Below are 57298 nucleotides of genomic sequence, written 5' to 3'. Positions count from 1 at the left end.
CGCGGCTTCCACTTCCCGCATGACGGCCGAGGGCATATCGCTTCCCGCCATACGATAAATGGCGGCAGGCGGTGCCGCTGCGGCCTGGGCCAAAACCTGCAGACGCCAATCCTTGCCGGTCCTGCATGCCAGTCCGGCGGAACCCTGCGCGAGCGCAAAAGTGCGGCAGTATTCGCCGCTCTTGGCCATGAAGCTGATGCCGATCCTGACTGGAGCATTGTCCGGTTGCGCGCTCTCCAGTTGCGCCGACAAGGCATGTTCCAGTGTGCCGCGCGCAACCATGCGGCCGTCCGCCATGGCGAATTGCACCGGTTCGATATCCGGACCACTGAAGCGGCCGGCAATGACGCCCACCACCAGACTTGCCGCAATCGCACCCCATTGCGGCCACGACCAGCGCCATACCGGCCGGCTGCGTTGCGCCTGGCGCTGCTGCGCGAGGTCGATAACCTCGGCCGCGCCGTGCTCCGCGCTTGCTGCGACAGCGTTCAGCAGGCGTACCGGCACTGTTTCGCGCAGCACCGGATCAAAGGCCGCGCGGATGTTGCCGGCCAGCGCCACATGACGTGCGACGCGACGCGCAAGCTCAGAATCCATGGCCATCGCGGCCTCGACAGCCGCGCGTGTATCGGCGTCCAGTTGCTGATCCACATAGGCCATCAGGGTTTCTTCGGAGAATTTCATGGCAGCCCCTCATGGCGCGTCTCTCCGCCGGAAAGAATCGCCTGCAAGATTTCGCGGCCGCGCGAAAGGCGGCTGGTCAAGGTGCCGACCGGAATGTTCAACACCTCGGCCGCTTCCTTGTATGGAAGTCCTTCCACCAGGACCAGACCGATGGCCAGGCGGTGATCGTCGCTCAGTTGTTCCATCGCCTTGCGTACCGCCATCGCATTGATATGCTGCTCGTTGTACGACACGTCGATATGCTCGCCTTCTTCCTCGTGGGAGAAAACCCTGTTGCGTCTTGCCCGCGTTCGCACTTCATCGATCCATGCATTTTTCATTATCCTGAAAATCCAGCTGTCCAGCCGCGACCCCGGCTGCCATTGATCGGTGCGCCTCAAGGCGCGCTCGACGGCCACCTGAACCAGATCATCCGCATCCTCGCGGTTGCGGGTGAGCACGCGTGCGAACCGCCGCAGCCGTGGCAACAATCCGGCGATATCGGCACGCGGGTCTTCGACCGTATCTTTCATGTGTTAACGATAAAACGAATCACACAGGGATTTTCTTCCATGGCCCGTTCGTTTGGCGTATATATGGACATCATTATCTGCTCTTCCGGCATGAGAACACACCGTCTCGCATCCTCCGCCGAAACGTCCGGCACTTCCTCGGCACGCGCGGCGGCGCGCTGGATGCTGCTTGCCTGCTTGCTGGCGGCAGGCTCTGCGCGTGCGCAACTGCATTTACCCCCCTTGCAGATGCCGACGCTGCCGCTTAACGTCCCGTCGGACATCGGCCCGGCATCGTCCCGAGCCACGACCGGCCTGGAGCGACTCGACTTGCAGGGCTCGCGGCTGCGCAAAAATAGCGATCTCCTGCGCCGGTATGGCGGCAGGCTGGAACCCGATCCCAACGGCAATCCGGTGATCCGCAACGAGATCGTGGCTTACCTGCCATCTTCCGCCCTGCTCGAAAAGGCGCGAGCGGAAGGCTTCAACATAATCCGGCAGCGCGCGCTGCCGGAACTCGACGCGGGCACCGTCGTGTTGCGCCCGAAGGAGGGCGTATCCACATTGGACGGACTCAAGCGTTTGCGCGAACTGGCGCCGGACGACGCGTTCGACTTCAATCATCTTTATGGCGAAGGCGGGCTGACCACGCTGGCAGGCAGGGGCGCCGCTACCGCGCCGACCGCCGCGCCGCAGGCCGCTACAGCCAATTTGTACCGCAGAATTGGCCTCATCGATGGCGGTGTCGATGGCAACGTCGATGCATTGAGGGTGGCTCGCATTCAGCGCGACGGTTGCCGCGGGCGCACGGTAGTCAGCGCGCATGGCACGGCAGTCGCCTCGATCATGGTGGGCAGGGCGGCGCGATTTCACGGCGCCGCGCCGGGGGCGGAACTTTATGCCGCCGACGTCTACTGCGCTGAACCCACGGGCGGATCAGTCGATGCGATTGCCAATGCATTCTCATGGTTGGCGGGCCAACATGTCCCGGTCATCAATGTCAGCCTGGTCGGGCCGCCCAATCGAATCCTCGAACGCATCGTCGCCAGCATGATTGCGCGCGGGCATCTCATCGTGGCCGCGGTAGGCAATGACGGTCCGGCGGCGGCTCCGCTCTATCCCGCGTCGTATCCGGGTGTCATCGGGGTCACGGCGGTCGGTGCGGCAGGGTTGGTGCTGCCTGAAGCGGCACGCGGGCCGCAGGTAGCCTTCGCCGCTCCAGGTGCCGACATGGTGGCAGCGAATATACCACATGGGTATGCCAGCGTTCGCGGTACTTCGTTTGCCGCACCCGTGGTGGCGGGGCTGCTTGCGCTCCTGATCGACGAGCCTGGGCATACAACGGCACGGCAGGCGCTGGCGCAGCTTGTTCGTGGCGCAACCGATTTGGGGCCTCCCGGCAAGGACCCCATCTATGGCTACGGACTCGTCGGCAAGGAAATCCGCGTTGCGCCTTCACAATGAGACGCTACGAAGGTAATGCCGTCTGCCGGCAAGGATTTCACCCATGCACGAACTCTGTTTGGTCGAAAGCGTTGTGAGTTTATCGAAGATACGGTGCTGGGCGAGAACTTTGTGCGGGTGAAGACCGTATTTATGGAAATAGGCCGGCTCTCCTGCATGGCGCCGGATGCCCTGCGTTGCATTCGATTTTGCGGCGCGCGAGTCTTGCCTTGACGGGGCTGGATTGGAGATACACGACATCGACGGTGCGGGCGTATGTCCGTCCTGCGGCGCGAGCGTAGCGAAGGAAACGACGTACGATTGTTGTCCGCAATGCGGTGCGCATCCGTTCAAGATGTTGCGGGGCATGGGAATGCGGATTGTAGAATTGGACGGTGATAGTGACGATAGGCACAGCCTGCGGTTCCTTTTTTTCAGGCTGTTGCGACAGATGAGATTTGTCTCGATCCTCTGACGCCACCAGGTGGGCCGAGTAGTAGGCACTCGTGTTCAATGCTCACGCGACAGGGGGAGCTTTACCCTTTGTCTTTATGCAGGTATTTCATCAAGTAATTTCCCCAATATATGATCTAGAACAATATACGAGGAAAAATTGGCAGCATAATCCTGCCCGGCTTGAAAACTAAAAAAAGAGAACAGAAGGCAAAAAAACTTTATTGAGCCGCAGTGTTTATTAAATGAAGTCATGCAATTTTGTCAGACCAAAAACAATCCTCTTGAGGTTGCTATCATGCCCGTCGCCGTGTCCCGCCGCCGCTTCATCACTTTCGCCGCCGCTGCCGCCGGCCTGCCCTTACTGCTAAAAGCGGGCAGGGCCAAGGCCCAGTTGGCGCAATGGGAGGGCACAGCCCTCGGAGGGCCGGCCTCGATCCAGCTCTACCACGCCAACGAGGCTGTCGCGCAACAAGCCATTGCCGCGGCACTGGCTGAATTGCGCCGTCAGGAAGCGATCTTCAGCATATATCGCCCAGATAGCGCGATTTCCCGGCTCAATCATCAAGGCAAACTCGATAATGCCCCGGCTGACCTGATGACCATGCTGGAGCGTGGGCTATCCCTGGCAAAGATCAGCGACGGCATTTACGATCCGACCGTGCAGCCGCTTTGGAATCTCTATTCCAACCATTTTGCTGCCGCCAACCCCGACCCGGATGGACCATCGGCGCGCGAGCTTGCCGCGGCCCTGGCATTGGTTGATTGGCGCCAGGTCGAGGTGGATCGCGCCTCCAGCCGTATCGCCTTCGCTCGTCCCGGCATGGGCCTGACTTTGAACGCCGGCGCCCAAGGCTACATTACCGACCGTGTCGCCGACCAATTGCGCGCACACGGCTTCGATCGCATGCTGGTGGACATGGGCGAGCCGCGTGTCTTTTCAGCCAAGCCCGATGGTTCGGCCTGGCGCATCGGCATAGCCAATCCGGTTGCCCGGACCGAGACGATCACCAGTCTCGACGTGGTCGATAGATGTGTCTCCACCTCCGGTGGCTACGGCACCGTTCTCGACAAGGCGGGACGCTTCACTCACATCTTCAACACGCGCACCGGCGGGACGGCGCCGGCCATGTTCAGCGTCTCGGTGGTAGCCAAATCCGGTTTTGCCGCCGACGGCCTGTCCGCCACCATGCTGATGGCCCCGGTCGACAAGCGTCAGGCGATTCTCAAGGCCGGCGGCGGTGAACAGGCGATATTCGTTACGCCGCAAGGTGTCGTTGCCACAGTGAAGGCCTGAGGTACAGACGGATGAGCTTTTTTAGCCTGCATAAATCAGATCTTCCGACCTTCTCGCGCGGCGGCATCCATCCCGACGAACATAAGGAAATCACCGAGAACCTGGCAATCGAGACCTTCACTCCGACCACGGTGTACCTGCCGGTGAGTCAGGCTCTTGGCCCGGCGGCGGAACCGCTGGTGGCCAAGGCGCAAATGGTGAAACGCGGCGATGTCATCGCGACCGTGCCCGGCGGCGGGGTTTCGGTGCATGCGCCGTTCACCGGCATCGTCAAGAGCGTGCAAACCGGCCCCCATGCGTCGCTGGTCTACGACACTGTCATCTCCATTCTCGCCAAACCGGGCGATGGCGATCCTGACTTCGCCGAGCAGGCCAACTGGCAAGCGCTACCCGTTGCGCAGATGCTCGAACGCATCCGCGACGCCGGTGTGGTGGGTCTTGGTGGCGCGGCCTTCCCCACCTATCGCAAGCTGACTTTGCCCAAGGATGCCAAGGTCGACACCCTGGTCATCAACGGCTCGGAGTGCGAACCCTATCTCACTTGCGACTACCGCTTGATGCTGGAGGAAAGCGACAGGGTCGTGCTCGGCTCCTGGCTGATCGCCAAGATCATCGGCGTCTCCAAATGTGTCATCGGCATAGAGGACAACAAGCAGCCGGCGGCCGAAAAGATGCGCCAGACCATCGCCGAACTGGGCCTGGACAAGATGGATCCACCGGTCAAGATGACCGTGGTGGTGACGCAGACCCGTTATCCGCAGGGTTCCGAGAAGCAGCTCGTGCAGGCGCTGACCGGCCGCATCGTACCCAAGGGGGGGTTGCCGCTGCATGTCGGCGTGGTGGTGCAGAACGTGGCCACCGCCTATGCATGCCTCGAAGCGATCCGCAATCAGAAGCCGGTCATCGAGCGCGTACTGACTGTGTCCGGCCTGGGCATCAAGACCCCGAAAAACCTCAGGGTACCGATCGGCACCCGGGTTGAAGATATCCTCGCCCATTGTGGCGGCTACAACGGCGACGTGGCCAAGATACTGATCGGCGGCCCGATGATGGGACGCACCATCGCCGATCTCGGCGTTTCGGTAACCAAGGGAACCAGCGGCCTGCTGTTCCTGACCGAGGCCGAGACCAATCTCAATAGTTACCAGCCCTGCATCTCCTGCGGCGAATGCCTGGACGCCTGTCCCATGGGGCTGGAGCCCAATCGCGTATCCCAGTACATGGAGGTGGGGCGCCCCCTGGAGACTGAACGTTTCGGCGTGAAGGAATGTTTCGAGTGCGGCTGCTGCTCTTACAGTTGCCCCTCCCACCGCCCCTTGGTGCAATTCATGCAGGTGGCCAAGGCTGCCTATCGTCGCCATGAGAGGAAACCCCAGTGAGCGAAACCCCAGTGAGCGAATCTTCTCCAACCCTGCATCTGTCCAGCGGCCCGCATATATTCTCCGGCCGTTCGACCGCCCAAATCATGTGGACGGTCAACCTGTCGCTGTTGCCGGCGTTGCTCTGGGCCTGGGCGGTATTTGGCTGGGCGGTGCTCGCCATCACCCTGTCCGCGATCCTCGGCTGCGTTGTTGCCGAGTATGCCGTCTGCCGCATTGCCAAGACCGCTTCGACCATCGCTGACGGCTCGGCGGTGTGTTCCGGCCTGTTGCTGGCCTTCACCCTGCCGCCGGGGATATCGATATGGATGCCGTTTATCGGCGGAATGCTGGCGCTGATTTTCACCAAGGGAATATTCGGCGGACTTGGCTACAACATCTTCAACGTCGCGCTGGTGGGGCGCGCCATGATGATGGCGACCTTTCCGGTGGAGATGACCACGCGCTGGCTGAAGCCGGCACTGGGCAATGTCGACGCCGTCTCTTCCGCCACATTACTGGCGCAGATCAAGCTTGGCGGCTCGGAGGCGCTGACAAAGATACTGGCCGCGATTCCCGACGGCGGCAAACTGTGGTTGGACTTCTTCCTTGGCATGCGTGCCGGCTCGATCGGCGAAGTGTCGGTACTGATGATTATTCTGGGCGCGGCCTTCCTGCTTTGGAAGGGCATCATCAAACTTTACATTCCGCTCTCCATCCTGGCCGGGGTCGCGTTGATGGCGCCCTTCTCGCCAGCGCCGGGACTCTACATGCTGTCCGGGGGATTGTGGCTGGGCGCCTTTTTCATGGCGACCGATTACGTGACCAGCCCGACCATGCCCCGCGGCCAGATCATCTTCGGCCTGGGCATTGGTCTGCTCACCGGCATTATCCGCAACTGGGGCGGCTACCCAGAAGGCATCTGTTATGCAATCATGCTAATGAACATACTGACCCCGGCGCTGAACGACTGGTTCAGGCCCAAGCGCCTTGCTGCCGAGGGAGCACCGTCATGACCTGTATCCCTGACAAGCCCAAAGTAGCAAACCAGACGCCGCCCAGCGTGCGCGAGATGGTAATCATCGCCGCCGGCCTCACCGTTGTGTGCCTGGTTGCGGCCATGATCCTCGGCGGCTTGTATTTCGTGACCCAGCCCGCCAAGGAACACAACCTGCACATGCGCGAGGAAACCATGATCCGCGGCCTGCTCGGCTTGACTCCGCAGGCCAGGATTCAGGAAGTACGCCGCTACCTGACGGGCGAGGGCAAGGACATGCAGGTCATCTACCTGACCGGCAAGAGGCTCGCGCAACTGGAACTGGATGGCAAGGAAGTTGCTGTCCTTGACGTGCCGGGCGATATCGCCGCCGCCAGCGCCGGCGAGGTCAAGGATGAGTGGGTGAAGAAGCAGGTCAAGGCCGCCAACCCGGAGCACATCAAGTACGCCGGCCGCTTCTTTGTCGGCATTGAGGGGTCGCAGCCTGCCGGCTATGTCGTCGAGGGCGTCACGCTGGGCTTCAAGACCTGGGTGCGTTTTTTCATGGCCATCGACTCGGCTTTCACAGTACAGGGCGTGGAGATTATCGAGCACGAGGAAGATCCCGGTCTGGGCGCCGAGATCGTGCAGCGCTACTTCAAGAACCAGTTCGCCGGCAGGAGCTTCGACGACATCGAAAAGATTTCCGTCACCAAGGATCCGATGCCCAAGGAATGGCAGCTTGCGCTGGAGCAACTCGGCGACATGCCGTTCCGTCCCTGGCTGGAGAAATATAAGGAAATGCTGCCGAAGAATCCAAACATCTACGCCATTACGGGGTCTACCATCAGCAGCACGGCAGTCACTGTCGGCGTCAAGGCTGCCCTCGGCAACTTCCGCAAACGGATGAACATCGTGGGGAAATATCTATGAGCGCTGTCCGCCGGGCCGTCCCAAGGACGGCGCAGCCAGCATATGGAGCCGCGCAGCGGCGAACCATCGTTATCCTCTTCCTCGGGAAGAGGGTTGGAGAGAAGGCACTATGAGTTCCAATCGTCCGCCACCACCAGTCTCGACCATGCTGATGCGTGGCCTGTTCGAGGAGAACCCCATTTTCCGGCTGGCCTTGAGCCTCTGCCCGGCCGTGGCGGTGACCACCGCGGTAAAGAATGGTCTGATGCTCGGAGTTGCCGTGCTGGTGGTGCAGGTGTTATCGAGCATGTCCGGCTCCCTGGTCAAACACATCATCAACCCGAAGATCCGCATACCGGTGTTCACTCTCCTTATCGCCATCTGGGTGAGCGCCATGGACATGATCCTGGCCGCCTATTTCGCGGACATTTACCAGCAGGTCGGGCTGTACGTGAAGCTGATTGTGGCCTTCGCCATCATCATCTCGCGCATGGAACTATTCTCCATGAAGCACAGCGTCGTGGCCTCCTTCTGGGATGGCCTGGGCATGGGTCTGGGCTTTCTGGTCGGCCTGGTGCTGGCCGGTGCTTTCCGCGAACTGCTGGGCAGCGGCAGCATTTTCGGCATCGCCGTGCTGCCGTTCAAGCCGCTGCTGCTGGTGGTACTGCCGGCCGGCGGTTTTTTCACGATTGGCCTGATCATGGCCATGTTCAATTGGGTCGATGTCAAGCGGGGCCACAAGCTGCCCTCAGGCGGAGGAGCACATGGCTGATGCAACTGTAGTCTCATCCCACGAAGTTCTGGTCGAGGGCGCGCTGCCTGTCGATGTGACGGCGATACGCCTGGTGCGTAGCGCGGATGCTGACCTTCCGCTGGCTGTGGTCTCCGTCAAGCCGGCGACGCAGTCCAACAGTTTCGTGCTGACCACCGCTGAGACGCTTAACAAGGGGGATCATTACCAGCTGACAGTCAAGGGCGTGGGCCAGTCCTGGGAGATCGCACCGTCGCCTCTGACCCTGGTGATTTCTGTGATCATCGGCTCGGCCTTGATTAACAACTTCGTGTTCACCCGCTATCTGGGGCTGTGCGTGTTCTTCGGGGTTAGCAAGAACAAGGACACAGCGATCGGCATGGGCATCACTTTCACTATCGTCGGCGTGCTCTCCGGCATGATTGCCTGGGCCCTCAATACCTTCGCCCTGGTGCCGCTGAAGCTGGAGTTTATGCAGATCATCGCCTTCATCGGTATCGTCGCCTGCCTGGTACAAGCCACCGACCTGATCCTGAAAAAGGTAAACCCGATTCTGCACAAGAAGTTCGGCATCTACCTGGTGCTGATCACCACCAACTGCATCATCCTGGCGGTGCCTTTGCTCAACGCGACCAGCGACGCAACCATGCTGCAGGCCTTCGGGCTGTCGTTGGGCGCCGGCGCCGGTTTTGCCCTGGCCATGTTCCTGATGAGCTGCGCCGTCGAGAAGGTGAATATGGCGCCCGTGCCGCTGGTGTTCAAGGGATTGCCGGTTGCTTTTATCATCGCCGGCTTGTTCGCCTTGAGTTTTCTCGGTTTCTCCGGTTTGAAGGTGGCATAACGCTATGGACCTGCTACACGTTGCACTCTGGGGCGTCCTCGTCTTCACGACGCTTGGCCTGTTTTTCGGTATCGCGCTGGCCAGCGCGGCGCGCAAGTTTCATGTCCCGGTCAATCCGCTGGTTGAGGAGGTGCGCGAGAACCTGCCGTCCGCCAACTGCGGCGCCTGCGGCTATGCCGGCTGCCAGACCTATGCGGAGAAGGTGGTCGAAGACGAGAATGTCTCGCCGTCCTTGTGTACCCCGGGAGGCAAGGTCGTTGCCGTCGACATCTCCCGAATCACCCACAAGACCATGGGAGAAATCAAGGAAGTGGTAGCCATGCTGCGCTGCTCCGGCAACGATTCGGTGGCGCGCAAGCAGGCCGAGTACGATGGCATCCACACCTGCCTCGGTGCCAGCCTGACGTTCGGCGGCGCCAAGGCATGCAAATATGGCTGCCTGGGCCTGGGCGACTGCGTGCGTGTGTGCGCGTTCGACGCCATGAGAATCGGCGAATCCAGCATTGTCGAGATCGATTATGCAAAATGCACGGGCTGCGGCCTTTGTCTCCCCGTCTGCCCGAAGGCGTGCCTGGTCAGCTATCCGCGCCAGCACCGGGTAGCGCTCACCTGTCAGTCCAAGGACAAGGGCAAGGCGGTAAAAGACACCTGCCAGGTAGGCTGCATCCAATGTCTGGCTTGCGTCAAAAAGTGCCCTGCCCATGCCATTACCATGACCGCCACCGGCCTGGAAATCGACCACCTCGCTTGCATGGCGTATGGCCCGAGTTGCGAAGAGATCTGTGTCACGGTCTGCCCCACCGACATCATTCACCATCCGGGCCAGCAGCCGGACGCCAACAAGCCCAAGCCGAAAAAGGCCGCCAAAGCAGAATCTGAAGAAGCCGCGGCGTAGCCATCCCCCCGCGGGTTGGCGGCATCGGGCCGCGCCTGTGTCTGACTTCGACGGGGCGGCAGTTCCCTTGAACTGCCGCCCCCAATTGTTGCTCCGCATGGCCATGACCCAAGCGCAGGGTTGCCCTCCCATTCGCATAGTGGCACGATGCACCAATGAAGCAATATTTTTTCAGCATCAGGTTGCGGCAAGACATGCACCCGCCCATGTTGTTCCGTTACCCTTCATCTCGGAACATTGATTTTAAAAACGGCAAAAGCAAGCCACAGAGGACACAGAGGTCGCAGAGAAAAGCCTTCAAAGCCAACCTCCCCACGCTCACCCGTTGGGTGAGGGAGGTAATGGCAACAACCCTTTTTTCCTCTGTGCACTCTGTGTCCTCTGTGGCTGACTGCTTTTTCCAGGTTGATTCATGGAGGCGGGAATGCTGATTAGCGTGCCGAAGGAAATCAAGAACAACGAATACCGGGTTGGCATGACACCCACTGGTGTACGCGAACTCGCCAATCGCGGCCATCGCATACTCGTGCAGACAGGCGCCGGCAGCGGCGTGGGGCTAGCCGATCAGCAGTACGCCGAGGCCGGTGCCGAAGTGGTCGACTCGGCCGACCCGGTTTTCGCCCAGGCTGAACTGATCGTCAAAGTGAAGGAGCCCCAACCGCAGGAACTTCGGTTGCTGAGAGCAGGGCAGGTATTGTTCACCTACCTTCACCTTGCGCCCGATCCCGAACAAACGAAAGCCCTTGTCGCCTCGGACTGTATCGCGATTGCGTATGAAACTGTCACCTCGCCTGGCGGCGGGCTGCCCCTGCTGGCACCGATGAGCGAAGTGGCGGGCCGCATGTCGATACAGGCCGGCGCTACCTGCCTGGAGAAATCGCATGGTGGCGCCGGCGTTCTGCTCGGCGGCGTGCCGGGTGTGGCGGCGGGACGGGTCACGATCATCGGCGGTGGAGTGGTCGGCTACAACGCGACGCAGATGGCGGTGGGCCTGGGGGCCGATGTCACGGTGCTGGATCGTTCGCTGGAACGGCTGGCTTTTCTCGACACGCGGTACGGCAACCGTATCCGTACCATTCTGTCGACCGCAGCAGCTATTGATGAATATGCGCTCGAAGCCGATCTGGTCGTCGGTGCCGTACTCGTACCAGGCGCCTTTACGCCGAAACTTGTAACGCGCAACCAACTGGCGCACATGCGGCCGGGCTCGGTGCTGGTGGATGTGTCGATCGACCAGGGCGGCTGTTTCGAAACCAGCCGGCCGACGACGCATGACCGGCCCACCTATGTTGTCAATGACATCGTCCATTACTGTGTCGCCAATATGCCGGGCGCCGTGGCGCGCACCTCCACCTTTGCGCTGACAAACGCCACCCTGCCTTTTATCCTGACGCTTGCCGACAAGGGTTATCGGCGGGCCCTGCAAGACGATGCCCACCTTCGCATGGGCCTCAACGTGCATCGTGGCGACGTCACCTGCGCACCGGTAGCGGCCGCGCTCGGCTACGAGTTCGTCGAGCCTTTGGCGAGCATCGGGGCAAAATAGGAAATGGGTGCAGTGATGCCGCCGCCGGCCTGCGTCGAGCACCGCCTGTCGACCTACAGCGACGGCCCGCCAGTGCTGGGCTGCGGCGCCTGGTTCAAGAACACCTTGTGTGTGATACGCAACGGCGAGGCTTATGTCTCGCGCAGCGTCGGCAACCTCGACAACGCCGCCGCTTGCCTTGCGCATGAGAACGCGGCGCGGGAGTTGCTCGACTGGCTTGCCGGGGTTGGAAATGTGCCACCTGCCGCGATTGGCCATGACCTGCATCCGAATTTCCATTCGACCCGCTTTGCGCTCGATCTGGCACAGAAGCTGGGTATCCGGGCCTTTGCGGTACAGCATCACCACGCCCATATCGCGGCCCTGTGTGCCGAACATGGCGTGAGGCAGCCGGTGCTGGGACTGGCGCTTGACGGCGTCGGCCTTGGCAGCGACGGCACGGCCTGGGGCGGCGAATTGCTCCGGGTCGACGGCGCCGACTTCGAGCGGCGCGGCCATCTGCGGCCGCTGCGCCTGCCCGGCGGCGACTGCGCCGCGCGCGAACCGTGGCGCATGGCGGCATCGCTGTTATGCGATATGGGTCGCAGTGCGGAAATCGCCACGCGCTTCGCCGCGCAGCCTGCTGCTGCCGAACTTGCGCAAATGATCGAACGCGACGTGAATTGCCCGCCGACAACCAGCATGGGGCGCGTCTTCGATGTCGCCGCCGGTTTGCTTGGCCTGTGTCCGGTGATGCGCTTCGATGCCGAAGCGGCGCTTGCGCTGGAGCAGGCAGCGACCGGCTATATCACGCGCCATGGCCTGCCGGCGCCGCTCGCGGAGGGCTGGCGCATCGACGGCGGCGTGCTCGACCTGTTGCCGCTGTTTGCCGTGCTGGCCGACCTGAAGGGAATCGACCATGCCGGTCATGGCGCCGCACTGTTTCATGCCACGCTGGTGGCTGCGCTTGACGACTGGACCGGGCAGATCGCTGCCTTGAGCGGCATTCGCATCGTCGCTTTGGGCGGCGGCTGCTTTTTCAACCGGTTGTTGAGCGCGGGGCTGCGCGAACGTCTGCAGCGGCGCGGCTTTACCGTGCTCGAAGCGTCGCAGCCGGGACCGGGCGACACCGCCATCGCACTGGGCCAGGCCTGGGTCGTACAACGTATATTGGAGGAACTCTGAAATGTGTCTGGCGATGCCGGCGCGGGTGGTTGAATTGCGCGAGGGGGAAGCGGCCGTGGTTGATCTCGACGGCGTATGCAAAACGATTTCCCTGGCGCTGGTGGACGATGTCGCCGTCGGCGACTACATCATCCTGCATGCCGGCTATGCGTTGCAGAAGCTCGATGTCGAAGAGGCCGAACAGACGCTGGCGCTGTTTCGCGAGATTGGGGCCATGCCATGAAATACATCGACGAGTTCCGCGACGGCGATCTGGCACGCGGCCTGGCCGCTGCCATTGCGCGCGAAGCGCAATCTGCGCGCGACTATCGCCTGATGGAATTCTGCGGCGGCCATACTCACGCCATTTCGCGCTACGGCATCGCCGACCTGCTGCCGTCCAATGTGCGCATGATCCACGGCCCCGGCTGCCCGGTATGCGTGCTGCCGATCGGCCGCATCGATCAGGCAATCCGGCTGGCGCGCGAGTACGGTGTCATCTTGTGCACCTATGCCGACACGCTGCGCGTACCGGCTTCGCACAAACTCTCGCTGCTGAAAGCGCGTGCCCAGGGCGCCGATGTGCGCATGGTCTATTCGACCGCCGATGCCTTGCGCATCGCGCGCGAGAATCCGGCGCGCGAAGTGGTGTTCCTTGCCATCGGCTTCGAGACCACGACGCCGCCTACCGCCGTTGCACTGAAGCAGGCGCGCATGGCAGGACTGACGAACTTCAGCGTGCTCTGCAATCATGTGCTGACACCCGCCGCGATGCACGCGATCCTCGCTGCGCCCGATGTCGCGCTCGATGGCTTCATCGGCCCGGCCCATGTCTCGACGGTGATCGGCAGCGCGCCCTATGAGCCGTTTCCGCGCGATTACGGCAAGCCGGTGGTGATCGCCGGTTTCGAGCCGCTCGACGTGATGCGCGCGATCCAGATGCTGCTGCAGCAGATCAACGCGGGCAGGGCGGTGGTGGAAAACGAATTCACGCGCGCCGTGACGCGCGAGGGCAACCGCAAGGCCTGCGCGCTGATGAGCGAGGTATTCGAGCTGCGCGACAGCTATGAATGGCGCGGCCTCGGCACGGTGCCGCACAGTGCGTTGAAACCGCGTGCCGAATATGCCGCCTTTGATGCGGAACTGCGCTTCGACATTCCCTATGCCGCCGTGCCCGACCACAAGGCCTGCGAATGCGGCGCCATCCTGCGCGGCGAAAAGCGGCCGCAGGAATGCAGGATTTTCGGTACCGCCTGCACGCCGGAAACGCCGCTCGGTTCCTGCATGGTGTCATCGGAGGGCGCCTGCGCGGCGCATTACACCTATGGCCGTTTCAGGAAAGCAGGATGAGAAATGCAGTCCTGGTTGCGCTGTTCGTGCTTGGTGGCGGGACGCTCGCCAACATGTACCTGAGCAAAAGCGAATCACTCGACCAGAAGCCGGGCTTTTATTGGGTTAGCGAGCGGCTGGTGCAGATCCCCGTCGTTTCATTTTTGCCCACCAGGGTCCTGCATCGCGAAATGCCGTCAATCTCGCGAGAGGACAATGCCAGTGTATTGAAGAGCGTATACGAGGTGTTCAACCCGTCGCTGAGGCCCTTTCTGGCGTTGGTGCCGATTGTGTTGGATGCTTCGGCGGATACCGCGAAGGCATACCCTGCAATAGGCTACATCGGCGTCAGTCCGGACTGGGACAAGACTGTGCTTCAGTCACGGCACAGGGCAATTTATGAACAGAGGGGAATGAAGCCGGGGGATCCTGTTTTCATGCAGCGCTTCAAGACGAATTTATTGATACACGAATTTCTGCACATACTCCAGGTTCACCAAGGAATCGACAGTCGTTCGTGTTACGAGGCGGTTGCGCGATGGTATCTGGATCCGCGCTATGGCATGCCGTTCGCCAATAACAAGGGCGATGGCAACACGGCGATGAGCAAAAGTCCGCCGATGCTCTCGGCCAACAGGATGAAATATATTGTCTGGTATGACTTGTACAATTACCGGAGGCTGAGCGATGTGCCGCAGGACGAGAGCTGGAAGAATATGCAATATTGGGAAAGATACCGGTTCGAGAAAAAGGGAGTGGAGGAATTCGCTTACATCGGCGAAGAAATCCTCTCCAGCGGAAGTGCTTCTGAAAGCTACATCAAGACAGGCCGCTGGCGCGACCAGGACTGGAAGGACAAGAAGGCGCGGCTGCTGGAGGTCTCCCCTGAAGTCATTGCGCTTTACCGCGGCGTGTTCAATCCTGAACTGACGCAGCGGAAAATACAGAAATAATTGTTCCAGTGGCCGGCGACAATGGCCTCCCAAGGTTTCTCTGTCCGGTGGGGATTTGCTTCGGTCATGTCAATTGTTCTTCGAGGTTTGAATTGAGGTTTCAAGGATGAACGCACTCGATTTGCAGCACGGCCGTGTCGATCTGTCGCACGGTTCGGGCGGGCGCGCGATGGCGCAGTTGATCGCGCAACTGTTTACGCGCGAGTTCGACAACGAATTCCTCGCCCAGGGCGACGATGGCGCGCGCCTGCCGCACACCGAGGGGCGTCTGGTGCTGACCACGGATTCCCACGTCGTGTCGCCGCTGTTCTTTCCCGGCGGCGACATCGGCTGCCTCTCCGTGCATGGTTGCATCAATGACATCGCCGTAATGGGGGCGCAGCCGCTTTACCTCACCGCCGGCTTCATTCTCGAAGAAGGTTTCCCGTTGGCCGATCTGGGGCGCATCGTCGCCTCAATGGCGCAAGCCGCGCGCGAGGCCGGTGTGCTGGTAGTGGCGGGCGATACCAAGGTGGTCGAGCAGGGCAAGGCCGATGGCGTCTTCATCACCACCGCCGGCCTCGGCGTATTGCGCGAGGGGGTCGATCTGTCCGGCGCCAATGCGCGGCCGGGCGATGCGATTCTCGTCTCGGGTATGCTCGGCGATCACGGCATGGCGGTACTGTCGAAACGCGAGAACATGGATTTCGGCACCACGCTCCTGTCTGACACCGCGGCGCTGCATCGCCTGATTGCCCGCATGCTCGATGCAGTGCCGGGCATCCACGTTCTGCGCGATCCGACCCGCGGCGGTGTGGCGACCACGTTGAATGAAATCGCCACCCAGTCGGGCGTCGGCATGCTGATTGAGGAAGCCAAGCTGCCGCTGCGGCCGCAGGTGGCGGCCGGCTGCGAACTGCTCGGCCTCGATCCGCTCTATATCGCCAATGAAGGCAAGCTGGTCGCTATTTGTGCGGCAGCCGACGCGCAGGGACTGCTCGCCGCGATGCGCGCCGATCCACTCGGCGCCAATGCCGACATCATCGGCACGGTGGGCGAACGCGACCCGCATTGCTTCGTGCAGATGCGCACTTCGCTCGGCGGGCTGCGTGTTGTGGACTGGCTGGCAGGGGAGCAGTTGCCGAGGATTTGCTGAAGTTCGCTCTGTGCTGGTTCGCCATATCGGCTGCACTTGCTGCTTGAAGGCAAACATTGATTTGGCGCATAACGTAGTACATTACGCAGCCCCACGGAGTGGGATAATCAACGCCAGTATGTCTGTCGGGAGAATCGGATCGTGACAAGCAAACGCTATATCCATGCCTTTGAAGAAGGCGATGGCAAGAACAAGATGCTGTTGGGAGGCAAGGGGGCGAATCTGTGCGAAATGACCCAGATCGGCCTGAATGTGCCGCCGGGTTTCGTCATTACGACCGAGGCATGCCTCGACTATCTGGAAAAGGATCGCCTCCCCGACGGACTCATGCAGGGCGTCCTTGCCGCCATGAAGGAGGTCGAGAAGAAATCCGGCAAGCTGTTTGGCGATGCGAAAAACCCTCTGCTGGTTTCGGTGCGCTCCGGTTCCGCCATGTCCATGCCCGGCATGATGGACACCATTCTCAATCTGGGCCTGAACAATTCCACGATCAAGGGCTTGATCGCGCAGACCGGGAACGAGCGCTTCGCCCATGACGCGCTGCGGCGTTTCATCCAGCTTTTCGGCAAGATTGCGCTGGGCATCGCCGACGAACACTTCGATGCCGCGATGACCGCCATGAAGCGGCAGGTAGGTGCGGCCCAGGATGTCGATCTGTCAGCCGAGAATCTGGCCGACCTGGCCAACCAGTTCGCCGCCATCGTTCAAAAGCACACCGGCAAACCTTTCCCGGAAGACCCTTACGAGCAGCTCGAGATCGCCATTGCCGCGGTGTTCCGTTCCTGGAACGGCAAGCGCGCCATCGACTACCGCAAGCAGTTCCGCATCACGCCCGCGATGGCCAACGGTACGGCGGTGAACATTGTCACCATGGTCTTCGGCAACATGGGCGATGATTCGGGCACCGGCGTCGGTTTTACCCGCAATCCGGGCACCGGCGAGAACATTATCTATGGTGAATATCTGGTGAACGCGCAGGGCGAGGACGTGGTGGCGGGCATTCGCACGCCCAAGCCCGTTGCCGAGATGGAACAGGAAATGCCGGAAATCTACCGGCAGCTGATCGAACTGCGCAACCGCCTGGAATCCCATTACCAGGAGGTGCAGGACTTCGAATTCACCATCGAACGCGGCCGCCTCTATTGCCTGCAAACCCGCAACGGCAAGATGAACGCGCGGGCCCTGGTGCGCACTTCCGTCGAGATGGTCAAGGAAGAATTGATCGACAAGAAGCGGGCGCTGCTGCGTGTCGATCCCGTCATGCTGGAACAGCTCCTGGTGCCGCAACTGGCGCCCGACTTTTATGGCAAGCCCTTGGCGACGGGCCTGCCGGCATCACCCGGTGCAGCTTCCGGCCGCATCGTTTTCGACGCCGATACGGCCGAAGCGCGCGGCAAGGCCGGCGAGAAGATCATCCTGGTGCGCGAGGAAACCAAACCCGAGGACATCCACGGCTTCTTCCAGGCGCAGGGTATCCTCACCAGCCGCGGCGGCAAGACCTCGCACGCCGCTGTCGTTGCCCGCGGCATGGGCAAGCCCTGCGTTTCCGGTTGCGAAGCCATCGTGATCAACGACCAGGCGCGCAGCGCCGTCATCGGCGAAACGACGCTGCATGAAGGTGATGTCATTACCATCGACGGCAGTACCGGCAGGGTCTATGCAGGCGAAGTGCCCACCGTCGAGGCAACCTTCTCGGCGGAAATGGAAACGCTGCTGAAATGGGCTGATGAAGTGGCGCGGCTCAAGGTGATGGCCAACGCCGATACGCCTGACGATGCTGCCCGCGCCCGCGCCTTTGGCGCCATGGGCATCGGCCTGTGCCGTACCGAACGCATGTTCAACAGCACCGACCGCTTGCCCATCGTCCAGGAAATGATCCTGGCGGAAACCACCGAGGAGCGTCAGGCGGCGCTGGATCGGCTGCTAACCATCCAGCGCGCCGATTTCAAGGGCATATTCAAGGCCATGAAGGGTCTGCCGGTGACAGTGCGCCTGCTCGATCCGCCCATGCATGAATTCCTGCCGACCGCCGCGCAACTGGAGCTGGAGATCGCCCACCTGCACCACATGCGCGATTCCATCAAGGCCCTGGAGGAACTGCCGGAAACGCTGAAGCTGCTCAATCCCAGACTCTACCAGCAATATGCCGATGGCTTGAATAAGCTGTCAATGGGGATGAAAGAGTTCAAGGACAATCATCTTGAGGAGGACGTCATCCACAAGAAGGAGAAGATTCTCAAGAAAGTGCGTGCCCTTTCTGAAGTGAATCCGATGCTGGGTCACCGCGGCGTGCGCTTGGGGATAACGTATCCCGAAATCTATTCCATGCAGATTCAGGCCATCCTGGAAGCCGCAGCGTTATGCGCCCGTGAAGGACTCGTGGTGTATCCGGAAATCATGGTGCCGCAGGTGGCGACGGTGGAAGAACTGAAGCGCATCCACGGCTATGTGCAGCGCCTGCACAAGGTGGTGGAACTGACCCACGGCATCAACGTCGGCGTCAAGTTCGGCAGCATGCTGGAAGTGGTGCGCGCCTGCCTGCGTTCCGGGCGCATGGCCGAGGATGCCGAGTTCTTCAGTTTCGGCACCAACGACCTGACCCAGGCCACTTTCTCCTTCAGCCGCGAGGATGCAGAGAACAAGTTCCTGCCTTCCTACATCGAAACCGGCATCCTCCAGGACAACCCCTTCGAGGTGCTGGATCTGAAGGGCGTCGGCGAGTTGATGAAGCTGGCGGTGACGGAAGGCCGCAAGACCCGACCCGACCTCAAGGTCGGTATATGCGGAGAACATGGCGGCCACCCGGCCTCGATCCATTTCTGTCACGAGATCGGCCTTACCTATGTCTCCTGCTCTGGCCCGCGGGTGCCGATTGCGCGGCTGGCGGCCGCGCAGGCGCAGTTGCGCAAGTAGGAACCGAGCGCGACGGGGAGCTGGCTGTTGGGATAACTATTAGTCACTGATCGGTTCAGTCATGGCAAATCGGGCGAAGGATTTCAAGCGAAGCGAGCCATTCAGTCGCCTCCACCGTGAGGGGGAGGACGGGAGGGGGCGGGCCTTTAGTTGCTTTTCCGGCCATGCATCAGAGCCCTTCATCGAGGCTACCTTGTTTGGTTCCGGCTGGCCGGTTCAGCATCAATAGCCCCGGTACTTTACTGGGGCTGGCGGAAGACCAGTACCGGAATCGTCGAGTGCGTCAGTACCTTGTGCGTCTCCGATCCCAGCAACAGGCTGCTGAGACCCCGGCGTCCGTGCGAGGCCATGAAGATCAAGTCCGCGCCAACTTCGTTCGCCGCCGCGACAATGGCGCCATGAACCGAGCTGCTGGTTTGGCTGCGCGAATCGCACGCGACACCGGCGGTTTTAGCTTTGTCCATACAGGCGTCCAAAATACTTTTGGCTTGCTGGTCAGCCAATTCCGAGAACTGCTGCGGTGTGGTGGGATCGACCAAAGCCCCTTCACCATAAAGGGCAATTGGGAACTCCGGTTTTACATGGAAAAAGGTAAGTTTCGCGCCGGTTTCTTGCGCGAAGGTTATGGCTCGATCTCTAGTTTCAATGGACATCGTCGATCCATCGGTCGGAACCAGAAGATGCTTGAACATGGCAATATCCCCCATAGCGTCATCAAAAGAATGCGAACAGTGTAAGTGTTGATGCAAATTGTGTCGCGGGTGCATTGAAGCGCAAACTGGTTACACATCTTATCAAGCCAGAAGAATTGCCGCTTGATAATACCGCGCAGAAAAAAGCGCATGGAATAGGCTAGATCGCGGATAATCAAGCGTATCTGACTTTAACTCGGTCGTGTCGCGACAGCAGAAAGACAAGCATAAATGAAGTGTGTAGATGACTTTCGTCTCAGGTTTGGTCGTACTGAGTTGGTACCGATTATGGTAGGAGGCATGGGAGTCGATATTTCGACTGCCGAACTGGCGCTGGAGGCGGCGCGCCTGGGTGGAGTCGGGCATATTTCGGACGCTTTGGTGCCAGCGGTTTCCGACGAACGTTTCAAAACACGCTTCGTCAAGGAAAAGGCCAAGCTATACAAGTTCAACGTCACGAATTCCGACAAGTCGCAGGTGCATTTCGATCTTGGCCATCTGGCCGAAGCGACCCGCAACCACGTCGGCAAGACCATGGAAGCCAAGCGCGGCACGGGCATGGTGTTTGTCAACTGCATGGAAAAGCTGACCATGAACGCACCGCGCGAAACCCTGCGCGTGCGCCTGTCCAGTGCGCTCGATGCCGGCATCGATGGCATCACGCTCTCCGCCGGCCTGCATCTCGGTTCATTTGCGCTGATCGAGGACCATCCGCGTTTCCGCGACGCCCAGCTTGGCATTATCGTCTCCTCGTTACGCGCGCTGCAGCTATTTCTGCGCAAGAACGCACGGGTCAATCGCCTGCCTGACTTCATTGTCGTTGAAGGACCGCTGGCAGGCGGCCACTTGGGTTTCGGCATGGACTGGGCAAGATATGATTTGCGCACTATCGTCAACGAAATTCTTGCTTACCTGAAAGCCGAGCATCTCGATATTCCGGTCATTCCGGCCGGCGGTATTTTCACCGGCAGCGATGCCGTGTCCTTTCTCGAAGAGGGTGCGGCGGCGATACAGGTAGCGACGCGCTTTACCGTTACCCACGAATGCGGCTTGCCGGAGAAGGTACAACAGGAATATTTCAAGGCCAGCGAGAGCGATATCGAGGTCAACACCATTTCCCCGACCGGCTACCCGATGCGCATGCTGAAGAACAGTCCGGCCATCGGCGATGGCATCCGTCCCAATTGCGAAGCCTACGGCTACCTGCTTGACGGCAATGGCAACTGTGCCTACATCACTTCCTACAACCGGGAAGTGGCGCTGCATCCGGGCGCCAAGAAACTGTCGGTGATGGACAAGACCTGCCTGTGCACCCAAATGCGCAACTTCAAATGCTGGACCTGCGGGCAGCTGACCTATCGCCTGAAGGACACGACCAACAAACAGGCGGACGGTACTTACCAGCTATTGTCCGCCGAGCATGTGTTTCATGACTACCAGTACAGTCGTGACTACAAGATTGCTTTGCCCGAGTCAATTCTTGCCTTGGCGTCTTAACTAACTGCCCAGCCAGATATCAATGCCTTTGGCATTGAGCGCAATGTCGAACGAGAGGAGTTCGATGGCTGCGTTGCCCTGCAATCCCCAACCTTGGGCTTCGGCTTCCGCCGCGACGAGTTGGCACATTCCTGATCTGATGCGTTCGTAACGATCGGCCCCGAAGTCCTTCTCCTGCATGGCAATCTCGACCTGTGCGTCGATCAGCCTGTGCATGTCGGCGGCTAGCCGCGGTATGTCGCGTACCTGGCCAAAATGCGTGACATACAGCGCCGAAGGTTTGAAACCGGCAATCATGTCGACAGTGCGATGCAGGGCATCAGGATCGAACTGGCTGGGAGTTGTGGTAGGGTAGATAAACTGACGCCCGCCAGAGTCGAATTGCCGATGGGAAAGCCCGAAGGTGTCGCCGGTGAAAATGTGCCCGGTATGGCTATCGCGGATGCAGATGTGGTGTCTGGCATGCCCAGGCGAATCGAGCAGCAGCAGTTCACGGCCGGCGAGGCAGATGACGGTTTTGTCGGAGGCTTCAATGACGCGTGTGGCGCTAATCGGCAGGATTTCGCCATACATGCGGATCGCATTATCCCGGCCATAGACATCGTAGGTCGCGGCGATGAGTTTCGACGGATCTATCATGTGCCTTGCGCCACGCGGATGCACCACGAGCCGCGCGGCGGGGAAAGCCGCCATCAGTTGTCCTGCGCCCCCCGCATGATCGAGATGGACATGCGTGAGGATCACATAATCGACTTGTGCAACAGTCAGCCCAAGACCGGCAAGTTCATGCAGCAGGCGGGGTACCGTCGCATTGACTGCCGTATCGACAATGGCGACGCGGCCCTTTTCGACAATAAGGTGGATGGCTACCAGATTTGCGCCGATAAAACCCGAATCGACAACATAAATTCCATTGCCGTAATGGTGTGTGGCGGCTAGCAAAAAGCGCCCCTACATGCTGCCGTAGATCGGTCCTTCGCCGCCTTGCGGCACCACCCAGTTGATATTCTGGGTTGGATCCTTGATGTCGCAGGTCTTGCAGTGTACGCAGTTCTGCGCGTTGATCTGCAGGCGTGGTTCGCTGCCATCCTCCAGGCGCACGATTTCGTATACGCCGGCCGGGCAATAGCGCTGTTCCGGAGCATCGTATTTGGCCAGATTGATGCTGATCGGTACCGATGCATCCTTCAGCACCAAGTGGCAAGGCTCGTTTTCTTCATGATTGGTGTTCGACAGGAATACCGAGGAAAGACGATCAAAGGAAATCACGCCATCCGGCTTCGGATAGTCAATCTTCTCGCATTCTGCTGCCGGCAGCAGCGTCATGTGATCCGGCTGTGTTCCGTGCAGTGTCCACGGTGGGCTCTTGATACCGATCTTGGGCAGGAGCCATTGTTCGATGCCGGTCATCATCTGGCCGATCAACGGGCCCTTTTTGAACCAGAGTTTGAAATTGCGCTGCTGATCGAGTTCTTCCTTGAGCCAGCTCTTCTCGTAGGCTTCAGGGTAGGCACTGAGTTCATCCGCAGAACGTCCTGCGGCCAGCGCTTCAGCCAGCGCTTCGGCGCAGAGTATGCCGGATTTGATGGCGGTATGGCTGCCCTTGATGCGAGCGGCATTCATGTACCCGGCGTCGCATCCGATCAGCGCACCGCCAGGGAATACCGTCTTGGGCAGGGCTTGCGGAGTTCCGTTGTTGATTGCCCTCGCACCGTAGCCGATCCGATTGCCACCCTCGATGTGGGCGCGGATGGACGGGTGCGTCTTCCAGCGTTGCATTTCCTCGAAGGGACTCATCCAGGGATTTTTGTAGTTGAGCCCGAGAACGAATCCGAGGGTGACTTTATTGTCATTGAGGTGATAGAGGAAGCCGCCACCGAAGGTGCCGTCCTGAATCGGCCAGCCGGAAGTGTGTACCACCAGCCCGGGCTTGGCCTTGACCGGATCGACTTCCCACAATTCCTTGATCCCGATGGCGTAAGTCTGGGGATCCTTACCCGCATCGAGCTTGTATTTTGCGAGCAGCTGTTTGCCCAGATGGCCGCGCGCGCCCTCGGCGAAAAGGGTGTACTTGCCCAGCAGTTCCATGCCAGGTGCGTAGGCATCAGTGGGTTGTCCATCGCGGCCGACACCCATGTCGCCAGTTGCCACACCGCGCACTGCGCCTTTGTCGTCGTAGAGAATTTCGGCGCCGGCAAAACCGGGGTAGATTTCGACACCCAGGGCCTCTGCCTGCTGGGCCATCCAGCGCGCGACCTGGCCAAGACTGATCACGTAATTGCCGTGGTTGTGCAAGGTGCGCGGTAACAGCCAGTCCGGGATGCGTTTGGCGCCTGTTGCGTTGAGGATAAGTACGTCGTCGCCCGTCACCGGCTGATTTAGCGGCGCGCCTTTTTCCTTCCAGTCAGGAATCAGCTCGTTGATTGCGCGGGGATCCATCACCGCGCCGGAAAGGATGTGGGCGCCGATTTCAGCGCCTTTCTCGATCAAGCAAACGTTGATGTCGGTGTTGAGCTGTTTGAGGCGAATAGCAGCAGCAAGGCCGGCGGGACCACCACCAACGATCACTACGTCGAATTCCATCGCTTCGCGTTCCATGCGGATTCCTTGACTTGGTTGGAAGGGAAAGGCAGCGGGTGCCAGAAATCAACCTCTAATTATAGTGCAACAGCGTGTGGTGCCGGATTGCAGCATTATCCAGACGTAAAAAAACCGCAGCCCAAGCTGCGGTTTTTGTCGAAGTCGGGAGTTATACCGGCTTGATAGCGGCGGCCTGCTTGCCTTTCGGACCCATCTTCACATCGAAGTTGACTTTCTGGCCTTCTTGCAGCGACTTGAAGCCACTGGCCTGGATTTCGGAGAAATGCGCGAACAGGTCTTCACCGCCGTCATCGGGAGTGATGAAGCCAAAACCCTTCGCATCGTTGAACCACTTTACTGTACCAGTTGACATGCTAGTTTCCTTGAAAAAATATAAAGCCGGGCACATGCCCGGATGCAAACGAAATCAAGAAACGTCGCAGGACTGGAAAGACAGCGCCTTGAAGGCGGGGTGACCACCGTACAGCAAATACCGGACTTGAATCGACTGCTGCTGGCAGCATACGGCAAGAATATCCTGCTGGCAAGCGGTATTTGTATTTTCTTATGGTGGCGTGACCGGGAACAAAAACCTCTGATCAGGGGGATGCTTGTCGCGACAGCAATTTCCGTATTCCTTCCAGGTCGTGGATACGAATATGTTTTTGCTGTACGTTGATCAGCCCACCTTCATGAAAGTGGGAAAGCGCTCTGCTCACGGTTTCCAATTTCAGTCCAAGGTAGGAACCGATTTCGTCACGAGTCATGCGCAAGTGAAATTCGGTTGCCGAGTAGCCGCGTGCGGCAAAGCGTTGCGATAAATTGAGCAGGAAGGTAGCAAGGCGCTCCTCGGCGCGCATGGTGCCGAGAAGCATCATGACGCTTTGGTCGCGAACGATCTCACGGCTCAAGACCTTGTGAATATGGTGCTGCAAAGCGCGAATTTCGGTTTGCAACTGCTCCAGCATGGCGAAGGGTATGACGCATACTTCACTGTCCTCGAGAGCAATCGCGTTGCACGTGTGGACTTCGCTGCAGATGCCATCCAAGCCAATGATCTCGCCGGCCATCTGAAACCCGGTAACTTGCTCGCGACCATCTTCAAGCAGGACATCGGTCTTGAAAAAACCTGTCCTGACTGCGTAAATGGCCTCGAAAGGATTTCCGGAACGATAAAGGCTCTGTCCGCGTTTGATCTTGCGTCCAGCACCCACCAGGGCGTCCAGCTTGGTTAACTCCTGATTGGTCAGTTCGATGGGCAGGCAGAGCTCGCGCAAGTTGCAATGCGAGCAGGCAACTTTGAGGGTATTGAGATTTATGGCCGACATTGGGGCGTGCACTGTGTTTTGTCCAGTTTGATCTGTATCAATGCGAATTTTCTTTGTCTGCGGCATCTTGTATGCCTACCATTGGGATGCGGGTTTATAACCATTTTCAGGCGCGGTCTTCGACCCAGCGTTGATGCAGCACTTCGATGTCAGCATGCCACGTTATATCTCTACTCCGACAATAGCCCGCTTTGTTGATGCGTTCCTGCTTCAGCCTATAAACCGTAGCTGGCAGCACGTACTGTGATTGGGCATGATCAGCCGAACGCTCTCATTATACGTTCCCATCTCCTTTTGCGATACCGTCTGTTCTGTGTTCGGCAAATATCTGTTATATCCCAAAGACATGCTGCTGTTCCTGGATAATCTGATTTTCGCGACAGCAAAATCGGTGGGTTTCGATTATCGTAGTTTTACCTTGCATGCCAGAGGGTGGCGCATTTGTCCAATTCCGGATTTCTCGCGATTTTTTTTATCGGTCTGTTGAGCGGTACGCACTGCGTCGGCATGTGCGGTGGCATCGTATCGGCGTTGTCGATGCAGATGCCGCAACGGAAGCCGACCTTGCCCCTGCATCTGACCTACAACGCCGGACGCCTGACCAGCTATGCCCTGGCGGGCGCCGTTATGGGAGAGCTGGGCAGCCTGAGCCTGCTGCTGAATCATGCGCTGCCGGTGCAGATGGTGTTGTATGTCGCGGCCAACCTGATGCTGCTCGCAATGGGACTCTACCTGCTCGGGGTGACGGGGGCTGCGGCTTTCGTTGAGAAGGCCGGCAAATGGCTGTGGCCGCGTATCCAGCCGCTTAGCAGTCATTTCCTGCCGGTAAGTTCCGTCAAGCAAGCCTTTCCACTTGGCATGCTGTGGGGATGGCTGCCCTGCGGTTTGGTCTATGGCGTGCTGTCAATGGCCTTGTTTACCGGCTCCGCCTGGCGCGGTGCCTTGACGCTGCTTGCCTTTGGCCTCGGTACGCTGCCCAATCTTCTTCTGGCCGGCATGCTGCTGGCGCGTTTCCGGCGCCGGATGCAGGCGGCGCCAGTACGCATCGTTTCAGGTCTGCTGGTATTCGGCTTTGGCATATTCGGCCTGGTCAACGCGACTACGCTGGGTGGCCGTTTGTGGGAAGGGATTGCCTGTCATGTCTGAAGCACAAACTGTAGAACTGGCCATCGAAGGCATGACCTGCGCCAACTGCGCGGCAAGAATCGGGAAGGCGCTAAATGAGGTCGACGGCGTCGAGGCAGTGGTGAACTTTGCCAGCGAGAAGGCTTATGTCCGCTATCGGCCAGACCACGCCAATGTTGACAAGCTGATTGCGGCCGTGGCGCAACTCGGCCGTTACCGTGCGGCGGTGTCAACGCCGGATACGCGTGAAAAAGAAAAGGCCGAGCGCCTCGCTGCCTATCGACGCGAGTTGAAAGTATTCATCTTGTCGGCTGCGCTGACGCTGCCTTTGCTGGGGCAGATGTTCATCATGTTCGGCAGCGGCAGCCATGATGAATTGCTGCCGCGCTGGCTGCAACTTGTGCTGGCGACGCCGGTGCAATTCTGGGTCGGCAGCCGTTTCTACGTCGGCGCCTGGTATTCGCTGAAGAGCGGCAGCGGCAATATGGACGTGCTGGTCGCGCTCGGTACCAGCATGGCCTGGTTGTTCAGCGCCGTGGTCACCGTTACCGGATTGCATAATCTGCATGTCTATTTCGAGGCGTCGGCGGCCGTCATTACGCTGGTACTGCTCGGCAAGATTCTCGAAGCGCGGGCCAAGGCGCGGGCTTCGGCGGCGATCGAAGGACTGATCGGCCTGCAACCGAAAACCGCATGGTTGGAACGAGAGGGACAACTGAGCGAAGTGCCAGTGGCCAGCCTGATTCCGGGCGATATCCTGATCGTCCGTCCGGGCGAAAGCGTGCCGGTGGACGGAGAGATCATCGACGGCGTATCCCATGTCAACGAAGCCATGCTGACAGGCGAAAGCGCACCGGTAGCGAAAAAGACCGGTGACCGCGTATTTGCCGCGACGGTGAACGGCAGTGGCCTGCTGCGTTTTCGAGCCACTGGCGTCGGCCAGCAGACGGTGCTGGCCGGCATCATTCGCCTGGTGGAAGAGGCGCAGGGCTCGCGGGCACCGGTGCAAAAACTGGTCGATCGCGTTGCGGCAGTGTTTGTTCCAACGGTGTGCGCCATTGCGGCGCTGACTTTTGTTGGCGGTTGGTTCTATAGTCATGAGCTTTCCCTTGCGCTGATCAACGCTGTTGCTGTGCTGGTGATTGCCTGCCCTTGTGCCCTGGGGTTGGCAACGCCAACTGCGCTCATGGTCGGTATCGGCCTTGGCGCCCGCGCCGGAATATTGATCCGCAATGCCGAAGCCCTGGAACTGGCCGAAAAGCTGGAAGCGCTTTGTGTCGACAAGACCGGTACCCTGACCGAGGGGCATCCGGAAGTAACGCATCTCCTGCCAGCAAGCGGGATATCGACTGATGAGCTGTTGCGGCTGGCGGCCAGCCTTGAGCAATCGTCAAGCCATCCGCTGGCGGCGGCGATCGTTCGCCGCGCGGAGGTATCGGGTTTGGCTCTCGTTTTACCCGGTCAGGTCGTTGCAGAGGCGGGGCAGGGCGTCAGCGGCGATGTGGATGGCAGGCGAATCAGCGTTGGCTCACCAACGTATATGCATGCCTTGGGTATTTCGCTCGACACAGCACTGGTGCAGCCGTTGCAGAGTTCAGCATGCAGCGTCGTGGCAGTGGCGAGCAATAATTCCATCATTGGTGTGATCGGCGTGCGCGATCCCCTGCGCGCCACTTCGCGGCAGGCGGTGGAGCGGCTTGCCGCGATGGGGGTCGAGGTGGTCATGCTGACTGGTGACAATCGCGCTACTGCCGAAGCGGTCGCGCATGAAGCCGGCATAATCCATATCGAGGCGGAAACCCTGCCTGGCGACAAGTCGGCGGTCATTGCGCGTTATCGCGAGCAGGGCAGGCGCGTCGGCATGGCGGGCGACGGCATCAATGATGCGCCGGCGCTGGCGGCGGCCTATGTCAGCTTCGCCATGGGCGCTGGCACGAATGTCGCCATGGAGGCCGCCGACGTCACCTTGATGAAGAACGACCTCAACAGCGTTGCCGACGCGATCATGCTGTCGCGGGCAACGCTGCGCAAGATCCGCCAGAACCTCTTCTTCGCCTTCATCTACAACGTGCTCGGCATTCCGCTTGCAGCGCTGGGCATGCTTAACCCGGTGGTGGCGGGGGCCGCGATGGCGGCGAGTTCGGTTTCGGTGGTGAGTAATTCACTGCTGTTGCGGCGCTGGAAACCTGGTAGATGACAAAAAAGCGAAAGGCCCGCTGTTTCGTGGGCCTTTCGCTTTGTGCCGGCTTGCCGTGTTAAGCGGCCGCTTGAGCGGGAATGCGGTGCTTGCGGTTGATGATGCGGTTGCGCGCATCGACATAGACCAGATCGGGTTCGAACTTTTGCAGTTCGATCTCGTTGTAGCTGGCGAAGGTGGCGATGATGAGCAGGTCGCCGGGAGCGGCAAGGCGGGCGGCGGCGCCATTGACGGAAATGGTGCCGCTACCGCGTTCGGCGCGGATGGCGTAGGTGGTGAAGCGGCTGCCGTTATTGACGTTCCAGATTTCGATCTGCTGGTACTCCTTGATGTCAGCAGCATCAAGCAGATCATCATCAATGGCGCAGGAACCTTCGTAGTGCAGTTCCGCCTGTGTTACGGTGACACGGTGCAGCTTTGATTTCAGCATTGTTCGTTGCATTTTCGTTCGCTCCTTCTCAGGCAAAGGCGTCGAGTTCAAATACGGACATTATGGTGTCCTCCTCTGTTGCTTCACTGCTGCTGGACATCGCCGGCCTGAGCGCATCGCGGTGTCCTAAACTTCCAGATTGTCGATGAGGCGCGTGCTACCCAAACGCGCCGCGGCCAACACCACCAATCCGGATTCGTGAGCGGTCGGCAATTGTAAATCACTTTTTTTGCGTACTGCAACATAATCCGGCAGCCAGTTTCTTGACCTCAAAAACTCGATTGAATCCCGCTCCAGCTGCGGAAAATCGTGATTTCCGCCACGGATTTTTTCTATAACTTTAGTTAAGGCCTCAAATAATTTTGGGGCTTCGGCACGCTCTTTTGCCGAAAGATAACCATTGCGTGAGGATAAGGCGAGGCCGTCAGCCGCGCGAATAGTTTCGCCTGCGATGACTTCAATCGGCAGATTCAATTCACGCGCCATATTGCGGAGGATCATCAACTGCTGATAATCCTTTTTGCCGAACAGCGCGACATCAGGTTGCGCGATCTGGAACAGCTTCATCACGACTGTGGCAACCCCTACAAAATGGCCGGGGCGGAATTCACCGTCGAGGATGTCGGCCTGGGCAGCGGGGGGATGAACATGGTAGCCCTGCGGCTCGGGGTACATCTCGGCTTCGTTCGGTGCGAACAGATGATCGACACCGGCCGCCTTGAGTTTTTCGCAATCGGCCTGGAAAGTACGCGGATATTTGTCGAAATCCTCGCCGGGGCGGAATTGCAGACGATTGACGAAAATGGTGGCGATCACCGTGTCGGCATGTTCGCGTGCCTGTTTCATCAGTGCGATGTGGCCTTCGTGCAGATTGCCCATGGTCGGCACCAGGGCAACGCGGCGGGCGGACTTGCGCGCTGCGCGCAGCGCGGCGATGGTGTCGTGAACTTGCATCAGTAGGAGTGTTCGGGAGTGGGGAAACTGCCGTCCTTGACGGCCCTGACATAGGCGCTGACAGCGCCTTCGATGCTTTGCGCCTCGGCCATGAAATCCTTGACGAAGCGGCCCTTCTTGCCGGGGTATAGCCCCAGCATGTCATAGAGCACCAGCACCTGGCCGTCGCAGTCCTTGCCGGCGCCGATACCGATGGTGGCGCAGGCAGTAAGCATTTTTGATATTTCGCCGGCCAGCGCCGCGGGCACCATCTCCAGCACCATCAATGCCGCTCCGGCCTGTTCGAGGACGAGCGCGTCATTCTTCATCCGCGCTGCGCCGGCCTCGTCGCGGCCCTGCACCCGGTAGCCGCCAAGCGCATGTACCGACTGCGGCGTGAGGCCGATGTGGGCGCAGACCGGCACGCCGCGCGCGGTGAGGAAATGCACCGTCTCGGCCATGACCTCGCCGCCTTCGAGCTTGACCATTTCCGCGCCGACAGCGAGCAGGCGGCCGGCATTGCGGATTGCCTGCTCCTGCGACTCGTGATAGGCGCCGAAAGGCAGATCGCTTACCACCATCGGCCGTAGCGCCTGATGGGCAACGCATTCGGTGTGATAGACCATGTGTTCCATCGTCACCGGCAGCGTCGAGGTTTTGCCCTGGATGACGTTGCCGAGCGAATCGCCGACCAGAATGACGTCCACGCCGCAGCGGTCTTCGAGCGCGGCAAAGCTGGCGTCATAGCCGGTGAGCATCGCTATCTTCTCGCCCTCGCGCTTCATGCGCGCGAATTCGGGCAGTGTGATTGGCTTGTTGCTGGCCAGGTAGGTCATAAGCTTGCTCCGTCGTGAGCGAAAACAACAATATACCTTTCGCCCGCAACGCGGGCGCAGATAAGTCGCCCCTGCCCTGGGGGATTGAGGCGGGAATTCGCAAAGCACCGCTTTGCGCCGCCGAGACGGGCGAGCCATGCAGGGCGAGCCTTGGGACGGGAGAGGGGAATGGGCCCAACCATTCCCCTTTGGGCGGGCCGATAAATTGTGGAAATGTGGTTAAGCATTGCTACGGAAAATAAAGTAAACAGCTCCCAGAATGCACAGTCCCGCCCACAGATAGTCGAGCTTGAGCGGCTCACGCATATAGAGCAGAACGAACGGCACGAACACGGTCAGCGTGATGACTTCCTGCAGGATCTTGAGTTGGCCGAGCGAAAGTTCGCTGTGGCCGATGCGGTTGGCGGGTACCTGCAGCAGGTATTCGAACAATGCAATGCCCCACGAGGCCAGTGCAGCAATCCACCAAGCCTTGCCGCCGAGATTTTTCAAATGCGCATACCAGGCAAATGTCATGAAAACATTCGACAGCATGAGCAGGAGGGCGGTTTGCAGCAATACCGGCATGGACAAAAGAAGCTGGGTCATGCCGTCACGCTCAGGACTTCGATCTGCTGATCCGTGCAGCGGGCCAGCCAGATTTGAATCAGGCCGCGACCGGGTATTGTGATATCGGGCGCAATTTCCACGAGCGGTGCAAGCACGAAGGCGCGCTCGTGCATGCGCGGGTGGGGCAGCGTCAATTGGAGATCGTGGCTCACGGTTTCGCCATGCAGCAGCAGATCGAGATCCAATGTGCGCGGCGCATTGGGCACGCTGCGATGGCGGCCGAAGCGCGCCTCGATGACGAACAGTTCATCGAGCAGTTCTCGTGCATCAAGTTGCGTCTCGACGGATATGACGGCATTAATGAAGTCGGGCTGATTGCGCAGGCCGACCGGCGCCGTGCGATACAGCGACGATACGGCAAGCAACTGGCTATGTGGCAGATCGCGCAGGGCTTCGATGGCGGCACGCACCGTGGCGACAGGGTCGCCGAGGTTGGCGCCCAATGCGATATAGGCGCGCGTCATTGGCCATTGTCTCCTGTCGGCCCGGCGTGCGTCACCGGATTGTCATTGGTGGTCGCATTGTTGCCTTTGCTGCGCGGCTTGCGCCGACGCGGTTTTTTCGCTGCGGTATCGGTCAGCAGCATGGCTGTGCGGCGTTCGTGGCTGGCATCCTGGAATTCGGTCCACCAATCGGCCAGCTCCTGGGGAATCTCTCCGCTTTGCGCGCGCAGCACCAGAAAATCATAACCGGCACGGAAGCGCGGTTGATCGACCAGGCGCCAGGGCGACTTGCCGCTGCGCTTGTCGAAACGCGGTTGCAGCGCCCAGATGTCCTTGATGTCGCCGGCGATGCGGCGCGTGATGGCAAGCTTTTCACCCTGCTGGTCAAGTACCTCGTCCATTGCATCATGGAGTGCAGGTATCGGTGTTTCAGCTTTGGCCTTGCGCGCTTGCCAATTGGCGAGCACCTCGTGCCAGAGCAGGGTGGCGAAGAGGAAGCCAGGCGAAGTGGTCTTGCCGGCACGGATGCGGTCATCCGTACTTTCAAGAGAAAGCATCACAAACTTTTCGCCCAGCGGCTGTTCGAGAATCACGTCGAGCAGCGGCAGCAGACCGTGGTGCAGGCCGTCTGCGCGCAGACGCTTGACGCATTCCACGGCATGACCCGAGAACAGCAGTTTGAGCATTTCATCGAACACCCGCGCCGGTGGCACGTTCTCGATCAGATCGGCCATCTCGCGGATCGGTGCGCGCACGGCGGGGTCGAGGCTGAGACCAAGCTTGGCCGAAAGCCGCATGGCGCGCAGCATGCGCACCGGATCCTCGCGATAGCGCGTTTTCGGGTCGCCGATCATGCGCAGCGTTTTCGCCTTGAGGTCGGCGACACCATGGTGATAATCGATCACAGTCTCGGCCGCCGGATCGTAATACAGCGCATTCACCGTGAAATCGCGCCGCGCCGCGTCGTCGGCGATGTTGCCCCAGACGTTGTCGCGCAGCACGCGGCCATGTTCATCCTTAAGCGTGTCCTCGTCATGGGCGGCGCGGAAGGTGGATACCTCGATGGTCTCGGGGCCGAACATCACATGCACGATCTGGAAGCGGCGGCCTATGATGCGCGAGCGCCGGAACAGGCCGCGCACCTGGTCTGGCGTGGCATTGGTGGCAACGTCATAATCCTTGGGTTCAATGCCGGCGATCAGGTCGCGTACCGCGCCACCGACGACATAGGCCTTGAAGCCGGCCTGTTGCAGTCCTTCGCAAGTGCGGCGCGCCGCCGACGAGACATGGTCGCGGCGAATGCCGTGACGGGACAGTGGGATTACGACCGGACGGCCGGGCGAGGCGACATCGCGGCGGAAAACGCGGCGCAACAACTTGCGAATCATGTGGGAAGGAGGAGTTGCATTAAAAAGAGGCGGCCATGATACCGGAACGGCTCAACTTCTCAGGCTGATCACAGGCCAGCCGGCGGCGAGGGCAGTCGCGCGCAGGGTGTCATCCGGATCGACGGCTACCGGATGACTCACCTTGTGCAACAGTGGCAGATCGTTGTGCGAATCGCTGTAGAAATAACTGCTGCTAAAGCTGTGCCAGTCGTGGCCCAGTGATTTGAGCCAGCTTTCGACACGCACGATCTTGCCTTCCTTGAAGGAAGGTATGCCTTCCACCTTGCCTGTAAATTGGCCGCCAAGTTCCGCGGGAATGGTCGCGATCAGGTGCGGAATGCCGAATTCGCGGCAGATCGGCGCCGTGATGAAACTGTTGGTGGCAGTGACAATGGCTATCAGTGCGCCTTCATCGGCGTGGTGTTGCACCAGTTGCCGCGCCTTGTCGCAGATCATGGGCAGGATGCGCTCGGCCATGAACTGTACATGCCAGGCATCGAGTTCCGTGCGCGTGTGACGGGCCAGCGGCGCCAGTTGGAAATCGAGAAAGGCATGGATATCGAGCGTGCCGTCCTTGTATTGTTCGTAGAACTTCAGGTTTTCCGCTTCATGCACTTCGCGGTCGAGCACGCCACGCGAGATCAGGAACTGCGCCCATTCGAAATCGCTGTCGCCGCTTAATAAAGTGTTATCCAGGTCAAATAATGCTAACTTCATTTAATTTCCGTTTGTCGGGTTTCAGACATCAGATCACGTAGCAGCGGCAGCGTCGGCGGGCGTTGCCGCGCGAGCGAGATTTCGTCAAGCCGGTCGATGGTGGCAAGCAGCGAGGGCAGGTCGCGGCGGCAATGCAGCAGCAGGTAACGCAGCACGGCATCGTCCAGCGGCAAACCGCGTTGTTGCGCATAGTGGCGCAGTGCGGTGGTTTTCTCGTCGTCGCTAAGGCCCTTGATTTCATAAATCAGCATCTGCCCGATGCGGGTGCGCAAATCCTCGCGCAGATTAAGTTGCAACGGTGGCAGCGGACCGGAGAGCAGTAGTGCAATGTGTTTTTCGCGCGCCGCGATGAAAATGCGGAACAGGCCGCCCTGTGCAGCGGCGGAGAGTTGGTCGATATCGTCGATCACCAACAGCGCATCGTCGGCAATCTCGATATCGTCGCTGACCTGGGATGCTTCAAGGCGGAGTGATGGGCGGCGACGAGCCAGGGCAGCGAGCAGATGGCTGCGTCCTGATCCTGCTGCGCCCCATAGGTAAAGCTGGTCGCTGCCGGCAAAGGCGCGCAGCCGATCGATCAGTTCGCGATTCGCGCCGACGACGAAATTGTCCAGCGTCGGCTCGCCTTCGGGACGTAATTGGAGCAGCAACTGGTCGTTACGGACGGACATTCGTCAATGGGTCGGGAGGGGTGGCTTTCCGGTAAAATTCGCAGCTTCCGGCGCAGTGCCGGAGCGGCTGTCGCCGCCGCGAAGGTGACACAAAGGGCGACACTTTAGCCCGCCCACCCAAGGAATTCAATTCAAATGAGCACGCCGCTGACCTACAAGGATGCCGGAGTCGACATCGATGCCGGCGACGCGCTGGTCGAGCGCATCAAACCCATGGCCCGCCGCACCATGCGCCCCGAAGTGCTGGGCGGCATCGGCGGTTTCGGTGCCTTGTTCGAAATCTCCAAAAATACAAGGAGCCGGTACTGGTGTCAGGTACCGACGGCGTCGGCACCAAGCTGAAACTCGCCTTTCATCTGAACCAGCACGACACCGTGGGCCAGGATCTGGTGGCGATGAGCGTGAACGACATCCTGGTGCAGGGTGCCGAACCGCTGTTTTTCCTCGACTACTTCGCCTGCGGCAAGCTGCATGTCGATACCGCCACCGACGTGATCAAGGGCATCGCCCAGGGCTGCGAGCTGGCGGGTTGTGCGCTGATCGGCGGCGAAACCGCCGAAATGCCAAGCATGTATCCGGATGGTGAATACGATCTCGCCGGGTTTGCCGTGGGCGCGGTGGAGAAATCGAAAATCATCGACGGCAGCACTATCAGGCCCGGCGACGCGGTGCTGGGCCTGGCTTCCAGCGGTGCGCACTCCAACGGCTATTCGCTGCTGCGCAAGATTATCGAGCGTGGCAACCCAGACATGGATGCGGATTTTTATGGCAAGCCCCTGCGCGATGTGCTGATGGCGCCGACGCGCATTTATGTGAAGCCGCTGCTCAAACTGATGGAAACCCTGCCGGTCAAGGGTATGGCGCACATCACGGGCGGCGGACTGGTCGAGAATGTGCCGCGCGTATTGCCGGAAAATGTCACGGCGATTCTTGAAAAATCGGCATGGCCGCTGCCGCCGCTGTTCCAGTGGTTGCAAAGGGAAGGGCAGGTCGCCGAAGCGGAAATGCATCGCGTCTTCAACTGTGGCATTGGCATGGCGGTCGTGGTGGCGGAAACCGATGCGCACAGCGCAATGGGATTGCTGACCGCGGCGGGCGAAACGGTCTATCGCATCGGCCGCATTGAAACGCGACAGCCAGGCCAGGCGCAGACCGTTGTAGTGTAAAGTCGTGTAACAGTTCCTTGGTTTGCGATAGCTCGTTCGTTACTGTGAATACGGGTTGCGGCCATATCGGTCAAACGGCCCTATCTGAGTGAAGGGAGACTAAACATGATCAAGCGTATTTTGACGACGGTTGTTTTCGCTGCCGCGATCCCGGCATATGCGGCCGATGTGGGCGTTTCGGTCACGGTGGGTCAGCCGGGCTTCTACGGCCACATCGACATCGGCGATTTTCCCGCGCCGGCATTGATATATCCTCAGCCCGTCGTGATTCAGCCCGTGCCGATGGGCGTGGTGGTGGAGCCGATGTACCTGCGGGTGCCGCCCGGACATGCCAAACACTGGCGCAAGCACTGCGCCGAATACAATGCCTGCGGCCGGCCCGTCTATTTTGTGCAGGACAGCTGGTACAACAATGTTTACGTGCCGCGCTATCGCGAAAGATATGAGCATGAGCATCATGGCGATCGGGGCCGCGATGAAATGCGCGGACGCGGCGATGACGGCAACCCTGGCCGCGGTCATGGCAAGGGCCGAGGTCATGGCAAGGGCCACGACAACTGATTTGCGGTACATCGATAAAACGTCTGCGGTGCCGGATTTCCCGCAGACGTTAATCTGTGGTTCATTATTCGGCAGCGAAGCGTTCGATGGAGTTGGCCATTGACGCCGCCAAACCGGGTTTCTGGCAATCCAGCAGTTCGATGTCGCTGAAGCTTTTCAGCCAGGTGATTTGCCGCTTGGCGAACTGACGCGTGGCAAAAATTCCCCGCTCGCGCAGTTCCGCCGCTGGCAGGCGGCCTTCAATCATTTCCCAGACCTGACGGTAGCCGACGCAGCGCATCGAAGGCAGGCCGGCGTCGAGCCGGTAGCGGGCGCGCAGCGCATGCACTTCCTCGACCAGTCCTTCCCGCAGCATCTGCCCGAAGCGTTGCGCGATGCGCTCATGCAGCCAGCCGCGCTCCGTGGGCATGAGGCCGAAACCGAGCAGCCGGTAGGGCAGCGGCGATGCCTGCTGGCGCGAGAAAAAATGATCCAGCGGCTTGCCGCTGAGCCGCACCACTTCAAGCGCGCGCTGTATGCGTTGTGCATCGGTGGGCTTCAGTCGGGCGGCGCTGGCCGGGTCGAGCCGCGCCAGTTCTGCGTGCAGGGCGGGCCAGCCCTTGGCGGCGGCCTCTTGGTCGATGCCGGCCCGAAGCTGTGCGTTTGCCTCGGGCAAGTCGGCCAATCCTTCGCGCAGTGCCTTGAAATAGAGCATGGTGCCGCCGACCAGCAGCGGAATGCGGCCGCGTGCCGTGATGTCGTCCATCGCCGCCAGGGCATCCTCGCGAAAGCGCGCGGCGGAATAACGCTGTTCGGGCGTGATGAGGTCGATCAGGTGATGCGGATAGCGGCGCAGCGTATCGGCATCCGGCTTGGCGGTGCCGACATTCATGTCGATGAATACCTGCGCCGAATCGACACTGACGATTTCCAGCGGCAATCGATCGGCAAGCTCCATCGCCAGCGCGGTCTTGCCGCTGGCCGTGGGGCCGAGCAAAAGCACTGCCGGCGGGGATGTTTGCTCCGGCTTGTTCAAGTGTCGGCTTTATCCGGTTCGGGGGATGCAGGCGGCAATGCATTCCTGCTCGCAATAAAAATTCCTTCGCAGCTCGCCGTACACGCGTTATCGGCCCAGAGCTCGGCCGCCATGAATTTCTTGCGGCCTTCAATGCGTTTGACATCAGCCACCATGCGCAAGGGTTTATTGATCGGCGTCGGGCGGTGGTAGCGAATCGTCAGCGTGCCGGTATGGCCGATGCTGCCTACCATGCGCTGACCGATGCTAAGCACATGATCGAAGAGCAAGGCGATCACTCCGCCATGCAAATGGCCAAACGGTCCTTCATGGCTCCAGTCCGGGGTGACTCGCGCGTGCACGCGCTCGCCTTCGCGCCAGATGTGCATTCCCGGCGCGACGGCGTTGCTCCAGCCGGAAGCGGGACTCATTTCATGGAGCAGATCAGGGTTTTGTTGTTGCCGGGAGGTATACAGATTGCTCAGGGCCTTGCGTCCGTAAACCCGCTCATTCGCTTCGATGCGAGCTGCTTCGGTGTGAACAACGGCGGCCACGGCGCGCAATTGTCCGGTTGGCGCGTCGGCGGTCAACATTGCCATATTCAGCCTGCGCAAGGCGTCAGCCAATTCCCGCCGCGCCTGCCAGTTGTCGTTGATGGCAGGAGGTATCTCGGGCGAGTCGCTGATTCTGACCTGGTGGTCGTCTACGGGGGAATGATGGTTTGACATCGGTCGCTAACGTCCGCGCATGAAAAGTTTGTCGAGTTCACTCATCGACAATTGCACCCAGGTTGGCCGCCCATGATTGCACTGGTCGGCGCGTTCGGTCGCTTCCATGTCGCGCAGCAGGGCATTCATTTCCGGCAGCGTCAGCGAGCGATTGGCTCGCACCGCACCGTGGCAGGCCATGGTGGCGAGCAGTTCGTTGCGTCGTGCCTCGATGACGCGGCTGGCGGGGAATTCCTTGAGGTCGGCCAGTAGTGCGCGCATCAGCGTCGGCAAGTCACCCGCGGCCAGCAGTGCCGGCACTGCGCGCACCGCGAGTTGCTGCGGCCCGGCAGCGGCGATCTCGAAACCGAGCTGAGGCAATGTCTCCGCATGTTCTTCCGCAGTGGCGATCTCTGCTGCGCTGGCGGCAAGCAACAGCGGCACCAGCAGCGGCTGCGTCGACGGCGGGCCGGCATCAAGCTGGCGCTTGAGGCGCTCATAGAGAATGCGTTCGTGCGCCGCATGCATGTCCACCAGCACCAGCCCGGCCCGGTTCTGCGCCAGCACATAGACGCCACGCAACTGCGCAATGGCATAACCGAGCGGGGCGGCCTCGTGTTCAGGATGCGACAGGGACGGAGCCGCGCGTTGTGTATCGAATGCCGAACGCGCAAACTCCAGATAGACCGCCGGGTTTTGTTCGGCGACGGCGAGCGAGGCTTGCTGCGGTGCTGCGAAATAATTCCGTTCGGGCTGAGCCCTTTGACCTTGCTCAGGAGAGCCCTGTCGAAGACCGGTTGAACTCTCCGCGCCCATGTCAATTGCCTGGGAGCCGATGGGCGCCGCCAGAGCTCTTTGCAGCGCATGGAAAATGAACTGATGGATGCCGCGCGCATTACGAAAGCGCACCTCGATCTTGGCCGGGTGAACGTTCACATCCACTTCAGCCGGGTCGAGTTCGAGAAACAGCGCATAGGCCGGATACCGCGTCCCATGCAGGATGTCGGCATAGGCCTCGCGCGCCGCATGCATCAGCAGCTTGTCGCGCACGAAGCGGCCATTGACATAGAAATACTGTTCGTCGCGACCGCTACGCGAATAGGCCGGCAACGCCGCAAAACCGGTGAGGCGCAGTTCGCCGGCTGCAACATCGACACGTCGCGCATGGGCAAAAAAGTCGTCGCCAAGCAATGTGCGCGTGCGGCTTTCCTCGTCACCAGGACCATAGCGGTGACGCACTGTATTGTTGTGCGAAAGCGTGAAGGCGACCGCCGGATTGGCCAGCGCCATGCGTTGCAGTACATCGCTGCAATGCGCATATTCGGTGGCTTCAGTCTTGAGGAACTTGCGCCGCGCCGGAGTGTTGAAATACAGGTCGGCTACTTCGATGACCGTGCCAGACGAGAGTGCCGCAGGTTCCGTTGTATCCGCGTCGTTACGCAGCCGCATCGCATGCGCCGCGCCTTGCGGCCGGCTGGTGACCGACAGGCGCGAGACCGAAGCAATCGAAGCCAGCGCCTCGCCGCGAAAACCATAGCTGACGACGCGTTCCAGATCGTCAAGACTGGCGATCTTGCTCGTCGCATGACGCGCCAGCGCCAGCGGCAGGTCGTCGCTATCGATGCCGACCCCGTCGTCCGTGACGCGGATCAGCCGCACGCCACCTTCGTGCAACTGGATGTCGATCTGTGTCGCCCCTGCATCAAGACTATTCTCGACTAGTTCCTTCAACACCGAGGCCGGCCGTTCGACTACCTCGCCGGCGGCGATCTGGCTGACAAGAAGCTCGGGCAGGGGATGGATGCGGGGCATGCGGGGATTATAGAGGCTCGACGCTATGGCTTTATGGGGTTCGTCATCGTGAAAGCCTCAGGTATAGAACCGCACAAACATAAATGCAGAGTTTCCCCTCGCCCCTTGCGGGAGAGGGGACAGAGGAGAGGGGTTAATACTTTTGCCGGGACTCGTCCCGGCGGGCGGCTACTTTATTGCTCGTGCAATAAAGTAGGCAAACAAGCACGCCCCGCTCCACCAGCCTCACTACGGTCGGCGGAGGGCTCGCCAGAGGCTCGCCCGTTCGCGCGGCGCAAGGCCGCAGTTGGCCTTACGAAACCCCGGGCTCACCCCTCGCTGCGAAAAGTTCGCTGGGCCGGCGTTGCAAACTAGCCTTCGGCTTTGGACAGCGACGCCGGACTTTCCCCGGCGAACCTTCCTCCGCTCGGCGGCGCAGAAGGGGGTGTTCGTGCTATTGTGACGACCATGCCATACAAGTACTCTTATGAAATTTAACTCGAATACGGTCTCCCTATAACAATAAGAGATATGCCCGAGTCGCGGCATAATCCAATGTCACCCACATTTTTCCCATTTCGATCCTATGCACCTGCTGACCCTGCCGTTCCGCCTGATCCGGCGTTTTCTCTCCGGGCAGTATTCGCAGACTGCAGCAGCGCTGTCGTTCGCGACGCTGCTCGGGCTGGTGCCGATGATCGCGGTGGCGGCAGCAGTACTCTCGCACCTGCCCCTGGCGGACGCGATTGCGGCGTCAATTCGAAAATTGCTGATGAGCAATTTGCTGCCGGACAAGGCTGGAGGCATTATCGCCAATTACGTCAGTCAGTTTGCCCTCAAGGCCCAGCGTCTGACCTGGATCGGATTGGGTGCATTGGCGCTGACGGCGATTGTGCAAATGCTGACCATCGAGCATGCCTTCAACGGCATCTGGAATGTCAGGGAGAGTCGTCCGCTGGCAAAACGTGTTGCCATGCATCTGCTGGCGTTGATTTTCGGCCCCCTGATCTTCGGCGGCAGCTTCGCCATCACTACCTACCTTGCCGGCGCGTCGCTGGGGCTAGTCGAGGAATGGCGCTCGCTGACCGCTACCGTATTCAAGCTGCTGTCTTTCGCTTTCATCACCGGCATCTTCGCCCTGATCTACTGGAAGCTCCCCAATCGCCCCGTTGTATGGAGGCATGCCCTAATGGGCGGCCTGCTGGCGGCCGCGGGTTTTAGCGGGCTGCACTGGGTGTTCGCCGGCTATATCGTGGGGGACAGCAACTATCGGGCGATGTACGGCGCTTTTGCCGCGATCCCGGTATTCCTGCTCTGGCTCTACCTGTCCTGGAGCGTGATACTGGTCGGTGCCATGATGACGGCTGATCTGGGTGGCGTGATGCCAGGGGGCCGCCGCTAGAAGCCGGCCTGACCGGCGTTTTCGTATTCGACTTATTTGCTTGTTTCGCGGTGCTTTTCCTCCTATAATTGCGCCCTTTTTTCGAATTCAAGGGAACGACATGGTTGTCATTCGTCTCGCCCGTAGCGGTGCCAAAAAGCGCCCCTTCTACAACATGGTGGTGGCTGACTCGCGCAATCGCCGCGACGGCCGCTTTGTCGAACGCATCGGCTTCTACAATCCGGTGGCATCCGGCGCTGCGCAGGCTCTGCAAGTGGATACCGAGCGTCTCGGCTATTGGCAAAGCCAGGGCGCACAGCTGTCGCCCACCGCCGAGCGTTTGGTCAAGCAGTACAACGCCGCCAGGATTCCCGCTTAAGACGTTGTCCGCCATGGTCGTTCTGGGGCGGTTGGTAACCCCATACGGCGTGAAGGGTTGGCTGCACCTGCATCCTTTCGGCGACGATCCAGCCAGCTGGCGACACATGGCGCAATGGTGGCTGGCGCCCGCGGACGGCGACAAGACGCAGTGGAGTGCCACAAAGTTGAGCGGTCTGCGGCAACATGGTGGCGGTTGGGTGGCAAAGCTTGAGAGTGTCGATTCGCGTGAAGCTGCCGAAGCATTGGCGGGCTGGTATTTCGCGGCGCCCCGCGAAGAGTTGCCGGCAACGGAAAACGACGAGTATTACTGGGCCGATCTGATCGGCTTGCGGGTGATAAACCTGCAAGGCGAACAACTCGGGTTGATCGAGACGCTGATCGAGACCGGCGCCAACAATGTACTGAAGCTGTGCGATGGAGATAAGGAGCATTTGCTACCCTTCGTCGAGCAGGTGGTTAAAAAAGTTGATATAGCCGGTGGATGCATGACGGTCGACTGGCAGGCGGACTGGTGACGGGGTTGCGTAATGCTGCGCTTTGACGCCATCACGCTGTTCCCCGAAATGTTCTCCGCGGTGACCGAATCGGGCATTTCGCGGCGGGCGCTGGAAAGAAAACTGTGGGCCTTGCGTTGCTGGAATCCGCGCGACTGGGCGACCGACAATCATCGCACCGTCGATGACCGGCCCTACGGTGGCGGACCCGGCATGGTGATGCTGGCAGCGCCGCTGGAGCAGGCAATTCAGGCGGCGCAGACGGCGCGTGATGCGGCAGGCGTAACAGCGAAAGTGATTTACCTGTCGCCGCAGGGTGTGCCGCTCACGCATCGCAAGGTGTGCGAGCTGGCGAGCAGCGACGGGGCGGTTTTGGTTTGCGGCCGCTACGAAGGCATTGATGAGCGCTTGATCGAGCGCTGCGTCGATGAGGAAATCTCGATCGGCGATTTTGTGCTCTCGGGCGGCGAAATCGCGGCGCTGGCGCTGATCGATGCCTGCGTCAGGCAGTTGCCGGGGGCGTTGAACGACGACGCCTCGGCGCTGGAGGACTCGTTTGTCGGTGGCTTGCTCGATTGCGTGCACTACACGAGGCCGGAGGAATATGAAGGAATGCGGGTGCCGGATGTGCTGTTGTCCGGCAACCACGAGCAGATTCGGCGCTGGCGCCTGAAACAGGCGCTGGGGCGAACCTGGCTGCGGCGTCCCGAGTTGCTGGGACAACGCGGCCTGAGCAGTGAAGAGGCGCAACTGCTTGAGGAATTCAAGCGCGAGCGCAATTAACAAACTCGTGTACCAGGAACCTCCTGCTCTGCACGAAAGGCCACCGGCCATGACAGAAGGGAATGACATGAACCTGATTCAAGAGATTGAAAAAGAGGAAATCGAACGCCTCGGCAAGAAGGTGCCGGACTTTGCTCCCGGCGACACCGTGATCGTCAATGTGAATGTGGTCGAAGGCGAGCGCAAGCGCGTCCAGGCCTTCGAAGGCGTCGTCATCGCCCGCCGCAATCGCGGTCTCAACTCCAGCTTCATCGTACGCAAGATCTCGTCCGGTGAAGGCGTCGAGCGTACCTTCCAGACCTATTCGCCGCTGATCGCCAGCATCGAAGTCAAGCGTCGCGGTTCGGTGCGCCGCGCCAAGCTGTATTATCTGCGCGAGCGTTCCGGCAAGTCGGCCCGCATCAAGGAAAAACTCACGGCGAAGGCGTGAGTTTTCAGAGTAGGCTCATGCCTGCGTAGCAGGCGTGATGCCGGAACTAAAAGCTCGGAGCCGAAGGCGTGAGTTTTCAGAGTAGGCTCATGCCTGCGTGGCAGGCGTGATGCCGGAACTAAAAGCTCGGAGCCGAAGGCGTGAGTTTTCAGAGTAGGCTCATGCCTGCGTGGCAGGCGTGATGCCGGAACTAAAAGCTCGGAGCCGAAGGCGTGAGTTTTCAGAGTAGGCTCATGCCTGCGTAGCAGGCGTGATGCCGGAACCAAAAGCTCACCGCCCGTTCGAACTGATCGGGATCACAGAAGTCGGAACGGGGCGCCTTGGGGAACCGGGGCGCCCCGTTTTCATTTGCACTTGCCGTTCGATGCGGAGGGAACATGACTACCCACCCCTCATCCCCCGCCCCAAGGGCGGTGACGACGATTGTTCGCGGGCCATGCCCGCTTCATGTACTGGCTGTTCCTCCTTGGGGCGGCCCTGCGGAGGAACTATGACCAAGCGCGATATTCTCGTGCCATCGATGCTGTTGTTGTGCCTGTTGGGCGCCTGCGCGACGAATCCCATTACCGGGCGCGATCAGTTTGTTCTTGGCGTGTCCGAAGAAACGGCCATTGCCCGCTCCGCGCAGGCCTACCAGGCCGAGATGGGCGAGCTTGGGAAGAAGGGCCGGATCAGCACGGACGAAAAACTTAATGCGCGCGTGCAACTGATCACGGACCGGCTGATCGACCAGGCGGTGGACTATCGTCCCGAAACGCGCAATTGGGCGTGGAGCGTCAAGATCATCGACGAGGCGAAGACCGTCAATGCTTTTTGCATGGCGGGCGGCAGGATGGCGGTCTACACCGGCTTGATCGAAAAAATAAAACCCAGCGACGACGAGCTTGCCGCCGTGATCGGACATGAAATTTCGCACGCCCTGCTGCAGCACAGCCGCGAGCAGATGGCGGAAAAGCAGGCCACCAACATCGGGGTGGCCCTGCTCGGCGTGGCGGCAGGGGCTTCGCCCGATCAGCCGGGCCTGCGCAGCCTGGTCGATTTGGGACTATTGCTGCCACACAGCCGCCGCGATGAGGATGAGGCCGACCGGCTTGGCATCGAACTTGCGGCGAAGGCTGGCTACAATCCGCATGCGGCCGTGACGTTATGGGAAAAGATGCTCAGGGAGAGCGGCAACAACGCCAAGTTCGACTGGTTGAGCACCCACCCGGCTTCGCCCAAGCGCATCGAGGCATTGCAGGCGCTGGAACCCGAGATGGCGGTCTATTACCGGCAGGCGAGAAAAACTGCGCCGCCTTCGCGTGCATGGACCGCGACCCCGGCCAATGAGCGCGTCATTGATGTGCAGACTGGCAGTAAAAATAAATAAGCTGACCTTTGTCAAGCGGGCAAGCGATTTCTCTGCGGATGGACAAGCCGGCTGAGCGGAAAAGGAAATTGGCGGCATAATGTCCTCGGCCCGGCAGGTAAACAGAACAATATTTACCCGAGTTAACCATGCATCTTGATCTCGTCTTTCTCTGGCACATGCATCAACCGGACTACCGCGACCATATCAGCGGTGAATTCGTGCTGCCCTGGGTTTATCTGCATGCGCTGAAGGATTACAGTGACATGGCCGCGCATCTGGAGCGGCATCCGAAAATTCGCGCCGTGGTCAATTTCGTGCCGGTGCTGCTCGACCAGATCGATGACTACTGCGATCAGTTCGCCAGCGATTGTTTTCGCGACCCGCTGCTGCGACTGCTGGCGGAACCGGATCCTGAGCAGATTAGCGGCGCCGATCGCCGGCTATTGCTGGAGACCTGTTTCCGCAACAACCATGCGACGATGCTGGCGCCATTCCCCCATTACCAGCGCCTGCACGATGTCTACACGCTGCTTACCCGGGGAGACGAGGCCGGGCAGGCTTATCTCTCCGGCGCCTATTTCACCGACCTCGTCACCTGGTATCACCTGGTCTGGTGCGGCGAGAGCGTGCGCCGCGAATACGCGCTGCCGGTGCGATTGATGAGCCGTGGCGGAGGCTATAGCGCTGGCGAGCGGCGGCAACTGCTGGATTTGATCGGCAGCGTGGTGAAAGGTATCGTGCCGCGCTACCGGGCCTTGCAGGATGCGGGGCAGATAGAACTCTCCGCTACCCCCGGCACCCACCCGCTGGCGCCGCTGTTGCTGGATTTTCAGTCGGCGCGGGAAAGCCTGCCCGATGCACGCCTGCCCGCGGCTGCGGTTTATCCGGGTGGACGCGGCCGCGTCGCCGCCCATGTCGAGGCGGCACTGGCTTCCCATGCGCGGCGCTTCGGCGCCGCGCCGGTTGGCTTGTGGCCGGCGGAGGGCGCGCTATCCACCGTGTTCGTCAAGCAGTTGGAAAGCGCCCAGTGCCGCTGGGTCGCCAGCGGCGAGGGAGTGCTGAAAAACAGCCTGGCGCGGCACAAGATCGAGCAAAAGTACGCCGCCTACCGGCCCTGGCGGCTCGATGATGCGCCCGGCATTACGCTGTTCTTTCGCGACGAACGGCTGTCCGACCTGATCGGTTTCGAATATGCCAAATGGCATGGCCGCGACGCCGCGCGCCATTTCATCGGACAGCTGGAGGCAATACATGCCGGTGCCCCGGAAGGGGAAAATCCCCTGGTCAGCGTCATTCTCGACGGAGAAAATGCCTGGGAACACTATCCCTACAACGGCTACTATTTCTTCGAGGATCTTTACGGCCTGCTTGAGGAATATCCGATGATCCACACCAATACCTATGCCGGTTGGCTTGCGCATGCGGACAAAATGACGCCCGCGGCATTGCCCGGATTGGTGGCGGGCAGTTGGGTGTACGGCACGCTGTCTACCTGGATCGGCAATGCCGACAAGAACCGCGCCTGGGATTTGCTCTGCGCTGCCAAGCAGAGCTACGACATGGTGTTGGGTAGCGGCAGGCTGGACGCAAGGGAAACGGCCGCGGCCGAGGCGCAACTTGCGATCTGCGAAAGCTCCGACTGGTTCTGGTGGTTCGGCGATTACAACCCGTCCCAGGCGGTCGCCAACTTCGACCGCCTCTTTCGCCGCAACCTTGCCAATCTCTACCACTTGCTCAAACTGTCGCCCCCAGCGCAATTGGAAGTAGCGCTTTCCCGCGGCAGCGAAGCAGCGCAAGATGGCACGATGCGCCGCGCCAGCGAGTTTGCCGACCGATGACCATCGCCCTCCTGTTTGGCGTCCATGCCCACCAGCCGGTGGGCAACTTCCCCGCGGTCATTGAGGAAGCGCACCTGCGTTGTTACCGGATGTTCCTGCAAACCCTGGAGCGCTATCCGACGTTCCGTTTCAGTGTGCATTTCTCCGGCTGGTTGCTTGATGTGCTCATGCAACGCTACCCGGATGACATGGAGCGGCTGAAGGCGATGACGCAGCGCGGCCAGGTGGAATGGTTCGGCTCCGGCGATTGCGAACCGGTGCTGGCCGCCATCCCGCAACGTGATCGCATCAGCCAGATCGAAACCCTGTCGAACAAGATCGAGCGTCACTTCGGCCAGCGCCCCGCAGGCGCATGGCTGACCGAGCGGGTATGGGAGTCCTCGGTGGTGCCGGCCCTGGTGGACTGCGGCATTCGTTATGTGGCCGTGGACGATTACCATTTTTTCTGTGCCGGCCAGCCGCCCGAAAAGCTCGGCAGTTTCTGGACCACCGAAGAGGACGGCCGCACCTTGGATCTTTTCCCCATCTCGGAACAGGCCCGTTACCGGCTGCCGTTTTCGTCGGCGACCGAGGCCGTGGCCTGGCTGGAGCGACTTGCACGCGAAGGGCAAAGCGCCGCCATCTATTTCGACGACATCGAGAAGTTCGGCATCTGGCCGGAGACTTATGAATGGGTGTATGAAAAAGGCTGGCTGACGCAATTCATCGAGGGCGTGCTGGGATCAAAGCTGATCCGCACCGCGACCTATGCCGACTACCATCGCGTCCATGCCACGCGCGGCATCGTTTATCTGCCCACCACCTCCTATATCGAGATGAACGAATGGACCTTGCCGGCACCGGCGGCGCGCGCCTTCCACCGACTGGTGGAACAGGAAAAAGCCGCCGGTCGCTATGACGACGACAAATCTTACCTGCGCGGCGGCATCTGGCGCAACTTTTTTTCCCGTTTTCCGGAAGCCAACTGGATGCACAAGCGCATGCTGGAGCAGTCTGCCCGGCTCGCCAGCCTGCCGCAAGCGGCCCGCACGCTGCGGATGCAGGAGAGCCTGCATCGCGCCCAAGCCAATGATGCCTACTGGCATGGTTTATTTGGCGGCCTCTATCTGCCGCATCTGCGCCGCGCCGTGTGGAACAACCTGCTTGCCCTCGAAGCCGACCTGGATGGTGTGGCGTTGCGCCCGGCCGTGGAACGCCGCGATGTTGACCTCGATGGGTACGGTGAGATGTTTTTGCGCAGTCAGGCGCTCCAGGCCGTGGTGCGCGACGACGGCAATGCCGCGCTGATCGAACTTTCCGCCTATGCTGCCGGCCACAACTTCGGCGACACGCTGCGCCGCATCGATGAGGCCTATCACGACAAGATCGGGCCGGCCCAGCAGCCTCACGCCAAACATGAGGGCATCGCCTCCGCCCATGACCGCGTCGCCTTCATCCATGAGATTGGCCCCGGCGATCTGGTGCCTGACAGTCGTCCGCGCGCGTCGTTCATTGATACCTGTGGGCACCATGTGCTCGATGCCTATCAGTCCAGCGGCGCCGCTGGTGACTTTGTGCTCGACGGCAACGGCTGGCGCGTCGAGAAACACTACGCCGTGTCAGGCAGCCGCCTGAGTGTCCGCTATCGTTGCGAAGGATTGAGCGGGCGCTTCGAGACGCAGCTCAATATCGCCATGCCTAGTTGCGACGGTTACTCCGGCCGCTATATTCTCGCCGACGGCAGCATCCCCTGCGGCTTCGGCCAGGAGCTGAAACTCGATGCGGCGACAAAACTGATTCTCGACGACAGTGTTCTTGCCGGCGCTTTATGCTTGAGTTTTCCGCCGGCATCAATCAGTGCCCGGCCTTATTACACCGTGTCCCAGTCCGAGGCCGGTTTCGAGAAGATCATGCAGGGGGTCGAACTGACTTTATACTGGCCGCTCAACAATTGCAGCCGGGAAATGATTGTCGTGCTCGAATACCTCCCTCACGCATTGTAAAATTTACGAAACCAGAACCGCTAGGCCAACGACATGTCCGGCACCCGTTATCCCCTTGAAGTCAATCCGCTGCTACCGGCCCGTCTGGCCCGCCTGGACGAGCTGGCCAACGACCTTCGCTACAGTTGGGATCGTCCTACGCGCGATCTCTTCGCGCAGTTGCACAACAAATTGTGGCGCGCTGTTGGTCATAGTCCCAAGGCCTTGCTCAAGCGCATCGACCAGCATCTTCTGGATGAAGCCGCGGAGAACTCGGAATTTCTCGGTTCCATGGCGCGGGTGCTTTCGGCTTATGACTCCTACCAGGTTCGTCCGTCACGGGAAATAGGTCCGCGCATGGCCGAAGGCGACCTGATCGCCTACTTCTGCGCAGAGTTCGGGTTTCACGAGAGTCTGCCGATATATTCCGGCGGTCTTGGCATCCTCGCGGGAGATCATTGCAAGACCGCCAGCGATATGCACCTGCCCTTTGTCGGGGTCGGCCTGCTCTATCGTCAGGGCTATTTTCAACAGACTATCGATGGCGAAGGCAGGCAGGCGGCGACTTATCACGATTCCGATTTCGATGAGTTGCCGGTGGCACCCGCCGTGCTTGATTCCGGCGAAGCATTGCACATTCAGGTCGAACTGCCGGGCCGCATGGTCGAGGTCAAGGTATGGCAGGTGCGGGTCGGCGTGGTCAAGCTTTATCTGCTCGATACCGACCTCGAACAGAATACGCCTCATGATCGCGATATTGCCCATCGCCTTTACGGTGGCGACCGCACCACACGCATCGAGCAGGAAATCATTCTCGGCATCGGCGGCGTGCGTGCCCTGAAGGTGCTGGGATTGCACCCTACGGTGTGGCACATCAATGAAGGCCACGCCGCCTTTCTGGTTCTGGAACGCATTCGGCAACTGGTGCGTCAGGGACTCGATTTCGACTCGGCGTTCGAGGCTGCTGCCAGCAACATGGTGTTTACTACCCACACTCCGGTTCCGGCCGGCCATGACCATTTCGCCGAGGACATGATCCGGCATTACTTCGAGAGTTGCGCCAACGAGATCGGCTGCAGTATCGAATCGCTGTTGGCGCTGGGTCGCGTTCAGGGACAACAAGAATTCAACATGACAACCCTGGCCCTGCGCAGTTCGTCCTACCACAATGCCGTCTCCCGCATCCACGGCGAAGTTTCCTCCAGAATTTGCAAGGATATCTGGCCGCAGATCGACCCGGATGATAATCCGATGGACTACGTTACGAATGGCATCCATGTCCCCAGCTTTCTGTCCGAACTGTGGCGCGACATATTCGACCGCGCCCCCGCTCCCGGCGGCTGGAGTCAGAACTTGACCGATGCCGGGTACTGGCAAGGGGTACATACCATTCCCGACCACCAATTCTGGAGCACACGTCAATCCATCAAGGCGCAGATGTTGCATCTGGTGCGCGCTCGCATCAGTGAGCAGCATGCCCGCAATCATGGCTCCCAAGCCCACCTGGACCGGCTGCTGAAACTGGCGGATCCCGACAATCCCAACGTGCTGACCATCGGCTTCGCGCGGCGCTTCGCTACCTACAAGCGGGCCACGCTGCTGTTCAAGAATCTTGACTGGCTGCGCCAGATCGTCTCGGACCCCGAGCGTCCTGTCGTATTCATATTTGCCGGCAAGGCCCATCCGGCTGACGAACCCGGCCAGGCAATGATTCGCCGCATCGCCGAAGTTGCAGCCATGCCAGAATTCGAAGCCCATATCCTTATGGTGGAAGGCTACGATCTGCACCTCAGCAGACGTTTGGTGGCGGGCGTGGATGTGTGGCTCAACAATCCCCTGTATCCGCTGGAGGCCTCCGGCACTTCCGGCATGAAGGCCGCCATCAACGGCGTCATCAACCTCTCGGTACTCGACGGCTGGTGGGGCGAAGGCTACCAGGGCGGCGACGGCGCCAACGGTTGGGCGATCAAACCGGTTTCCAGCAGTTATGATGAAAACCGCCGCGATTACGAAGAAGCTCGCACCTTCTACGAATTGCTTCAGGACAAGGTGTCTCCGCTCTACTATGATCGCAGCCCCATGGGTTATTCGCCCGGCTGGGTGGCCATGGCCAAGCGTTCCATCGCCACCATTGCGCCGCACTTCAATTCAATGCGCATGGTCAGCGAGTATGTGACCAAGTTTTATCAACCGGCTGCCAGGCGGTGGTCACACTGCAGGGAAAGTGATTATGCCTGCGCCCGCCGGCTTTCCGAGTGGAAGGCTCGAATAGGCGCCGCCTGGAGCGGCGTTACTCTGCGCTGGGCCGGAGAAAACATTCAGCGTCGTATTCGTTTCGGCGAGAGCATTCACATCGAAGTGGCGTTGCAACTGAACAAGCTGAAGCCGGATGATGTCAGGGTCGAGTTGCTGCTCAGCCGGCCCAACGCCGTGGTCCGGCCGCAACACTGCTTCAAATTGGCTCGTCAGGGACGGAACGCCGATGGCGAAGACATCTACGGTCTGGAGCTGACGCCCGATATCTGCGGCAAGATCGAGTACCGCATCCGCGTATATCCCCATCACGAACTGTTGCCGCATCCGTTCGAGATGGGCATGATGGTGTGGCTCTGAGGGTCCTTTTCGCCACCCCTGAGATCGCGCCCTGGGTCAAGACCGGTGGTCTGGGAGATGTGGCGGCATCGTTCGCCCTGGCGTTGCGCGACGAAGGGGTCGATTTGCGGGTGCTGGTGCCCTGCTATCCCGCGTTGCAAAAAAATTTCCCGGATGCACACGTCGTTGCCAAGTTGAAAAATCTGGGCGGCGAACTTCCCGACTCGGTTCTTCGCGCGGCAACAACGGCGGCGGGCGTCCCCCTGTTGCTGCTGGACAACGCCGCATGCTATCAGCGGCCCGGTAATCCTTACCTGGGGCCCGACGATCGCGACTGGGCTGACAATGACATACGCTTCGGCCTGCTCGGGCGTGTGGCGGCATGGCTCGGCAGCGACGCCTGCACGCTCGACTGGCGCTGCGACATCGTGCATTGCAACGACTGGCAGGCCGGCCTTGCGCCGGCCTATCTGCATTACCTGCCACAACGCCGCGCCCGCTCGGTCATCACCGTGCATAACCTTGCCTTTCAGGGCATTTTTGAAAAGCAGGCGCTAGCGCGGCTTGGCCTTCCCGACCATGCCTGGCATATCAACGGCGTCGAGTATTACGGCCGGCTTTCCTTTCTTAAAGCCGGGCTCCAGCATGCCGATGCAATAACGACCGTGAGCCCCTCCTATGCCAGGGAAATTCAGACTGAGGAAGGTGGCATGGGACTTGGTGGGCTGTTGCGCAGGCGCGCGGACAGCTTGGTCGGCATCCTCAACGGCATCGATACCAGGTTCTGGAATCCGGCCAGCGACGCATTCATCGATGTGCATTACGACAGCGAGCGAATCGAGGCCAAGGCCGCCAACAAGCTGGCCCTGCACCGCGAACTCGGACTCAATACGCGTGACGATGTTCCCCTGCTGGGGGTGGTGAGCCGGCTCACCAGGCAGAAAGGACTAGATCTTTTGCCCCCGATCGCGGATGCTCTGGCGAAGATTCCCGTCCAATTGGCGATATTGGGAAACGGCGAACCCGTGCTGGAGCAGCAACTGGTCAAGCTGGCACAGTGCCATCCCGGCATGTTTGCCACCACGATTGGATTTGACGAAAGGATGGCGCATCGCATTGAGGCCGGTGCCGATATATTTCTCATGCCTTCCCGCTTTGAGCCGTGCGGGCTGAACCAGATGTACAGCCTGCGTTACGGCACGCCTCCCATCGTGCGGGCAACCGGCGGACTCGCCGATACTGTCGTGGATTGCAATGCGGCGACGGCGCGCGACGGTAGCGCCAACGGCTTTGTGTTCAAGGAAGTTTCGTCAGTGCAATTTCTCGCTACGGTGCGCCGGGCAGTGAATGCCTGGCGCAACCCTGCCATGTGGCAGCGTCTGCAACGACAGGGCATGACTGCCGATTTCAGTTGGCAAAAGTCGGTGCGCAACTACGCGGATGTCTATGAAGAGCTGATGAGGTAGGGAAACCCCAGGTTGGTCAGGAAAAAGTGCCATCCTGGCCCCCGCCATTTCTGTGAATAAAATAAAACGAGACGCAAACACTGTCCCAGAGCGGGTCTCCGGGTTTTTTCGGTACGCCGGGCTTTAATCCAGTTTTCTTCTTGGGTATAATCGCGCCCTTTCCCGGTTTGTCCGGAAGTCAGGAAAGCCTACTTTACTTTCAGGGGTTTACCTCACCATGAGCGGTAACGAAAACATGGATTGCGGCCGGCGGCGCCTGTTGGTAGCGACCTCAGTCGCTGGTGGTGTTGCGGGGCTAACGGTAGCGACGCCGTTTGTTCTCAGCATGACCCCTTCCGAGCGGGCCAAATCCGCCGGTGCACCGGTCGAGGCCGATTTCAGCAAACTGGCCCCCGGTCAGATGATGACGGTCGAATGGCGCGGCAAGCCGGTATGGATCATCCGGCGCACCCCGGAAATGCTCGCATCGCTGAAAGAGACCGACGACAAGGTCAGCGATCCCCATTCGGAACGCCCCAACCAACCGGATTACGCGAAGAACGAAACACGTTCGATCAAGCCGGAATACATGGTGATGGTCGGCATTTGTACCCACCTTGGCTGCTCGCCGGCCGACAGGTTTACGACCGGGACCGAGTCCGGCATCAGCCCGGATTGGCCAGGCGGGTTTCTCTGCCCCTGCCACGGCTCGACCTTTGACTTCGCCGGCCGCGTGTACAAGAACAAGCCCGCCCCGGACAATCTGGTGGTGCCGCCCTACAAGTTCGTCGGCGATACCAAAATCGTCATCGGCGAAGACACTGCGACGGGAGCCTGAGCATGGCAAATACAAATCCGGATCGACCCGTGTTTACCGGCATCCCGGGCTGGCTCGATGCCCGCTTCCCGTCGGCATACGATTTCTATCGCGGCCACCTGGCGGGGTACTACGCGCCGAAGAACTTCAATTTCTGGTATTACTTCGGCTCGCTGGCGTTGCTGGTGCTGGTGATCCAGATCGTTACCGGCATTTTCCTGGTCATGCACTACAAGCCGGATGCTTCGCTCAATGCTTCCGGCGTGCCGGTCGCCTTCGCCAGCGTTGAATACATCATGCGCGACGTGCCCTGGGGCTGGTTGATCCGCTACATGCATTCCAGCGGCGCCTCGGCCTTCTTCATCCTGCTCTATGCCCACATGTTCCGCGGCTTGCTCTATGGTTCGTATCGCAATCCGCGCGAACTGGTGTGGATTTTCGGCATGATCCTGTTCCTGCTGCTGATGGCCGAAGGCTTCATGGGCTACCTGCTGCCGTGGGGCCAGTTGTCCTACTGGGGCGCCCAGGTCATCGTCAACATGTTCTCGGCGATTCCCGTGATCGGTTCGGATTTTGCGCTCTGGCTCCGTGGCGACTATGTCATCGGCGACGCGACGCTGAGCCGCTTCTTCTCCTTCCATGTGATCGCCCTGCCGCTGGTGCTGGTCGGCCTGGTCCTGGTGCATGTCCTGGCGCTGCATGATGTCGGCTCCAACAACCCCGACGGCGTCGAAATCAAGAAGCACAAGGACGCCAACGGCATACCGCTCGATGGCATCCCCTTCCATCCCTACTACACGGTGAAGGATATCGTCGGCGTGGCAGTCTTTCTGATGGTGTTTTCGGTCATCGTTTTCTTCCTGCCGGAAGGCGGCGGTTATTTCCTCGAGAACAACAACTTTGTTCCCGCCGATCCGTTTAAGGGGCCGCCGCACATTGCACCGGTGTGGTACTTCACCCCGTTTTATTCGATCCTGCGCGCCAACACCATCAACTTCTTCTGGATTGACGCCAAACTGTGGGGCATCGCCAGCATGGGGCTCTCGGTGATGATCTTCTTCCTGCTGCCCTGGCTGGATCGCAGCCCGGTCAAGTCGATCCGTTACAAAGGGCCGCTCTTCAAGACGGCGCTGGCCATTTTTGTGGTCGCGTTTCTAATGCTGGGTGTATTGGGAACGCAACCCCCGGAGCGGTGGAGCTGGGGGCCGCTAACAGCACAGATTTGCACCGTGCTGTATTTCCTCTTCTTCCTGCTGATGCCGATCTACAGCAAGCTCGACAAGTGCAAGCCGGAACCGGACCGGGTGACAGCGAAATGAAAAAGTTGCTGATCGCACTGTTGCTGGCGCCGTTGCTGGCGCTGGCCAATCCCGAGGCCCATCTGGACAAGGCGCCGGATCGCAGCGGCAACCAGGCCGCACTGCAAAATGGCGCCAGGATATTCATCAACTACTGCCTCAACTGTCACTCTGCCTCCTTCATGCGCTACAACCGGCTGCATGACATCGGACTCAATGACGAGCAGATCAGCGAGAACCTGCTGTTTACCGGCAACAAGGTGGGCGATCTGATGCGCACCGCGCTGCCGCGTCAGGATGCCAAGGTGATGTTCGGCGCCGCGCCACCCGACCTGACTCTGGTCGCCCGCGTCAGGGGCAGCGACTGGCTGTATACCTATTTGCGCGGCTTCTACCGCGACGATTCGCGTCCTTCGGGCTGGAACAACACGGTGTTCGCGAATGTCGGCATGCCGCATGTGTTGTGGGAGTTGCAAGGCGAACAAGAGCTTGGCAACGACCATGAACTGAAACTGGTCAAGCCAGGCAAGCTCTCGCCCGAGCAGTATGACGCTGCGGTGGCTGACCTGGTCGGCTACCTCAGGTACATGGGTGAACCGGTTGCCGGTTATCGCAAGTCACTGGGTCCGCTGGTACTGCTCGGCTTCGGCGTGTTTTTTATCTTTGCCTATGCTCTGAAGAAGGAGTACTGGAAAGATGTCCACTAAACCTTTGGGAATCGAGACTGCTATGGGGCATCGTGAAATGACATCACCCGCTGCGCGCAAGGTCGTGCGTGACGCCGACTATTCATGGGGCACCAGCGCCATGATGAATCTATATTCCGGAACGACGGATCCGTTCAGCCATCGTTGCCGCATTGTCCTCTACGAGAAGCAGATGGACTTTCAGGTCATTGACGTCGACCTGTTCAACAAGCCCGAGGACATTGCGGTCATCAATCCCTACAACCGCGTACCGGTGCTGGTGGACCGCGATCTGGTGCTCTACGAATCGAACATCATCAACGAGTACATCGACGAGCGTTTCCCGCATCCGCAGCTGATGCCGCCGGATCCGCAGACTCGCGCCCGTGCCCGCCAACTGCTGTACACCATGGAGCGTGAGTTGTTCAGCCATGTCGAGGTGCTGGAAAAGAATCTCAAATCGGCCGACAAGTCGCGCGCCCATATCCGCGATCGCCTGGCGGAACTGGCGCCGATGTTCCTCAAGCAGAAACATCTGCTGGGCGAAGATTTTTCGATGCTGGACGTGGCCATCGCCCCCCTGTTGTGGCGCCTTGACCATTACGCCATCGAATTGCCCAAGGTGGCGGCGCCGATCATGAAATACGCCGAACGCATCTTCTCGCGCCAGGGCTTCATTGACGCGCTGACGCCATCCGAGAAGATAATGCGTCGCTGAACGCGATGCATTTTCCTGCTCACGGCACCATCTCGACAATGGTTGCCTTTTCTCCCTCACCCCTAGCCCCTCTCCCACGGGGGGAGAGGGGAACTTCGTGAGTCGCTGCGCGACTTTATCGTCTTGACCCTGCCCTCCACCAAGCCCTACCTGATCCGCGCCATCCACGAATGGTGTCTGGATCAGGGCTTTACACCCTACCTGCAAGTGGCGGTGGATAGTCGTTCGCGCGTGCCGCGCGAGCATGTGCGCGACGGGCAGATCGTTCTCAACGTCGGCTCGGCGGCGACCAACCAGTTGATGCTGGGCAATGAAGAAATCCGGTTTCAGGCCCGTTTCAGCGGCGCCGTGTTTTCGGTGTTGGTACCAGTTGATGCTGTTCTGGCGATCTACGCCCGCGAGAACGGGCAGGGCATGGCTTTCGATGTCGCGTCTGTGGGGACGGCATCTGCGGAACATGGGCAGGCGCCGTTAGCGAATCCCCCAGCGCCTGATGACCCGCCTGATCCAAAACCACTGGCAGGCGGTCGCTCGCATCTGACGCGCATCAAATAGATTGCGCCTAACGCGCATGGTCGCGTGCCACATCAGGGCATGAAAGGGCGCAAAAGCATGAAGGCCCGCCCCCCTACCTCGCCCCGCGAGGGAGGTGACTACCAGCTCGCTACGCTCGATAGGAAACAAATCATTTCGTTTTACGCTCTATCGCGCTAAGGCATAATTTCGACATATTCGTAAATCTCGGCATCGGTGATCTGCTTTCTTACCGACAGCGCCAGGCGCGAGAACCAGCCATGCGGATCATGCCGATCGACTTCGCGGCCGATAAATTTGACCAGTTCGCAGATTGGTTCCACTACGTTGCGGCGATAGCGCTCGTCATTCTTGACGTAGCCCAGGTAAAGATTCTTCATGCAGTTGCAGCGGCACCAGGAAAAGGCTTCGCAGCCCTCGCAGGGCATGGAGGTGGTGGGCTGCAAGGGACTCTTCTTCAACCAGTTGCTCTGGATTTCGCCCATCTTCATCTCCGCGGCATACATCATGTCGGGGCAGGGGAATATCTCGCCGTTCGGCATGACATTGACGAGGTGGGTGGATACCCGGCACTGGGTCAGCCCGGCATACAGTTCACGGCCGCGCGTCGGCAGCACCTTGTTGCGCACGATGCCCATCAGCGGCACCAGCGGGTAGAGCGTGTCAGTGCGCGAGAAGAACTTGTCGATTAGCCGTACCAGCACCGCTTTGCGCTTCTCCAGCGAGTCGCCGCCGTACATTTCATCGGCGACAAACTGCCAGTAAAGATAGTCGACGGCTTCGATGGCGGTCGCCAGTTCGTCC

Annotated in this window: 54 protein-coding genes and 1 pseudogene (2 of these 55 only partly in view); 36 read left to right on the top strand and 19 right to left on the bottom strand. The window is 60.1% G+C overall.

From position 1 onward, the window contains the following. A protein-coding gene (locus tag K5E80_RS07310; protein ID WP_220635532.1) for an anti-sigma factor family protein crosses the window boundary here: on the bottom strand, nucleotides 1-684 show its 5' portion. 66 nt of this gene lie to the left of the window's left edge; the window shows 684 of its 750 coding nt (coding positions 1-684); its start codon is at nucleotides 682-684; its stop codon lies beyond the left edge, outside the window. Beyond that, entirely contained in the window at nucleotides 681-1196 is a 516-nt protein-coding gene (locus K5E80_RS07305) for an RNA polymerase sigma factor (protein WP_220635531.1), read from the bottom strand. The genes K5E80_RS07310 and K5E80_RS07305 overlap by 4 nt, the downstream gene beginning before the upstream one ends. A 39-nt stretch (nucleotides 1197-1235) precedes the next feature. Here K5E80_RS07305 and K5E80_RS07300 point away from each other — a divergent pair, with 39 nt between their 5' ends. The 16 genes from K5E80_RS07300 (at nucleotide 1236) to ppdK (ending at nucleotide 19120) form a co-directional block, all read left to right on the top strand. Next, nucleotides 1236-2639: a S8 family serine peptidase gene (locus K5E80_RS07300; RefSeq protein ID WP_220635530.1), complete on the top strand. Its 1404-nt coding sequence runs from the start codon at nucleotides 1236-1238 to the stop codon at nucleotides 2637-2639. Nucleotides 2640-2805: 166 nt separating this feature from the next. Continuing rightward, a complete protein-coding gene (locus K5E80_RS17155) occupies nucleotides 2806-3093 on the top strand; it encodes a hydrogenase/urease maturation nickel metallochaperone HypA (RefSeq protein ID WP_220635529.1) in 288 nt (95 codons plus the stop codon). Nucleotides 3094-3369: 276 nt separating this feature from the next. Continuing rightward, a complete protein-coding gene (locus tag K5E80_RS07290) occupies nucleotides 3370-4368 on the top strand; it encodes an FAD:protein FMN transferase (protein ID WP_220635528.1) in 999 nt (332 codons plus the stop codon). A gap of 11 nt (nucleotides 4369-4379) precedes the next feature. Next, the gene (gene rsxC, locus K5E80_RS07285) at nucleotides 4380-5747 is read left to right on the top strand and encodes an electron transport complex subunit RsxC (RefSeq protein ID WP_220635527.1); all 1368 of its coding nucleotides are present in this window, start codon (nucleotides 4380-4382) and stop codon (nucleotides 5745-5747) included. Continuing rightward, the gene (locus tag K5E80_RS07280; protein WP_220635526.1) at nucleotides 5744-6742 is read left to right on the top strand and encodes an RnfABCDGE type electron transport complex subunit D; all 999 of its coding nucleotides are present in this window, start codon (nucleotides 5744-5746) and stop codon (nucleotides 6740-6742) included. The genes rsxC and K5E80_RS07280 overlap by 4 nt, the downstream gene beginning before the upstream one ends. Then, nucleotides 6739-7635 (top strand): RnfABCDGE type electron transport complex subunit G, encoded by an 897-nt coding sequence (locus K5E80_RS07275; protein WP_220635525.1) that lies wholly within the window; start codon nucleotides 6739-6741, stop codon nucleotides 7633-7635. Before K5E80_RS07280 ends, K5E80_RS07275 begins: the two co-directional genes overlap by 4 nt. A gap of 109 nt (nucleotides 7636-7744) precedes the next feature. Beyond that, nucleotides 7745-8386: an electron transport complex subunit RsxE gene (rsxE, locus tag K5E80_RS07270; protein WP_220635524.1), complete on the top strand. Its 642-nt coding sequence runs from the start codon at nucleotides 7745-7747 to the stop codon at nucleotides 8384-8386. After that, a complete protein-coding gene (locus K5E80_RS07265) occupies nucleotides 8379-9206 on the top strand; it encodes an electron transport complex protein RnfA (RefSeq protein WP_220635523.1) in 828 nt (275 codons plus the stop codon). Before rsxE ends, K5E80_RS07265 begins: the two co-directional genes overlap by 8 nt. Before the next feature lie 4 nt (nucleotides 9207-9210). After that, complete coding sequence (gene rnfB / locus K5E80_RS07260; protein WP_220635522.1) at nucleotides 9211-10101, top strand: RnfABCDGE type electron transport complex subunit B; 891 nt, start codon at nucleotides 9211-9213, stop codon at nucleotides 10099-10101. Between the two features lie 424 nt (nucleotides 10102-10525). Then, on the top strand, nucleotides 10526-11647 hold the full coding sequence (ald, locus tag K5E80_RS07255; protein ID WP_220635521.1) for an alanine dehydrogenase: 1122 nt from the start codon (nucleotides 10526-10528) through the stop codon (nucleotides 11645-11647). 3 nt (nucleotides 11648-11650) lie between these two features. Further along, nucleotides 11651-12811, top strand: a complete 1161-nt coding sequence (locus tag K5E80_RS07250) for a Kae1-like domain-containing protein (protein ID WP_246590905.1) — start codon at nucleotides 11651-11653, stop codon at nucleotides 12809-12811. Nucleotide 12812: 1 nt separating this feature from the next. Then, on the top strand, nucleotides 12813-13034 hold the full coding sequence (locus tag K5E80_RS07245; RefSeq protein WP_220635520.1) for a HypC/HybG/HupF family hydrogenase formation chaperone: 222 nt from the start codon (nucleotides 12813-12815) through the stop codon (nucleotides 13032-13034). Further along, nucleotides 13031-14140, top strand: a complete 1110-nt coding sequence (gene hypD, locus K5E80_RS07240) for a hydrogenase formation protein HypD (protein ID WP_220635519.1) — start codon at nucleotides 13031-13033, stop codon at nucleotides 14138-14140. The genes K5E80_RS07245 and hypD overlap by 4 nt, the downstream gene beginning before the upstream one ends. Further along, nucleotides 14023-15072, top strand: coding sequence for a hypothetical protein (locus K5E80_RS07235; RefSeq protein WP_220637381.1), 1050 nt, complete (start codon nucleotides 14023-14025; stop codon nucleotides 15070-15072). Before hypD ends, K5E80_RS07235 begins: the two co-directional genes overlap by 118 nt. A gap of 106 nt (nucleotides 15073-15178) precedes the next feature. Beyond that, the gene (gene hypE, locus K5E80_RS07230) at nucleotides 15179-16207 is read left to right on the top strand and encodes a hydrogenase expression/formation protein HypE (protein ID WP_220635518.1); all 1029 of its coding nucleotides are present in this window, start codon (nucleotides 15179-15181) and stop codon (nucleotides 16205-16207) included. Between the two features lie 141 nt (nucleotides 16208-16348). Next, complete coding sequence (gene ppdK, locus K5E80_RS07225) at nucleotides 16349-19120, top strand: pyruvate, phosphate dikinase (RefSeq protein ID WP_220635517.1); 2772 nt, start codon at nucleotides 16349-16351, stop codon at nucleotides 19118-19120. Nucleotides 19121-19359: 239 nt separating this feature from the next. Here the strand turns inward: ppdK and K5E80_RS07220 are convergent, their stop codons facing one another. Continuing rightward, nucleotides 19360-19812, bottom strand: a complete 453-nt coding sequence (locus K5E80_RS07220; RefSeq protein WP_220635516.1) for a universal stress protein — start codon at nucleotides 19810-19812, stop codon at nucleotides 19360-19362. 231 nt (nucleotides 19813-20043) lie between these two features. Here K5E80_RS07220 and K5E80_RS07215 point away from each other — a divergent pair, with 231 nt between their 5' ends. Next, nucleotides 20044-21309 carry a nitronate monooxygenase gene (locus K5E80_RS07215; RefSeq protein WP_220635515.1) on the top strand — a complete coding sequence of 422 codons (1266 nt, stop codon included), beginning with the start codon at nucleotides 20044-20046 and terminating at the stop codon, nucleotides 21307-21309. Here K5E80_RS07215 and K5E80_RS07210 read toward each other — a convergent pair whose 3' ends face one another. From K5E80_RS07210 to fnr, 4 genes are all read right to left on the bottom strand, one after another. Continuing rightward, on the bottom strand, nucleotides 21310-22251 hold the full coding sequence (locus K5E80_RS07210) for an MBL fold metallo-hydrolase (protein ID WP_220635514.1): 942 nt from the start codon (nucleotides 22249-22251) through the stop codon (nucleotides 21310-21312). It lies immediately after the preceding gene. Nucleotides 22252-22260: 9 nt separating this feature from the next. Beyond that, nucleotides 22261-23907 (bottom strand): electron transfer flavoprotein-ubiquinone oxidoreductase, encoded by a 1647-nt coding sequence (locus K5E80_RS07205; protein WP_220635513.1) that lies wholly within the window; start codon nucleotides 23905-23907, stop codon nucleotides 22261-22263. A 151-nt stretch (nucleotides 23908-24058) separates the two neighbouring features. Beyond that, complete coding sequence (locus K5E80_RS07200; RefSeq protein ID WP_220635512.1) at nucleotides 24059-24262, bottom strand: cold-shock protein; 204 nt, start codon at nucleotides 24260-24262, stop codon at nucleotides 24059-24061. 226 nt (nucleotides 24263-24488) lie between these two features. Next, entirely contained in the window at nucleotides 24489-25283 is a 795-nt protein-coding gene (gene fnr, locus K5E80_RS07195; RefSeq protein ID WP_425514533.1) for a fumarate/nitrate reduction transcriptional regulator Fnr, read from the bottom strand. Nucleotides 25284-25649: 366 nt separating this feature from the next. Between fnr and K5E80_RS07190 the strand changes: the two genes are divergently transcribed. After that, complete coding sequence (locus tag K5E80_RS07190; RefSeq protein ID WP_425514532.1) at nucleotides 25650-26363, top strand: sulfite exporter TauE/SafE family protein; 714 nt, start codon at nucleotides 25650-25652, stop codon at nucleotides 26361-26363. After that, a complete protein-coding gene (locus K5E80_RS07185) occupies nucleotides 26356-28539 on the top strand; it encodes a heavy metal translocating P-type ATPase (protein WP_220635511.1) in 2184 nt (727 codons plus the stop codon). Before K5E80_RS07190 ends, K5E80_RS07185 begins: the two co-directional genes overlap by 8 nt. Before the next feature lie 58 nt (nucleotides 28540-28597). Here the strand turns inward: K5E80_RS07185 and panD are convergent, their stop codons facing one another. The 8 genes from panD to hda all read right to left on the bottom strand — a co-directional run bounded on the left by panD (nucleotide 28598) and on the right by hda (nucleotide 34566). Further along, entirely contained in the window at nucleotides 28598-28981 is a 384-nt protein-coding gene (gene panD, locus K5E80_RS07180) for an aspartate 1-decarboxylase (protein WP_220635510.1), read from the bottom strand. 114 nt (nucleotides 28982-29095) lie between these two features. Next, complete coding sequence (gene panC / locus K5E80_RS07175) at nucleotides 29096-29923, bottom strand: pantoate--beta-alanine ligase (protein WP_220635509.1); 828 nt, start codon at nucleotides 29921-29923, stop codon at nucleotides 29096-29098. Next, nucleotides 29923-30738, bottom strand: coding sequence for a 3-methyl-2-oxobutanoate hydroxymethyltransferase (gene panB, locus K5E80_RS07170; protein WP_220635508.1), 816 nt, complete (start codon nucleotides 30736-30738; stop codon nucleotides 29923-29925). The genes panC and panB overlap by 1 nt, the downstream gene beginning before the upstream one ends. Nucleotides 30739-30957: 219 nt before the next feature. After that, complete coding sequence (locus K5E80_RS07165; protein WP_220637258.1) at nucleotides 30958-31305, bottom strand: DMT family protein; 348 nt, start codon at nucleotides 31303-31305, stop codon at nucleotides 30958-30960. A 17-nt stretch (nucleotides 31306-31322) separates the two neighbouring features. Next, nucleotides 31323-31811, bottom strand: a complete 489-nt coding sequence (gene folK / locus K5E80_RS07160) for a 2-amino-4-hydroxy-6-hydroxymethyldihydropteridine diphosphokinase (protein ID WP_220635507.1) — start codon at nucleotides 31809-31811, stop codon at nucleotides 31323-31325. Then, nucleotides 31808-33178 (bottom strand): polynucleotide adenylyltransferase PcnB, encoded by a 1371-nt coding sequence (gene pcnB, locus K5E80_RS07155; RefSeq protein ID WP_220635506.1) that lies wholly within the window; start codon nucleotides 33176-33178, stop codon nucleotides 31808-31810. The genes folK and pcnB overlap by 4 nt, the downstream gene beginning before the upstream one ends. A 51-nt stretch (nucleotides 33179-33229) precedes the next feature. Continuing rightward, nucleotides 33230-33895 (bottom strand): histidinol-phosphatase, encoded by a 666-nt coding sequence (locus K5E80_RS07150; RefSeq protein ID WP_220635505.1) that lies wholly within the window; start codon nucleotides 33893-33895, stop codon nucleotides 33230-33232. Next, nucleotides 33892-34566, bottom strand: a complete 675-nt coding sequence (hda, locus tag K5E80_RS07145; RefSeq protein ID WP_220635504.1) for a DnaA regulatory inactivator Hda — start codon at nucleotides 34564-34566, stop codon at nucleotides 33892-33894. Before hda ends, K5E80_RS07150 begins: the two co-directional genes overlap by 4 nt. Nucleotides 34567-34701: 135 nt before the next feature. Between hda and purM the strand changes: the two are divergent. Next, a pseudogene (purM, locus tag K5E80_RS07140) lies at nucleotides 34702-35732 on the top strand (phosphoribosylformylglycinamidine cyclo-ligase). A gap of 105 nt (nucleotides 35733-35837) precedes the next feature. Next, nucleotides 35838-36293 (top strand): hypothetical protein, encoded by a 456-nt coding sequence (locus K5E80_RS07135; protein WP_220635503.1) that lies wholly within the window; start codon nucleotides 35838-35840, stop codon nucleotides 36291-36293. Nucleotides 36294-36357: 64 nt separating this feature from the next. Here the strand turns inward: K5E80_RS07135 and miaA are convergent, their stop codons facing one another. Genes miaA through mutL form a run of 3 tightly spaced genes read right to left on the bottom strand, consistent with a single transcriptional unit; the run spans nucleotide 36358 to nucleotide 39806 of the window. After that, nucleotides 36358-37308, bottom strand: a complete 951-nt coding sequence (gene miaA / locus K5E80_RS07130; RefSeq protein ID WP_220635502.1) for a tRNA (adenosine(37)-N6)-dimethylallyltransferase MiaA — start codon at nucleotides 37306-37308, stop codon at nucleotides 36358-36360. Beyond that, nucleotides 37305-38015 carry a PaaI family thioesterase gene (locus tag K5E80_RS07125; protein WP_220635501.1) on the bottom strand — a complete coding sequence of 237 codons (711 nt, stop codon included), beginning with the start codon at nucleotides 38013-38015 and terminating at the stop codon, nucleotides 37305-37307. Before K5E80_RS07125 ends, miaA begins: the two co-directional genes overlap by 4 nt. Nucleotides 38016-38021: 6 nt before the next feature. Beyond that, nucleotides 38022-39806 carry a DNA mismatch repair endonuclease MutL gene (gene mutL / locus K5E80_RS07120; protein ID WP_220635500.1) on the bottom strand — a complete coding sequence of 595 codons (1785 nt, stop codon included), beginning with the start codon at nucleotides 39804-39806 and terminating at the stop codon, nucleotides 38022-38024. 565 nt (nucleotides 39807-40371) lie between these two features. Here mutL and K5E80_RS07115 point away from each other — a divergent pair. The 15 genes from K5E80_RS07115 to K5E80_RS07045 all read left to right on the top strand — a co-directional run bounded on the left by K5E80_RS07115 (nucleotide 40372) and on the right by K5E80_RS07045 (nucleotide 56515). Beyond that, nucleotides 40372-41187, top strand: coding sequence for a YihY family inner membrane protein (locus K5E80_RS07115; protein ID WP_220635499.1), 816 nt, complete (start codon nucleotides 40372-40374; stop codon nucleotides 41185-41187). Nucleotides 41188-41287: 100 nt separating this feature from the next. Continuing rightward, the gene (gene rpsP / locus K5E80_RS07110; RefSeq protein ID WP_220635498.1) at nucleotides 41288-41545 is read left to right on the top strand and encodes a 30S ribosomal protein S16; all 258 of its coding nucleotides are present in this window, start codon (nucleotides 41288-41290) and stop codon (nucleotides 41543-41545) included. 13 nt (nucleotides 41546-41558) lie between these two features. Next, nucleotides 41559-42062, top strand: coding sequence for a ribosome maturation factor RimM (gene rimM, locus K5E80_RS07105; protein WP_220637257.1), 504 nt, complete (start codon nucleotides 41559-41561; stop codon nucleotides 42060-42062). Nucleotides 42063-42074: 12 nt separating this feature from the next. Beyond that, nucleotides 42075-42824: a tRNA (guanosine(37)-N1)-methyltransferase TrmD gene (trmD, locus tag K5E80_RS07100; protein ID WP_220635497.1), complete on the top strand. Its 750-nt coding sequence runs from the start codon at nucleotides 42075-42077 to the stop codon at nucleotides 42822-42824. A 67-nt stretch (nucleotides 42825-42891) separates the two neighbouring features. Next, nucleotides 42892-43254, top strand: coding sequence for a 50S ribosomal protein L19 (rplS, locus tag K5E80_RS07095; RefSeq protein ID WP_220635496.1), 363 nt, complete (start codon nucleotides 42892-42894; stop codon nucleotides 43252-43254). Nucleotides 43255-43744: 490 nt separating this feature from the next. Next, on the top strand, nucleotides 43745-44623 hold the full coding sequence (locus K5E80_RS07090) for a M48 family metallopeptidase (protein ID WP_220635495.1): 879 nt from the start codon (nucleotides 43745-43747) through the stop codon (nucleotides 44621-44623). 128 nt (nucleotides 44624-44751) lie between these two features. Next, nucleotides 44752-46443, top strand: coding sequence for a glycoside hydrolase family 57 protein (locus tag K5E80_RS07085; RefSeq protein WP_220635494.1), 1692 nt, complete (start codon nucleotides 44752-44754; stop codon nucleotides 46441-46443). Continuing rightward, a complete protein-coding gene (locus K5E80_RS07080; RefSeq protein ID WP_220635493.1) occupies nucleotides 46440-48425 on the top strand; it encodes an alpha-amylase/4-alpha-glucanotransferase domain-containing protein in 1986 nt (661 codons plus the stop codon). Before K5E80_RS07085 ends, K5E80_RS07080 begins: the two co-directional genes overlap by 4 nt. A gap of 33 nt (nucleotides 48426-48458) precedes the next feature. Next, complete coding sequence (glgP, locus tag K5E80_RS07075) at nucleotides 48459-51017, top strand: alpha-glucan family phosphorylase (RefSeq protein ID WP_220635492.1); 2559 nt, start codon at nucleotides 48459-48461, stop codon at nucleotides 51015-51017. Then, nucleotides 51008-52462 (top strand): glycogen synthase GlgA, encoded by a 1455-nt coding sequence (glgA, locus tag K5E80_RS07070; protein ID WP_220635491.1) that lies wholly within the window; start codon nucleotides 51008-51010, stop codon nucleotides 52460-52462. The genes glgP and glgA overlap by 10 nt, the downstream gene beginning before the upstream one ends. Before the next feature lie 217 nt (nucleotides 52463-52679). Then, nucleotides 52680-53279: a ubiquinol-cytochrome c reductase iron-sulfur subunit gene (petA, locus tag K5E80_RS07065; protein WP_220635490.1), complete on the top strand. Its 600-nt coding sequence runs from the start codon at nucleotides 52680-52682 to the stop codon at nucleotides 53277-53279. Nucleotides 53280-53281: 2 nt separating this feature from the next. Next, the gene (locus K5E80_RS07060; RefSeq protein ID WP_220635489.1) at nucleotides 53282-54577 is read left to right on the top strand and encodes a cytochrome b; all 1296 of its coding nucleotides are present in this window, start codon (nucleotides 53282-53284) and stop codon (nucleotides 54575-54577) included. Then, nucleotides 54574-55263: a cytochrome c1 gene (locus K5E80_RS07055; protein ID WP_220635488.1), complete on the top strand. Its 690-nt coding sequence runs from the start codon at nucleotides 54574-54576 to the stop codon at nucleotides 55261-55263. Before K5E80_RS07060 ends, K5E80_RS07055 begins: the two co-directional genes overlap by 4 nt. Nucleotides 55264-55363: 100 nt before the next feature. Beyond that, complete coding sequence (locus K5E80_RS07050; RefSeq protein WP_220637256.1) at nucleotides 55364-55960, top strand: glutathione S-transferase N-terminal domain-containing protein; 597 nt, start codon at nucleotides 55364-55366, stop codon at nucleotides 55958-55960. A 123-nt stretch (nucleotides 55961-56083) separates the two neighbouring features. Then, nucleotides 56084-56515, top strand: coding sequence for a ClpXP protease specificity-enhancing factor (locus K5E80_RS07045; protein WP_220635487.1), 432 nt, complete (start codon nucleotides 56084-56086; stop codon nucleotides 56513-56515). A 155-nt stretch (nucleotides 56516-56670) separates the two neighbouring features. On the opposite strand, the gene K5E80_RS07040 is transcribed toward K5E80_RS07045, so the two are convergent. After that, nucleotides 56671-57298: the 3' portion of a radical SAM/SPASM domain-containing protein gene (locus K5E80_RS07040; RefSeq protein WP_220635486.1), read on the bottom strand. 548 nt of this gene lie beyond the right edge of the window; only the last 628 of its 1176 coding nucleotides appear in the window; its start codon lies off the right edge, out of view; the stop codon is at nucleotides 56671-56673.

The organism is Georgfuchsia toluolica, from assembly GCF_907163265.1.
GTDB classification, from domain to species: Bacteria; Pseudomonadota; Gammaproteobacteria; order Burkholderiales; family Rhodocyclaceae; genus Georgfuchsia; species Georgfuchsia toluolica.
This window is presented reverse-complemented; position numbering and strand designations above follow the sequence as displayed.

Excerpts from the sequence above, each read along its gene's own strand:
- hypD (WP_220635519.1), top strand. The coding sequence starts at position 13,031 with ATGAAATACATCGACGAGTTCCGCGACGGCGATCTGGCACGCGGCCTG.
- hda (WP_220635504.1), bottom strand. The coding sequence starts at position 34,566 with ATGTCCGTCCGTAACGACCAGTTGCTGCTCCAATTACGTCCCGAAGGC.
- ald (WP_220635521.1), top strand. The coding sequence starts at position 10,526 with ATGCTGATTAGCGTGCCGAAGGAAATCAAGAACAACGAATACCGGGTT.
- rnfB (WP_220635522.1), top strand. The coding sequence starts at position 9,211 with ATGGACCTGCTACACGTTGCACTCTGGGGCGTCCTCGTCTTCACGACG.
- trmD (WP_220635497.1), top strand. The coding sequence starts at position 42,075 with ATGCTGCGCTTTGACGCCATCACGCTGTTCCCCGAAATGTTCTCCGCG.
- K5E80_RS07265 (WP_220635523.1), top strand. The coding sequence starts at position 8,379 with ATGGCTGATGCAACTGTAGTCTCATCCCACGAAGTTCTGGTCGAGGGC.
- K5E80_RS07185 (WP_220635511.1), top strand. The coding sequence starts at position 26,356 with ATGTCTGAAGCACAAACTGTAGAACTGGCCATCGAAGGCATGACCTGC.
- K5E80_RS07275 (WP_220635525.1), top strand. The coding sequence starts at position 6,739 with ATGACCTGTATCCCTGACAAGCCCAAAGTAGCAAACCAGACGCCGCCC.
- K5E80_RS17155 (WP_220635529.1), top strand. The coding sequence starts at position 2,806 with ATGCCCTGCGTTGCATTCGATTTTGCGGCGCGCGAGTCTTGCCTTGAC.
- rsxE (WP_220635524.1), top strand. The coding sequence starts at position 7,745 with ATGAGTTCCAATCGTCCGCCACCACCAGTCTCGACCATGCTGATGCGT.
- K5E80_RS07085 (WP_220635494.1), top strand. The coding sequence starts at position 44,752 with ATGCATCTTGATCTCGTCTTTCTCTGGCACATGCATCAACCGGACTAC.
- K5E80_RS07125 (WP_220635501.1), bottom strand. The coding sequence starts at position 38,015 with ATGTCAAACCATCATTCCCCCGTAGACGACCACCAGGTCAGAATCAGC.
- K5E80_RS07115 (WP_220635499.1), top strand. The coding sequence starts at position 40,372 with ATGCACCTGCTGACCCTGCCGTTCCGCCTGATCCGGCGTTTTCTCTCC.
- K5E80_RS07050 (WP_220637256.1), top strand. The coding sequence starts at position 55,364 with ATGATGAATCTATATTCCGGAACGACGGATCCGTTCAGCCATCGTTGC.
- rpsP (WP_220635498.1), top strand. The coding sequence starts at position 41,288 with ATGGTTGTCATTCGTCTCGCCCGTAGCGGTGCCAAAAAGCGCCCCTTC.
- rimM (WP_220637257.1), top strand. The coding sequence starts at position 41,559 with ATGGTCGTTCTGGGGCGGTTGGTAACCCCATACGGCGTGAAGGGTTGG.
- K5E80_RS07305 (WP_220635531.1), bottom strand. The coding sequence starts at position 1,196 with ATGAAAGATACGGTCGAAGACCCGCGTGCCGATATCGCCGGATTGTTG.
- K5E80_RS07235 (WP_220637381.1), top strand. The coding sequence starts at position 14,023 with ATGCAGGATTTTCGGTACCGCCTGCACGCCGGAAACGCCGCTCGGTTC.
- hypE (WP_220635518.1), top strand. The coding sequence starts at position 15,179 with ATGAACGCACTCGATTTGCAGCACGGCCGTGTCGATCTGTCGCACGGT.
- K5E80_RS07250 (WP_246590905.1), top strand. The coding sequence starts at position 11,651 with ATGGGTGCAGTGATGCCGCCGCCGGCCTGCGTCGAGCACCGCCTGTCG.
- K5E80_RS07150 (WP_220635505.1), bottom strand. The coding sequence starts at position 33,895 with ATGAAGTTAGCATTATTTGACCTGGATAACACTTTATTAAGCGGCGAC.
- panD (WP_220635510.1), bottom strand. The coding sequence starts at position 28,981 with ATGCAACGAACAATGCTGAAATCAAAGCTGCACCGTGTCACCGTAACA.
- K5E80_RS07165 (WP_220637258.1), bottom strand. The coding sequence starts at position 31,305 with ATGCCGGTATTGCTGCAAACCGCCCTCCTGCTCATGCTGTCGAATGTT.
- pcnB (WP_220635506.1), bottom strand. The coding sequence starts at position 33,178 with ATGATTCGCAAGTTGTTGCGCCGCGTTTTCCGCCGCGATGTCGCCTCG.
- rsxC (WP_220635527.1), top strand. The coding sequence starts at position 4,380 with ATGAGCTTTTTTAGCCTGCATAAATCAGATCTTCCGACCTTCTCGCGC.
- K5E80_RS07200 (WP_220635512.1), bottom strand. The coding sequence starts at position 24,262 with ATGTCAACTGGTACAGTAAAGTGGTTCAACGATGCGAAGGGTTTTGGC.
- fnr (WP_425514533.1), bottom strand. The coding sequence starts at position 25,283 with ATGCCGCAGACAAAGAAAATTCGCATTGATACAGATCAAACTGGACAA.
- K5E80_RS07220 (WP_220635516.1), bottom strand. The coding sequence starts at position 19,812 with ATGTTCAAGCATCTTCTGGTTCCGACCGATGGATCGACGATGTCCATT.
- rplS (WP_220635496.1), top strand. The coding sequence starts at position 42,892 with ATGAACCTGATTCAAGAGATTGAAAAAGAGGAAATCGAACGCCTCGGC.
- glgP (WP_220635492.1), top strand. The coding sequence starts at position 48,459 with ATGTCCGGCACCCGTTATCCCCTTGAAGTCAATCCGCTGCTACCGGCC.
- petA (WP_220635490.1), top strand. The coding sequence starts at position 52,680 with ATGAGCGGTAACGAAAACATGGATTGCGGCCGGCGGCGCCTGTTGGTA.
- K5E80_RS07135 (WP_220635503.1), top strand. The coding sequence starts at position 35,838 with ATGATCAAGCGTATTTTGACGACGGTTGTTTTCGCTGCCGCGATCCCG.
- mutL (WP_220635500.1), bottom strand. The coding sequence starts at position 39,806 with ATGCCCCGCATCCATCCCCTGCCCGAGCTTCTTGTCAGCCAGATCGCC.
- K5E80_RS07090 (WP_220635495.1), top strand. The coding sequence starts at position 43,745 with ATGACCAAGCGCGATATTCTCGTGCCATCGATGCTGTTGTTGTGCCTG.
- K5E80_RS07205 (WP_220635513.1), bottom strand. The coding sequence starts at position 23,907 with ATGGAACGCGAAGCGATGGAATTCGACGTAGTGATCGTTGGTGGTGGT.
- K5E80_RS07245 (WP_220635520.1), top strand. The coding sequence starts at position 12,813 with ATGTGTCTGGCGATGCCGGCGCGGGTGGTTGAATTGCGCGAGGGGGAA.
- K5E80_RS07060 (WP_220635489.1), top strand. The coding sequence starts at position 53,282 with ATGGCAAATACAAATCCGGATCGACCCGTGTTTACCGGCATCCCGGGC.
- panB (WP_220635508.1), bottom strand. The coding sequence starts at position 30,738 with ATGACCTACCTGGCCAGCAACAAGCCAATCACACTGCCCGAATTCGCG.
- panC (WP_220635509.1), bottom strand. The coding sequence starts at position 29,923 with ATGCAAGTTCACGACACCATCGCCGCGCTGCGCGCAGCGCGCAAGTCC.
- K5E80_RS07215 (WP_220635515.1), top strand. The coding sequence starts at position 20,044 with ATGAAGTGTGTAGATGACTTTCGTCTCAGGTTTGGTCGTACTGAGTTG.
- K5E80_RS07080 (WP_220635493.1), top strand. The coding sequence starts at position 46,440 with ATGACCATCGCCCTCCTGTTTGGCGTCCATGCCCACCAGCCGGTGGGC.
- K5E80_RS07290 (WP_220635528.1), top strand. The coding sequence starts at position 3,370 with ATGCCCGTCGCCGTGTCCCGCCGCCGCTTCATCACTTTCGCCGCCGCT.
- K5E80_RS07300 (WP_220635530.1), top strand. The coding sequence starts at position 1,236 with ATGGCCCGTTCGTTTGGCGTATATATGGACATCATTATCTGCTCTTCC.
- K5E80_RS07055 (WP_220635488.1), top strand. The coding sequence starts at position 54,574 with ATGAAAAAGTTGCTGATCGCACTGTTGCTGGCGCCGTTGCTGGCGCTG.
- folK (WP_220635507.1), bottom strand. The coding sequence starts at position 31,811 with ATGACGCGCGCCTATATCGCATTGGGCGCCAACCTCGGCGACCCTGTC.